This is a genomic window from Mesorhizobium sp. B3-1-8 (assembly GCF_006439495.1).
Taxonomy (GTDB): Bacteria; Pseudomonadota; Alphaproteobacteria; order Rhizobiales; family Rhizobiaceae; genus Mesorhizobium.
On record NZ_VFTK01000047.1, the window covers coordinates 1 to 43,070 of the forward strand.

30 protein-coding genes and 6 pseudogenes are annotated in these 43,070 nt (G+C 57.6%); 20 read left to right on the forward strand and 16 right to left on the reverse strand.

What is annotated here, in order from left to right:
- Nucleotides 1-89: 89 nt before the first annotated feature.
- Nucleotides 90-1,043, reverse strand: coding sequence for an IS630 family transposase (locus FJ424_RS29870; RefSeq protein ID WP_140659241.1), 954 nt, complete (start codon nucleotides 1,041-1,043; stop codon nucleotides 90-92).
- A gap of 496 nt (nucleotides 1,044-1,539) precedes the next feature.
- Here FJ424_RS29870 and FJ424_RS29875 point away from each other — a divergent pair.
- The 12 genes and pseudogenes from FJ424_RS29875 to FJ424_RS29930 form a co-directional block, all read left to right on the forward strand.
- A pseudogene (locus FJ424_RS29875) lies at nucleotides 1,540-1,749 on the forward strand (ISKra4 family transposase); the annotation flags it as partial.
- A 288-nt stretch (nucleotides 1,750-2,037) separates the two neighbouring features.
- Nucleotides 2,038-3,009 carry a helix-turn-helix domain-containing protein gene (locus tag FJ424_RS29880; protein WP_140659242.1) on the forward strand — a complete coding sequence of 324 codons (972 nt, stop codon included), beginning with the start codon at nucleotides 2,038-2,040 and terminating at the stop codon, nucleotides 3,007-3,009.
- A gap of 132 nt (nucleotides 3,010-3,141) precedes the next feature.
- A complete protein-coding gene (locus tag FJ424_RS29885; protein ID WP_140659243.1) occupies nucleotides 3,142-4,545 on the forward strand; it encodes an aldehyde dehydrogenase family protein in 1,404 nt (467 codons plus the stop codon).
- Between the two features lie 3 nt (nucleotides 4,546-4,548).
- Nucleotides 4,549-4,932, forward strand: coding sequence for a GMC family oxidoreductase N-terminal domain-containing protein (locus FJ424_RS29890; RefSeq protein WP_246677385.1), 384 nt, complete (start codon nucleotides 4,549-4,551; stop codon nucleotides 4,930-4,932).
- Nucleotides 4,933-4,955: 23 nt separating this feature from the next.
- The gene (locus FJ424_RS29895) at nucleotides 4,956-6,563 is read left to right on the forward strand and encodes an ABC transporter substrate-binding protein (protein WP_181182211.1); all 1,608 of its coding nucleotides are present in this window, start codon (nucleotides 4,956-4,958) and stop codon (nucleotides 6,561-6,563) included.
- Between the two features lie 450 nt (nucleotides 6,564-7,013).
- Entirely contained in the window at nucleotides 7,014-9,083 is a 2,070-nt protein-coding gene (locus tag FJ424_RS29900) for an NADH:flavin oxidoreductase (protein WP_140659266.1), read from the forward strand.
- Nucleotides 9,084-9,141: 58 nt separating this feature from the next.
- A complete protein-coding gene (locus FJ424_RS29905) occupies nucleotides 9,142-10,113 on the forward strand; it encodes an ABC transporter permease (protein ID WP_140659245.1) in 972 nt (323 codons plus the stop codon).
- Nucleotides 10,110-10,994 (forward strand): ABC transporter permease, encoded by an 885-nt coding sequence (locus FJ424_RS29910; RefSeq protein ID WP_140659246.1) that lies wholly within the window; start codon nucleotides 10,110-10,112, stop codon nucleotides 10,992-10,994. The genes FJ424_RS29905 and FJ424_RS29910 overlap by 4 nt, the downstream gene beginning before the upstream one ends.
- The gene (locus tag FJ424_RS29915; RefSeq protein WP_140659247.1) at nucleotides 10,984-12,630 is read left to right on the forward strand and encodes an ABC transporter ATP-binding protein; all 1,647 of its coding nucleotides are present in this window, start codon (nucleotides 10,984-10,986) and stop codon (nucleotides 12,628-12,630) included. The genes FJ424_RS29910 and FJ424_RS29915 overlap by 11 nt, the downstream gene beginning before the upstream one ends.
- A 621-nt stretch (nucleotides 12,631-13,251) precedes the next feature.
- The gene (locus FJ424_RS29920; RefSeq protein ID WP_140659267.1) at nucleotides 13,252-14,253 is read left to right on the forward strand and encodes an Ldh family oxidoreductase; all 1,002 of its coding nucleotides are present in this window, start codon (nucleotides 13,252-13,254) and stop codon (nucleotides 14,251-14,253) included.
- 107 nt (nucleotides 14,254-14,360) lie between these two features.
- A pseudogene (locus FJ424_RS34170) lies at nucleotides 14,361-14,498 on the forward strand (IS630 family transposase); the annotation flags it as partial.
- 256 nt (nucleotides 14,499-14,754) lie between these two features.
- The gene (locus FJ424_RS29930) at nucleotides 14,755-16,398 is read left to right on the forward strand and encodes an FAD-dependent oxidoreductase (RefSeq protein WP_140659248.1); all 1,644 of its coding nucleotides are present in this window, start codon (nucleotides 14,755-14,757) and stop codon (nucleotides 16,396-16,398) included.
- An 851-nt stretch (nucleotides 16,399-17,249) separates the two neighbouring features.
- Here the strand turns inward: FJ424_RS29930 and FJ424_RS29935 are convergent.
- The 5 genes and pseudogenes from FJ424_RS29935 to FJ424_RS29955 form a co-directional block, all read right to left on the reverse strand.
- Nucleotides 17,250-17,603, reverse strand: a pseudogene (locus FJ424_RS29935) (AraC family transcriptional regulator); the annotation flags it as partial.
- A 244-nt stretch (nucleotides 17,604-17,847) separates the two neighbouring features.
- Entirely contained in the window at nucleotides 17,848-20,307 is a 2,460-nt protein-coding gene (locus tag FJ424_RS29940) for an FAD-dependent oxidoreductase (protein WP_140659250.1), read from the reverse strand.
- 52 nt (nucleotides 20,308-20,359) lie between these two features.
- A pseudogene (locus FJ424_RS29945) lies at nucleotides 20,360-20,467 on the reverse strand (transposase); the annotation flags it as partial.
- Nucleotides 20,464-21,273, reverse strand: coding sequence for an ABC transporter permease (locus FJ424_RS29950; protein WP_246677386.1), 810 nt, complete (start codon nucleotides 21,271-21,273; stop codon nucleotides 20,464-20,466). The pseudogene FJ424_RS29945 and the gene FJ424_RS29950, both read right to left, overlap by 4 nt.
- 12 nt (nucleotides 21,274-21,285) lie before the next feature.
- The gene (locus FJ424_RS29955; RefSeq protein WP_140659251.1) at nucleotides 21,286-22,110 is read right to left on the reverse strand and encodes an ABC transporter permease; all 825 of its coding nucleotides are present in this window, start codon (nucleotides 22,108-22,110) and stop codon (nucleotides 21,286-21,288) included.
- A 121-nt stretch (nucleotides 22,111-22,231) separates the two neighbouring features.
- Here FJ424_RS29955 and FJ424_RS29960 point away from each other — a divergent pair, with 121 nt between their 5' ends.
- Complete coding sequence (locus FJ424_RS29960) at nucleotides 22,232-22,846, forward strand: cupin domain-containing protein (protein WP_140659252.1); 615 nt, start codon at nucleotides 22,232-22,234, stop codon at nucleotides 22,844-22,846.
- A gap of 7 nt (nucleotides 22,847-22,853) precedes the next feature.
- Here FJ424_RS29960 and FJ424_RS29965 read toward each other — a convergent pair whose 3' ends face one another.
- Genes FJ424_RS29965 through FJ424_RS29975 form a run of 3 tightly spaced genes read right to left on the reverse strand, consistent with a single transcriptional unit; the run spans nucleotide 22,854 to nucleotide 25,519 of the window.
- Nucleotides 22,854-23,900 carry an ABC transporter substrate-binding protein gene (locus tag FJ424_RS29965; RefSeq protein WP_140659253.1) on the reverse strand — a complete coding sequence of 349 codons (1,047 nt, stop codon included), beginning with the start codon at nucleotides 23,898-23,900 and terminating at the stop codon, nucleotides 22,854-22,856.
- Between the two features lie 53 nt (nucleotides 23,901-23,953).
- Nucleotides 23,954-24,304, reverse strand: a complete 351-nt coding sequence (locus FJ424_RS29970; RefSeq protein ID WP_140659254.1) for a cupin domain-containing protein — start codon at nucleotides 24,302-24,304, stop codon at nucleotides 23,954-23,956.
- A gap of 18 nt (nucleotides 24,305-24,322) precedes the next feature.
- Nucleotides 24,323-25,519, reverse strand: coding sequence for an FAD-dependent oxidoreductase (locus FJ424_RS29975; RefSeq protein WP_181182212.1), 1,197 nt, complete (start codon nucleotides 25,517-25,519; stop codon nucleotides 24,323-24,325).
- Nucleotides 25,520-27,088: 1,569 nt separating this feature from the next.
- Between FJ424_RS29975 and FJ424_RS29985 the strand changes: the two genes are divergently transcribed.
- Entirely contained in the window at nucleotides 27,089-28,165 is a 1,077-nt protein-coding gene (locus tag FJ424_RS29985) for an ABC transporter ATP-binding protein (RefSeq protein WP_246677387.1), read from the forward strand.
- Between the two features lie 285 nt (nucleotides 28,166-28,450).
- On the opposite strand, the gene FJ424_RS29990 is transcribed toward FJ424_RS29985, so the two are convergent.
- Nucleotides 28,451-29,005: a MarR family winged helix-turn-helix transcriptional regulator gene (locus FJ424_RS29990; RefSeq protein ID WP_140659258.1), complete on the reverse strand. Its 555-nt coding sequence runs from the start codon at nucleotides 29,003-29,005 to the stop codon at nucleotides 28,451-28,453.
- Between the two features lie 203 nt (nucleotides 29,006-29,208).
- Between FJ424_RS29990 and FJ424_RS29995 the strand changes: the two genes are divergently transcribed.
- From FJ424_RS29995 to FJ424_RS30020, 6 genes and pseudogenes are all read left to right on the forward strand, one after another.
- Nucleotides 29,209-30,474, forward strand: a complete 1,266-nt coding sequence (locus tag FJ424_RS29995) for a cytochrome P450 (protein WP_140659259.1) — start codon at nucleotides 29,209-29,211, stop codon at nucleotides 30,472-30,474.
- Nucleotides 30,475-30,544: 70 nt separating this feature from the next.
- A complete protein-coding gene (locus FJ424_RS30000) occupies nucleotides 30,545-30,868 on the forward strand; it encodes a 2Fe-2S iron-sulfur cluster-binding protein (protein ID WP_140659260.1) in 324 nt (107 codons plus the stop codon).
- Nucleotides 30,869-31,603: 735 nt separating this feature from the next.
- Nucleotides 31,604-32,827 carry an FAD-dependent oxidoreductase gene (locus FJ424_RS30005; RefSeq protein ID WP_140659261.1) on the forward strand — a complete coding sequence of 408 codons (1,224 nt, stop codon included), beginning with the start codon at nucleotides 31,604-31,606 and terminating at the stop codon, nucleotides 32,825-32,827.
- Nucleotides 32,828-33,090: 263 nt separating this feature from the next.
- Nucleotides 33,091-34,170 carry an enoyl-CoA hydratase-related protein gene (locus FJ424_RS30010; protein WP_246677388.1) on the forward strand — a complete coding sequence of 360 codons (1,080 nt, stop codon included), beginning with the start codon at nucleotides 33,091-33,093 and terminating at the stop codon, nucleotides 34,168-34,170.
- A gap of 132 nt (nucleotides 34,171-34,302) precedes the next feature.
- The gene (locus tag FJ424_RS30015; RefSeq protein ID WP_140659270.1) at nucleotides 34,303-35,727 is read left to right on the forward strand and encodes an NAD-dependent succinate-semialdehyde dehydrogenase; all 1,425 of its coding nucleotides are present in this window, start codon (nucleotides 34,303-34,305) and stop codon (nucleotides 35,725-35,727) included.
- Nucleotides 35,728-35,877: 150 nt separating this feature from the next.
- Nucleotides 35,878-36,207: pseudogene (locus FJ424_RS30020) on the forward strand (dihydroxy-acid dehydratase); the annotation flags it as partial.
- 89 nt (nucleotides 36,208-36,296) lie between these two features.
- Here FJ424_RS30020 and bioB read toward each other — a convergent pair.
- From bioB to FJ424_RS30050, 6 genes and pseudogenes are all read right to left on the reverse strand, one after another.
- Nucleotides 36,297-37,277: a biotin synthase BioB gene (bioB, locus tag FJ424_RS30025; RefSeq protein ID WP_246677389.1), complete on the reverse strand. Its 981-nt coding sequence runs from the start codon at nucleotides 37,275-37,277 to the stop codon at nucleotides 36,297-36,299.
- Nucleotides 37,278-37,385: 108 nt separating this feature from the next.
- A complete protein-coding gene (gene nadC / locus FJ424_RS30030; RefSeq protein WP_140659263.1) occupies nucleotides 37,386-38,255 on the reverse strand; it encodes a carboxylating nicotinate-nucleotide diphosphorylase in 870 nt (289 codons plus the stop codon).
- Nucleotides 38,252-39,793, reverse strand: a complete 1,542-nt coding sequence (locus FJ424_RS30035; protein ID WP_140659264.1) for an L-aspartate oxidase — start codon at nucleotides 39,791-39,793, stop codon at nucleotides 38,252-38,254. Before FJ424_RS30035 ends, nadC begins: the two co-directional genes overlap by 4 nt.
- Entirely contained in the window at nucleotides 39,790-40,770 is a 981-nt protein-coding gene (nadA, locus tag FJ424_RS30040; protein WP_140659265.1) for a quinolinate synthase NadA, read from the reverse strand. The genes FJ424_RS30035 and nadA overlap by 4 nt, the downstream gene beginning before the upstream one ends.
- Before the next feature lie 60 nt (nucleotides 40,771-40,830).
- On the reverse strand, nucleotides 40,831-41,796 hold the full coding sequence (locus FJ424_RS30045) for a hypothetical protein (RefSeq protein ID WP_246677390.1): 966 nt from the start codon (nucleotides 41,794-41,796) through the stop codon (nucleotides 40,831-40,833).
- Nucleotides 41,797-42,192: 396 nt separating this feature from the next.
- A pseudogene (locus FJ424_RS30050) lies at nucleotides 42,193-42,623 on the reverse strand (MucR family transcriptional regulator).
- Nucleotides 42,624-43,070: the final 447 nt, after the last annotated feature.

The following is a 43,070-nucleotide window of genomic DNA, read 5'->3' on the forward strand; positions in this document are numbered from 1 at the left end:
CGCCAACTTCATGGGCTTCGTCAAACTCGCCGCTATCGCCATCTGGCTCAAATAGTTAAATCGTCACCACCGCCTAGAGCGTCGGACTTTCATTTGAGTCCATAGCCTGCGGCAATGAAGAAGTTTCTGCATTCTGTTGGAGAGAAGAGATTGCAGATATCGCCGATGGCCTGCCAGAGGGCATCGATGGTTCTGATGGCCTTTGCGCGCAGATGCGCCTTGAGCTTGGCGAAGGCCATTTCGATGGGGTTGAGATCGGGGCTGTAGGGCGGCAGGAAGAGCAGCCATGCGCCTCTGGCCCTGATGGCTGCCTCGGCGGCCGGACTCTTGTGGGCAGCGAGATTGTCGAGGATGACGACATCGCCCTTTGCCAGCGTCGGAGCGAGCTGCGTTTCGACGTAGGTCTCGAAGATGCGCCGGTTCATCGGCGTGTCGACGACGAAAGGGGCGGTGAGCCCATGGCAGCGCAGCCCGGCGATGAAGGTCTGCGTCTTCCAATGTCCGAACGGTGCCTTTGAGCGCAACCTCCGGCCCTTCAGGCAGCAACCGCGCAGGCGCGTCATCTTCGTAGTGGTTCCGGTTTCGTCGATAAACACCAGCCGATCTGGCTCAAGCCGCATCCGGGGCTGACATTTGGTTCGCCACTCCTGGCGTGCCTTGCTGATGTCGGATCGATCTTGTTCGCTGGCCAGCAGAGTTTTTTTGAAGCGGTAGCCGTTCCTGATGAGCCAACGTGAGATCGAGGCGGGAGCGACCTGAACGCCTGCAGCTCTAACCAACTGGGCGGCAAGCTCCGGCATGGTGACGTCGTCCTTCTCGGCCACACAACCAAGCAGGAACGCACGATGCGGATCGAGCTTGGAATGGCGGCGGCCACCACTGGCCTTGGGCGCCAGGCTCTCGGTCTTTCGATAGTTTCTCATCAGGATCACGACGAACGAAACCGACACCCCAAAATGGGCCGCCGCCACACGTCGCGAATGGCCAGCCTCGACAAACCGCACAACGCGTCCACGCAAATCGAGCGAATAAGGCTTGGTCATGGCAAATCATCTCCGTAAGAAAGTGAATCATAAACCCAACGTCAGCGGAATCTGGAGGGTTCTGTGAGGTCCGCGGGCGCGACGCGGCTGCCGCACTCGGTGCCGGGCGGACCTCATTGAAGCCGGATTGAGCGAAGCCGCGGGCCGGAAAGGCGTTATGGGGATTGTAGCGGTGGCGAAGGCCACAAGCGGTTGGAAAATGGCCGCTGTTGGTGACGCGCGACGCCGCGGCGGGGCTTGGCCGCGCTCCCGACGGCGTCGTTGGGTAGATGATTTGGTGCAATCGGGCGGCCGACGGCGGCGTGGAACGGGCGAACCTGTTGGGCCAGCTGAGCGGGGTGACACAAGGCAGGCCGGTACCCAGGGAGGCCAGCAGCGGACGTTGCGATCGTGACCTGGCGAGCGCGATCATGAGCTGTCATTCCAGACCCGGCTGGCCGGGTATCTCCCCGCATCGCCAGATGGCAAGGACGGTCATCTCATCCAGAACACAGCGTCGATTGTCGACTATTGCCACCGATATTGGTCAGGTCAGCCGATAACAAGTTCTCCGGCCGAAAGTGTCGCCAACAGCCTCGTCAATGCCCGCATGAACAAGAAGCGTCAGATGCGCTGGTCGCCGGTCGGCGCTCACCGGGTCCTTCAGGTCCGAGCCGCAGTTGCCGACGGCCGACTCAAACAAGCCAAGCTTGTCCTCGCGGCTTGACCCCCACTTTTTCCTGCTCCCAGCGACTGAAATCCTTGGCGTCCGATTCTTGTAATTAAATGGAAAGCGACACAAGGCGCGGCAGAGACTCGGCGCGTGTTTCGGCGTGCAATTTTTTGACCCCACTCGCTCGTTGCTATCACCGCATAAGCGGAGCGCGCCGCATCAAGACGCTTCGGCGTTCTGCAAGCGCGAATTGACACGTGCACGAAAAGAGCCACAGTGCACATGTTAATCAGGGCGACTTGCCCACGCTAGCCAAATACCCCGCGCTGTTGGGAGGCAGAGTTGGAACTGTTGGGTAACCTCATACCCCACAATTGGGGCTCGGTTCCATACGAGCAATGGGCGGATGATCTCCACTCCATCTGCGGCAGCTTCAACCCACTGACGACCGAGCGCAGTAAGGCCGTGCTTGGCGCGGCGCGGGGCATTGACGTCTGCGGCATGCAGTTCGCCCATGTCTCCAACGATCTCGACCGCGTGTATCGCGATTGGGACGATATCCGCCGCGACAGCAAGGAACATCTCTTCCTCATCGTCCAGTTGGAGGGTTCTTGCGGGGTCGACCATGTCGGCCAGCAGAACACGCTGAATGTGGGCGATTGCATCCTGGTGGATTCCACCAGACCGGCGACCTTCCATATTGGTGGGGCCTTCAGCGATCATCTGTCCATGCACTTGCCGCGCCAGACCATGTATTCGGAAAGACGTGTCGAGTTCGAGATCGCCCGGAAGCTCGAAAGTTTCGATCCCATGGCGATCATGCTGCATGCTCTGATCACCAAAATCATGTCAACGCCGGAAACGGATGCGAATTCCGCGAACCTCAGGCAGTTGATGTTCAACGCCACGCGGCAGGCCTTCGTCGCCAGTGCGGCAGAGATGCGTCTGCATTCCATGCATGACACTGCAGGCAAGCGCCTGCAGATGGTGGACATCCTGATCGATCGCCATCTTACCGATGCCAATCTCACGGCCAAGTGGCTCGCGACCCGCATCGGTGTCTCAATCCGCACCCTGCAACAGGATTTCCAGGGAGTGGGGGTGACCTGCACGACCATCATCCGCGACAAACGGCTGAAGCTCGCCAGGGAAAAAATCGAGCAAATCAAGGAACACAAGGGCGGCAAAACCATTGCCGAAGTCGCCTACTCAGCAGGATTCAACGACATTTCCTACTTCAACCGCAGCTTCAAGGAACTGTTCGACTGTGCTCCAACCGACCTGCTGAAGCAGCCATTGGCGAAGGCGGGCTGAAGCGCATTGCTGCACCGCACCTGCGTTTTTCTCCAAGACGAGGTGCGCAATCCTCCAAGACGCGCCGAATGACCCACAACATACTCGCTCCATAGGTCGCGGCCGGTCTCAGGCGGCGCGGAGGAGCATTCAATGGAACATAGACTGCTCATTGGCGGCGAGCGTATTGCTACTGCCAAGCATGAACCCATCAAGAATCCATCCACCGGCGCAGTCGTCGGCCACATGCCGCTTGCCACGGCCGCTCAGCTTGACCTGGCGGTGGCCGCCGCCGAGGCGGCCTTCGGAAACTGGGGCCGCACAGCAGACGCAGAACGCCAACAAGCCTGTCGTGCCATCGCAGAGGCCATTTCCGACCATGCCGAGGAGCTTGCCCTGCTGCTGACGCAAGAACAGGGCAAGCCGATGAATGGCCTCGGCTCGCGGTTCGAGATCGGCGGCGCGATCGCATGGACCCGCTATACGGCGGAGTTGAAGCTGCCTGTCGAAGTCTTGCAGGACAACAACGAGGGCCGCGTGGAACTGCATCGCAAGCCGATCGGCGTAGTCGGGTCGATCACGCCATGGAACTGGCCGGTGATGATCGCCTGCTGGCACATCATCCCCGCCGTGCGTGCCGGCAACACGGTGGTTATCAAGCCGTCGCCGCTAACACCGCTTTCCACCATACGGCTCGTCGAGATCATCAATACTGTCTTGCCGGCCGGCGTGGTGAATGTCGTGACGGGCGAGAATTCTATTGGTGCGGCGCTTTCGGCCCATCCCAACGTAGCCAAGATGACTTTCACGGGATCCACGGAGACCGGCAAAAAAATTATGGCATCAGCCGTCGGCACCCTTAAGCGGCTGACGCTGGAACTCGGCGGCAACGATGCCGGCATCGTCCTCCCCGATGTCGATCCCAAGCGGATCGCCGAGGGACTTTTCTGGGGCGCTTTCATCAACAATGGCCAGACCTGCGCTGCGCTGAAGCGGCTCTATGTCCATGACAGCATATATGATGAAGTCTGCGCGGCGCTTGCCGATTATGCCGAAAGGATCGTGGTCGGCGACGGCATGGACGAGGAGAGCGTTCTCGGCCCTATCCAGAACGAGATACAGTTCAATAAGGTGCGGGAACTGGTCGACGACGCCCGCGCAAATGGCGGGCGCATCCTGACCGGCGGCGCGCCGATGGACCGGCCTGGCTATTTCTACCCGATCACGCTCGTAGCCGACGTTACCGATGGCATGCGCATCGTTGAGGAGGAGCAATTCGGCCCGACACTGCCGATTATTCGGTATTCTGACGTCGACGAGGTCATCGAGCGCGCCAATCGCAACCCAGCCGGACTCGGCGGCTCGGTCTGGTCGTCCGATCCTGAAAAAGCGAAGCACTATGCGCTGAAGCTCGAATGCGGCTCGGTCTGGATCAACAAGCATGGCGCGATCCAGCCCAATGCGCCTTTCGGCGGCGTGAAGAATTCCGGCATCGGCGTCGAGTTCGGCGCGGAAGGCCTCAAGGAATTCACCACCATCCAGACCGTGCTGAGCTGAGCCATGCCGACCTACGACTACATTGTCGTCGGCGGCGGGTCCTCAGGATGCGTTCTTGCCAACTGCCTGTCGGAAAATCCTGCGCACAAAGTGCTGCGCATTGAATCCGGTCGCGCCGACAAGGACCCGTGGATCCACATCCCGGCAACCTTCTTCAAGGTGCTGGCCAAGGGCATCGACATCCATCCCTACGTGTCGGAGCCGGAAAAGGGTCTCAACGGCCGGCCGCAGATCGTGCCTCAGGGCGATGTGCTCGGCGGCGGCAGCTCCCAGCACGTTGCTCAAATCTTTCTAGGGGCGCTTCTTTCTAGGGCGCTGAAATTCACTTTCGAGGTTAGTTCGCGCGATACGCTTATATTACAGGCGGGATGGAAAATCCCTGCGTGACCAATAAAGAGGGAAGCAGTACAATGGGAAACACGATCAAGAGCGGATCCGGATCTATTTCGGCTAACACGCTCATCTCTGGCGATATGTCACGCCGGCATTTCATGGAGCGAATGCTAGCTCTGGGGCTGACGATCCCGCTTGCGTCCATGAGTTGGACCTCGCAAGTACGCGCTTCCACGCCGAAGAAGGGGGGCACATTTAGGGTTGGGTTGAGCGACTCCAACACGGCAGACACGCTTGATCCAGGGACTGCCTACAGCAACTTCTCAATTCAGTCGAACCAAGTATTTCGAAGTTACCTGACCGAGATCAAGCCTGATGGCGTAGTTGGGCCCGATTCAGCCGAATCGTGGGAGCCGAGTAAAGACGCCAAAATATGGCGCTTCAGGCTGTACAAAGGGCAACAGTTCCACAATGGGCGGCCGCTGACAGCTGACGACGTCGTCGCGTCTCTCAATCATCATCGCGGCGCCTCCTCGACTTCCGGAGGGAAGGCTCTGCTGCAGGATGTCGAGGACATTGCGGCCGACGGTCAAGATACGGTCGTCATTAGGCTTGCCGTTGGTACAGCCGATTTTCCATACATTCTCTCTGATTACCACATGGCGATCATGCCGGCAGACGGCAAGGGAGGGGTTGATTGGGCCTCTGGAATTGGCGCCGGCCCCTACAAGCTCGCCAATTTTCAGCCGGGCGTTAAGGGCGAATATCAGCGATTCGAGAATTACCACCGTCAGACATACTTCGATGCAATCCAGTTGTTCGGCATCAATGACGTTAATGCCCGGATGAACAGTCTTGTCGCCAAAGAGATCGATGCCGTAAACGCCGTCGATCTCAAGACCGTTGATATGTTGAGTCAGATGGCGGGCATTAAGATTGTGGAAATCAGGAGTGGAACGTTGGTCTCGATGGATATGCGATGCGAAACGGCCCCCTTCAACAATAACGATGTACGCTTGGCACTAAAGTACGCGATGGATCGCAAGGAGATACTCGAAAAGATCGCGTTGGGTCATGCGTCGATCGGCAACGACCAGCCGATTGGCCCGACCCTCCCTTACTACGCTGACCTTGAGCAGCGTGCCTACGATCCGGATCGCGCCAAATTCCACCTGAAGAAAGCCAATATGGAGAGCCTTGCCGTCGCCTTGTCGACGAGCGAAGCGGCCTACAACGGCGCAACTGACTTGGCTGTCCTGTACCAGCAAAGCGCGGCGAAGGCGGGTATCAAGGTCGACGTGATCCGTGAGCCTGCGGACGGATACTGGTCAAACGTCTGGGGCAAGAAGCCGTTCTTCATGGACCACAACGGCCAACGAGCTACCCCTGATATGATGTTCTCCACCTTCAATCGGCGTGGCGGCGCTTGGAATCCAACCGGCTGGGATAACGATCGCTTTCAGACGCTGTTGGTCCAGGCAAAGGGCGAACTCGACCAGACGAAGCGTGCGGAAATGTATCGAGAGATGCAAACGATGTATCGAGAGGAAGGCGGACAGATCGTTGTGTTCTTCACCAACATTGTAGATGCCACGCAAGAGAATGTGATGCATCCCGATCAGATGTCTTCCAACTGGGAGTTGGATGGTGGTCGCGCTTACCAACGGTGGTGGTTCGATACCTAGAACGGATTGTTGCAAGACTTGCATCCGGGTCGATGCTGGCCTCCGAACTTGTCGGAGCCTTGGACCGGCGGAGCAATGGATGGCCTGTATTCGCGGCCTTGCGACGGGTGAGAGACGACGGAACCCTTCTGCGTCTGATCCGCAACATACACGGAGGTATGCGTCGCGAATGCAAGTAGCTCGTGTCCGGAAAGTCGTGCGAGACCTAGAGGAAAATTCCGGTGAGCGTTGCCGTATTGCCAGACCTGCTTGGAGGAGTGCGCGAGCCTTCTTCAAAAAGGCGCATCGTATGCTCATAGGCGACGTTATCCCAATGTCGGCACCAGGTGACTGGCACGGTTACACCACTCGCGAACCAATTGGTGTTTGCGCGCCGATCGAAATATATACCCAGGTAAAAGCAATCGCGATGAGACTGTGTACAACATGAATACCGCCGCTGGAAATGATATGCAGGTTGTCTCGGATACGAGATTTGTAAAATGGGATACGGACCCGTTGCTTCAATGCTTTTATATAAAGGGTCTTCGCCTCAAGAATAGGGTGGTAAGTACACCTCATGCTCCAAACTATGTCGAAGACGGTATGCCGAAACGGCGATATCAGCTTTACCACGAGGAGAAAGCCAAAGGTGGCATAGGAATGACGATGTTTGGCGGCTCGTCTATCGTGTCGGCAGACTCTCCGGCAGTGTTTGGCCAGCTGAACGTCAGCAACGATGAGATCATTTCCTATTTCCAGGAGTTTGCCGATCGAATTCACAAGCACGATTGCGGACTGATTTGCCAGATATCTCACCTTGGCAATCGTACGACGTGGAACGCCGGGGACTGGCTCCCTGTCTTGGCCCCCTCGAGAGTCAAGGAACCTGTGCACCGGGCGATCCCGGCTGAGATGGGAAGTCACGATATCAGGCGCATTGTTCGGGACTACGCCGCTGCCGCGAAGCGATGCAAGGAAGGTGGACTCGATGGGACTGAAATTCTCTCTCACGGGCATCTCCTCGGCCAGTTTCTGTCGCCTGCGACAAACCATAGGTCAGACGAGTATGGCGGCAGCTTAAAGAACCGAGTGCGCTTTTCAATCGAAGTGCTGCAGGAGGTTAGGGAGCGAGTTGGCGATGATTACATCGTTGGCATCCGGGTCGGCGCCAGCGAGGATTGGGAAAAAGGGTATGGACTGGCCGAAGGCATTGAAGCGGCGCAGATGATTGCAGAGACCAATCTCATAGACTACATGACTGTCAACTTCGGCCATATCGGAACCCACTACGCGATTGCGCAACATATCCCTGGAATGTGGGCACCGTTGGCACCGTGGCTGTCGGCCGTTGCCGAAGTGCGGAAATACATTAAGGTGCCTCTGATCCACGCCGCGCGAATTGCTGACGTGTCGACCGCTCGCCACGCGATAGCTGAGGGTATTCTTGATCTTGTAGGGCTGACTAGGGCTCACATCGCCGATCCTCATATCGTACGAAAAATCGAAGAGAAGCGAGAGCACCAAATCAGGCCCTGCGTCGGAGCAAGTTATTGCCTTGATCGCGTGTCCCAAGGGCTTGACGCCTTATGCCTGCACAACGTTGCCACCGGGCGCGAGGCAACGATGCCGCATGTCATTGAACCCTCGCAGGGACCGCTCAAGAACGTGGTTGTCGTGGGCGGAGGGCCCGCCGGGTTGGAGGCGGCGCGGGTTAGCGCCTCACGTGGACACAAGGTGATTCTATTTGAAGCCGCCAGTAAGCTTGGCGGCCAAGTTAGAATCGCCGCCCAGGCTGGGTGGCGCCGTGATATGATCGGCATAATCGACTGGTACGCTGATCGCCTTCAGGAACTCGGCGTGGAGATTCGTTGGGATACGATGGCGTCATTGACAGATGTCCTAGGGTTGCACCCTGACATCGTTATCATTGCAACGGGGGGCTTGCCGGATACCGGCAGTGTGCCAGGGTCCGAAATGGCCCATAGCGTCTGGGATGCGCTTACTGGGCCATCTCTGACCGGCGACATCCTCGTATACGATGACAATGGCCAACCGCCAGCTCCGTCCTGCGCTGACTATCTTGCTGGCCGACCGGGAACCAAGGTAGAATATGTCACCCCCGACAGGGCCGCAGCTTATGATATGGGTTCGACGAACTTCGCAATCTTTCTAAGAAACTTCTACAGAAAGGGCGTGGCGATCACGCCCGATTACAGACTCAAGCGTATCGAGCGTGACGGCAATCGGCTGAAGGTTACATTCGAGAACGACTACGGTGGCTCGGACATGGAGCGAGTGGTCGATCATATCGTTGTCGAGCAAGGCACTTTGCCGATGGATGAGCTCTACCAGGAGTGCCGGCCGTATTCAAAGAACGACGGTATGATAGACCAGGAGGCTCTAGTTAATGGCGTGCCTCAGAATGTCCAAATCAATCAGAATGCTGAATTCATGCTCTTTCGTGTCGGCGATGCCGTCGCAAGCCGGAATATCCATGCCGCGATTTTCGATTCGCTGAGGTTGTGTAAAGAGTTCTGATGGTTGTTGTCTTTAGAAGGTTCTCCTATTCGACGAGAAAGCTAGGAATCGAAGCCAAATGTCACCTATACTTCGTATGATGGCACAGCGGGTAGCTCTCGGTCTATTCACGCTGTTTTTGGTATCAGTGATCATATTCTCGTCGATGTCACTGTTGCCGGGCGGGTTTGCTGAGGCTGTGCTTGGCCAGAATGCTACCCCAGAAACAGTCGCCGCGTTCAACAGCAAGCTAGGCTTGGACCGCCCCGGCTATGTGCGGTATGTCGAATGGGTCGCCGATGCACTGCATGGAGATTTCGGCGATTCGTACGCCGGCCTCGATGGCAATATGCAACGCAGAGTGGCAGACGTAGTCGAACCGCGGCTCTACAATACCTTCTTCCTTGCAGTGATGACCGCCGTCATAGCTGTTCCGCTTTCTCTGTTCCTGGGCGTACTGGCTGCTCTCTATCGCAACAGTTGGCTCGACCGACTAACCAATGCGACGACCCTCACCACGGTCGCAATGCCTGAGTTCTTTATCGCTTACGTGCTGATGGTCGTATTGGCTATTAAACATAGGTGGTTCTTCGCTCTGGCAACGATAGATGGAAGCACGGGGTTTTGGGAACATGTTTATCGCGCGGCGCTTCCCGCAGCGACGCTCATACTCGTCACTGTCGCTTATATGATGCGGATGACGCGAGCCGCCTTGGTCAATTTATTGGAAAGCCCTTATATTGAGATGGCTCGCCTAAAGGGCATCGCCCGAACCAAAGTAATCCTTCGCCATGCCTTGCCGAATGCATGGGCTCCAATAGCGACCGTTATAGCTTTCAGTTTGGCATACTTGATAGTTGGCGTGGTGGTCGTCGAGGTAGTCTTTGTATATCCGGGTATTGGGCAGGTGATGGTAGACGCCGTTTCGACGAGAGATGTTCCTGTCGTGCAAGCCTGTACGCTAATCTTCGCCACAACATATATCGTGCTCAATCTGGTTGCCGATGTAATTGGCATTGTGACAAACCCGCGCTTGCTGCACCCAAGATGACGACTGGTGCTCTAATTCCGCCTCGTAACCATCGCAGTCTTGCGGCGAAAGTCACGCGCGCGCTTTTGAAGGCGCCATGGTCAGCCCGTATAGCGGTCTTCATAATACTGGTCTATCTGATTTCAGCGATATTTGCTCCTCTGATTGCTCCGTATGGTCAGGCCGAGATAGTCGGCAAGGCGTATCAACCGGGCGGGACCCATTCTCAGTTCTTATTGGGAACGGATCAGATCGGGCGGGATATTTTTTCACGCCTGATTTTTGGAGCCCGTAACACCATAAGTGTTGCCCTTGTCACGACATTCATATCCTTCCTTGTCGGTATCAGCTTGGGTGTGGCGGCGGCGTTGTACCGCGGTTGGACCGACCAGGTTCTTTCCCGAATTGTAGATGCGTTGCTGGCGATGCCCGCGCTGATCTTTGCGTTAATGCTCCTTGCAATTTTCGGCAGGGGTGTCGTCAACCTTATTGCTATCTTGGCAATGCTAGATTCCACCCGGGTCTTCCGGCTGAGCCGCGCAGCGGCGCTTAGTGTGACTGTGATGGATTTTGTCGAAGCGGCCAGATTGCGCGGCGAAGGGGCAACATGGATCGTTTTTAAGGAGATTATCCCGAACATAGCTGCCCCTTTGTTGACGGAGTTTGGACTGAGATTTTCCTTCGTCTTTCTAACGATATCGGCACTCTCATTCCTGGGTGTAGGTATACAGCCGCCGACCGCTGATTGGGGGTCGATGGTCGCCGAGAGCAAGTCGCTTATCATCTACGGGAACTTGGCGCCTTTTTATCCGGCCGGCGCGATAGTGCTCCTCACCGTGGCCGTGAATTTCGTAGTTGACTGGCTGTTGCAGAGCGCATGTGGATTTCACGATGAGCATTGATTTTACTGCAAGGACCCCTGCAGGACGCGTTAAAGGTAAGCCCATTCTAGAGATCAAAGGTCTTAAGATCGACGGGTTGTCTGATAATGTCTGGAGCCCAATCATCAAAGGGATCGACCTTAACCTGAATGCCGGAGAGGTCTTGGGTCTTATCGGCGAGTCGGGTGCGGGCAAGTCCACTTTGGGGCTAGCAGCGATGGGATACGCTAGGCCCGGATGTCGTGTCGCATCGGGCTGCGTTGTCTTTGACGGGATGGATTTGCTGAAGGTCGGCGAGGCGCGCCGACGTGCGGTAATGGGGTCTCGTATTGCTTATGTCGCGCAAAGCGCGGCTGCGTCGTTCAATCCAGCGCATAGACTCATCGAGCAGACGATCGAGACCGCGCTCGATCGTAAGATCATGCTCAAGCACGGTGCCGAGGCAGATGCTAGAAATCTCTTCAAGCTTCTGCGCCTCCCTAATCCCGATGAGATTGGTTTTCGTTTCCCGCACCAAGTTTCCGGAGGTCAGTTGCAGAGAGCCATGATCGCGATGGCTATGTCCTGTCGGCCGGACATCATCGTATTTGACGAGCCAACGACGGCGCTAGACGTTACCACACAAGTGGAAGTTTTGGCTTCGATGCGGGATATCGTCGACCGATTCCACACCGCCGCGATCTACATCACGCACGACCTTGCGGTTGTCGCCCAGATGGCCCATCGCATCATGGTGCTTCGCAATGGCCTGCTTGTCGAGGAGGCTACGACGAGACAGATACTGAGCGCGCCAAAGGCGGAGTATACCAAGAGCCTCTGGGCGGTGCGGAAGCTAGAGAAACCGGAGCGCACGGGGGAGCAAACCCTTCTAGAACTTAGAGGTATCGACGCGTACTACGGAACCGCAAAGGTCCTCGATGATGTATCGGTCAAGGTGCCGAAGGGGCGCACCGTCGCTGTTGTCGGAGAAAGCGGATCTGGCAAGTCAACGCTGGCGCGTGTCATTGCTGGGCTTCTTGCTCCATCAAAAGGTGACATTGAGTTCTCCGGAAAGCCACTGCCTGGAAGTTTACGCAACCGCGACAGGAACACGCTGCGACAGATCCAAATGATCTATCAATCAGCCGATACCTCACTCAATCCTCGACATAGCGTGGGTGACATAATTGGTCGGCCTTTGGAGTTCTACCAGGGCGTCAGGGGACAGGAGCGTGACCGTAGGGTCCTCCAGATCCTTGATATGATCGAACTCGGCGAACGCCTCTTCGATCGCCTACCTGCGGAACTTTCGGGAGGACAAAAGCAGCGGGTTTCGCTCGCTCGGGCTCTAGCCGCGGAGCCCCAGCTCATCATTTGTGATGAAGTGACATCTGCCCTTGACCAGATTGTTCAAGAAGAGATCTTGACATTGCTCATGCGTATTCAGCGAGAATGTGGCACCTCTTACCTGTTCATAACGCACGACATCGCCACGGTTCGCGCCGTTGCTGACCAGGTGGTTGTGATGTTGCAGGGTCGAGTGGTGGATCAGGGGCCGAAGTCACGCGTACTGTTGGCTCCGTATGCGCCGTACACTGAGCTGCTGCTCTCATCAGTACCTGAGATGGACTCGAACTGGCTTACGAACCTGCTTGCGTCCAGAAAGCAGGCGATGTGACGTTGTCGTGGTTAAGTCACTTGAGCTGATCGCCTACATCTGACGTTCAAACATGGGCCACTTGTGAATGGAAAACCCGCCCAATCCCGGGTCATGGTAAGCGCCACGCTGTCCGCCTGGTTCGGCGCATGAATTGACTGTGCGATCGTCTTGCGATGGAGAGGAAGGTCCGCGTGGCAGCACACGATAAAATGGACGTCCAATCGGACGCGTCTCAACCAGTGGCTACGCAGGCAGGCTGGAGGTCTGGAAACGTCCGACGGGACGTCGATCTCGCACGAAGGGTGAGAAAGCCGGATTGCCACCGAAAGCCTGATGCCCCGGGTGCAGGTTGCGGCGGGTCGCCCGCAAGCATGGCGCGACGTGCTGGCAGGTCTATGATTGGCGGCGACGCCTTCGACAAAGGCAATTGGCACTGCCGGAGAGTATGGTGCCGCTGTTCGCGCCACTGATGGTGGAGGAGGTATCGCCGTCGGACTCAGCGGCCGGGCAAGGAGCTGAGAGTGGCGCTGGCGAAGGTGGAATTGTGATCGCAGACGATTACGGCCCCTACCGCATGCAAAAGCCGGTAGGGTACACGGTTTGGGGTGAATGGCAAAATCAAAAGGACGATTTCATTACATGGCAAAAGAACTTTTGGTATCAGCAGAGGATGCTGAGGTTATGGCAACCCAAGCCTGCCTTAGCACGGGCGCAGACATTCGAACCACTCGATCACTTGTTGCGGCTACATTATCGGCTGCCTTCTTTGGTCAAGCACCCCTCGGTTTTCCCCATTTAATCGACTATCTCGAAAGCTTTCAGGACGGGCGCATTAATAAGCAACCAGATCCAAAGATTACACAGCGATTTCCTGCCTTCCTTTCGTCAGACGCCGACCAGGGCATAGCTCAGGTTGGATTTGATCTCGCCCTTCAAAGACTCGTCGAGGCGACCGAGACGTATGGTGTCGCCGTATTTACCCAAGCAAACAGCTATCCAGCTGGCGAATTGGGCTACTACATTCGGCGCCTCAGCGACTTTGGCTTAAATGGGTTGGCTGCAACGAATGCCAACGCCATGGTTGCCCCAAAACCCGGCGGAGCGAAAGTATACAGCACGAACCCCATGGCATTTGGATTTCCAACGGGACGTGGTGAGCCGCCAATAATAATTGATCAATCCTCGAGTGCCGCGGCGTTCGGTAAGATTAGGGCTGCAAGCTATGAAGGGAAACCGATCCCGATTGGTTGGGCCGTTGACGAAAATGGACTTGATACTACGGATCCAACGCGCGCGATGAGTGGTTCACTACTCCCATTTGGAGGTCGAAAGGGAGCCAACGTCGCATTAATGGTTGAAATGCTTTCGGCGGGATTGTCGGGAGGTTCTTGGTCAATCGATGCGGCGCATTTCGGTGTCGGGTCCGAATGCCCCTCCATCGGCCTTACAGTTTTGGCCATAGTATCGAACTCTCGTGAGAGTGACCGCATCCGAGATCAAGTCAAGCGCCTCCAAGATCATGGGGTCTACGTCCCAGGTGTCAGTAGTGCAACGAAGAGAGCGGGGAGGCCAACTCACGTCTTGATGCCCGAGACCGTGCTTACAAGATTGACTGAGATCATCGAAGGTAGACTGCGCTGAATTATACCAACGGTCTTGGCTGCTGACTCTTTCGTGATTTTGGCCGATTTGGGCGCTGTGATTCCCTATTACCGAAGGAGATTCGGCGATGGGATCAGCGGTGAAGTTTGCGGACGGACTTTTCGGCGGGGGAGCTTCGCCGTCTTGCCCGGAACTCAAAGGATGTGCGCCAGAGCAGCCGGCTATTGTCGATCGCGGCGGTTCTGGACGGCATGAGTCGGGCCAATGCGGCCCGGGTCGGCGGACAGGTCTTCGGCGGCAGCGATGGCAACCATGTCGCCTTCTCTTGGCAAGGCAATGACGAGATGGACGAGGTTCAGCGATGGCTGGGCTGAAATCCAACCAGACGGCTCTATCAGCGGACAAATCTGCTTCCATGGCGGCGATGAGGCAGACTTCATCGCTCGCAGATGGACTTCTTCAACAGCCTGTTAAGGAACTCTTCAGTGAATGAGAGGGTAGCAAGGCGCCGACCACTTAGCTGCCGGGATTGGAGTGGAGATGTACGTGACGCTTCCAAATGGATATGAAAAAGAGTTCGACGTGATTGTTGCAGGGTCGGGATCGGCCGGTTGTGCAGCTGCGCTAACAGCTGCTGTTCAGGGTTTGAGCGTAGGAATTTTTGAGAAAGGAAATCATATTGGAGGAACGAGCGGAATGTCAGGGGCCGGCTGTTGGATGCCGGCAAATCGCCTTGCCGCAGCAGCAGGCGTGTCCGACTCCCCTGAGGAAGCTCTTGAATATCTCAGAGCGACGGCGCCTGCAGGCTGGGCAGATACATTCGATCCACTCTGGCGTCAAATTGCATTTAGGGCAAATGAGGTTCTGGAACTGGTGGAAGCAAACACGCCCGTGCGCTTCTCGCTCTGCAAGGAACCCGACCCCTATGCCGACGCCCCCGGAGGCAAACAGTTCGGGCGAATGATGTCGCCGCGACCTCTAAAGCGAAGGTTGCTCGGAAAATTAGGTCGAAAACTGCACAGGTCGTACGTGCCGCCTATCCTGACTTATCAGGAATTCCTTGAGGGCAATTTTTATCATCATCCGTTCGCGTTTGCGTTCATGCATGCTCGCCGTGTTTTTGGGCGAGTTTTACGCGGTGAAGTAGCGATGGGCGCCGCGTTGATCATCGGTCTTCTACGCGGATGCCTCGATCATGGCGTAAAGCTGCATCTCAATTCGCCTGTTGTGGAACTACTCAAGGACGGCACCGGCAAAGTTACGGGCGTCACGGCCAACATTGATGGGAAACTCACGCGCATTTCCGCCCGCAAGGGTGTCGTGTTGGCGACTGGCGGATTCGAGTGGGATAAGCTGCTTTTTTCCGAGCATTTCCCGGGGCCAACAGGACATATCGCAAGCCCGATTACGAACACGGGGGACGGCCATAGATTGGCGGAGGCCGCAGGTGCCTCGCTAGCGAATATGAATCAAGTCAATCTCTCGGCTTGCTTGCCTGCAATTCATGAGGGCCGGCTCAAAGGCATACCGTTGATGTTCCATGTGCATCCACACGCGATCGTTGTGAATCGGAAGGGCAGGCGCTTTACAAGCGAGTATGGATACGGAATCGGAGATGCTTTGGACGGCAGAGACGCCGATGGTTATCCACTCCATACACCGGCTTGGGTGATAGCTGATGCTCGTTTCTTGCGAAATTCGGCTGTGTTCCGTTGGTTTGCTCGGAAGAGGCCCGGCTGGATCTTAACAGCAAGGACTTTACCTGACCTGGCGCTTAAGACCAACCTACCATCCGGTACCCTCCTCGAGACGGTGGCACGCTACAATTCATTCTGTGACAACGGGTGCGATCCCGATTTCCATCGAGGCGAACCCACCTGGGAGCGGTACAAAGCAGGAAGTGGCGTGAGTGGTCAGAACAACGCGCTCGGTCGAATAGAGCGTGCTCCTTATATCGCTCTGGCCTTTAATCGATCAGTGCTGGGAACTAAAGGTGGCGTCATGACGAATGAGGAGGGACAGGCTCTTAGAGGTGATGGTACTGTAATACCTGGTCTTTATTGTGCGGGACTTACGATGGCTAATTCAATCGGGACCCGGGCTGTTAGCTCCGGAACGACGATCGGACCTAATCTTGTTTATGGATACGTGTGTGGTCGTTCTTTAGCTCGCAGGGATCTTTGATCAACTCGCCCGATCGATTACAGCGGGATGCATCCCGCCTGACTGCAGCTTCAACCAGCTAAGGCAGCCGCGGACGCCGGTCCGGCGCGTAACAGTCAATCCCCTCGATCAACATCGGCAGATGCACCGGGTTGGGGCCGGAACAAGAGCTGTGCAGAATCTTGCCAGTTTCTTCCAACAGCCGCATTGGAGGCGAAAAGATGGAACCGCTCTGGGCATTTTATCTGGCTGAGACAGACCGAGATGACGCTGGCGGGTTGGCGCGACAGGCACCGCCTATGTCGCTTGGTGCCAAGTCCCGAATCCCGAAAATGAAGGTCGGACTAAGGGCGCTGCTGGAGCCGCATCGTTGTTGCCGCTTGTGGGCGACTCTGCCGCGATCCGCTAGTAGGATGCGGAATTCTCGCTTGCGTTGCGAGCACTGAACCTCAGTCGCCGTCCAGGCATGCATCGGCGAGCCTTCCACAGCAGTGCCTATATGTCGCTCTTTGTGGCGGATGGCCGTGAACGCGCGCGGCAAAGACAGCAGAGCAAGAACCTAGGCCGATGCTCTGTTTCTCCGGACGATAGACAATGAAAAACGGACGCCCGTTGATCGATCGGTCGGCACGCGGATGCTATCTGCGGCGGTCCTTTTGGCCCATTTTGGAAACTCGACATTCAACGCAGAGAGCTCTTCGTGACCGCTGGTAAGATGGTTGCCACGACAGCCATCGGTTTGGTGGGTGCTTCCACGGCCAGAGCGGCTGGTGGCGCCGTTATCGGCCACGGCTTCCATGCCACCATAAACGCCAAACCCGGCAAGGGTGTCTGGTCGAACTGCTGTTGCGGGCACCCGCGCTGACCAATGACGACTGCCTGGTCTTTTCTACGAGAATCCAATCGCCCACATTCAGCGTGTTCTGCTGGCCGACATGGTCGACCCCGCAAGAACCCTCCAACTGGACGATGAGAAAGAGATGTTCCTTGCTGTCGCGGCGGATATCATCCCAATCGCGATGCACGCGGTTGAGATCGTTGGAGACATGGGCGAACTGCATGCCGCAGACGTCAATGCCCCGCGCCGCGCCAAGCACGGCCTTACTGCGCTCGGTCGTCAGTGGGTTGAAGCTGCCGCAGATGGAGTGGAGATCATCCGCCCATTGCTCGTATGGAACCGAGACCCAATTGTGGTTTATGAGGTTCCGGCTGCCCAAGAGTTCCAACTCTGCCTCCCAACAGCGTATGCCTACTATCCAGATCCGTCGATCGCTGAGCAGTTCTCAATTCTTGTTGTATAACGCTAGGCGAAAGTGGCTCATCGCGAACCTGCTCCGAATTTGCGACAGAACTACCCTATCTCATCAGCAAGTTCGTTTCGCAGCTTAGGCCTGATCGCGGGCTTGAGCCGGAACAAGAAAAAAGCTGCCGGAAGGGGTGTCGCGGCTTTTGCGTTGGCATTGAGGCCGCTCACACCTTGATGCGCTTGCCGTCTGGATCGTACCAAGGTCGCAGCTGCGCGACCGCCGGGAATTTCTCGCAGGCGACCTCGATCTCGAACTTCGCCTGCTTTAGGAATTCAGGCGTCACCCCGTCCTCGTTGTGGACGTAGCCCATTCCCAGCGAGCGGCCGACCCGGTGGCCATAGGCACCTGATGTAATCGAGCCGACGATCCTACCGCCGAGGTGGATCGGTTCCTCATGGTGCAGGAAGGGCTGGTCAATGCCCTCCGGCAGCATGAACTGAACTAGGCGCTTCGTCGGCACACCGCCGTCTCGTTGCCGCAGCAACGCTTCGCGTCCGATAAAGCCGCCGCGCTTGTCGAACGCCACGGCGAACTTCAGCCCGCCCTCGATCGGCGTATCTTCCATGCCGATGTCGTGGCCCCAATGGCGGTAGCCCTTTTCCATGCGCATGGAATTCATGGCAAAGAAGCCCGCATTTCCGAGGCCGAATTCGCCTCCGGCTTCGGTCAGCCTGTCGAAGACGTAGGCTGTCATCTCGGTCGGGACGTAGAGTTCATAGCCCAACTCGCCGACATAGGTGATGCGCGATGCGCGAACGGTCGCGTAGCCGACCTCTAGTTCGCGGCTTAATCCGAAAGGATACGCCTCGTTCGACATATCCTGTCCCGAAACCTTCGCGAGCAGCGCCCGTGATTTGGGACCCATGAGGCTCAACATCGCCGTACCGGAGGTCACGTCATAGGTGAAGACATGGGCGTCCTTGTCGAGGTTTTGGCGCAGCCAAGCCAAGTCGCGTGTCTGCGAGGCCGCCCCCGTCACTACCATAAACGCGGTCTCGCGCAGGCGCGTGACCGTTATGTCGGCCTCGATGCCGCCATGCTCGTTCAGCCACTGTGAATAGACGATCGCACCTGGGGCGACGTCGATATTGTTGGCGCAGATGCGGTTGAGTTCGGCACATGCGTCGCGGCCTTCGACCATGAATTTAGAGAAGCAGCTCTGGTCAAAAAGGGAGACGCTTTCCGAAATGTTCCGGACTTCCCTGCCACAAGCCTGGTGCCAGCTTTGGGCCCCGAAGGAATATTCGATCTCGCGGGGCTCGTCCCCCTGCACGAAGAAACCCGGACGCTCGTAGCTCGAGGCCTCGGTCATCACCGCCCCGGCGGCAAGCAGCCTGTCATGAAGGGCGCTGCGGCGGAGGTCGCGCGCTGTAGTGAACTGGCGATTTGGCCAGTGCATGTCAACCAGAAGCCCGAGGGCTTCGGTAGTGCGATCGCAGAGAAACTGCTTGTTCTTCTGGAACCAGTGCATGCGCCGAACATCGACATCGGTGAGTTCGACAGGTGGGCGTCCTTCCTTGATCCAGGACGCCAGCGCCTTGCCCACACCGCCGGACGAAAGAATGCCGACGGAGTTGAATCCGCAGGCACAAAATAGCTTCTCGACCTCTGCCGTTTCACCAAGGAGATAGCGGTTGTCTGGCGTAAAGCTCTCCGGTCCGTTGAAGAAGAGCTGGATGCCCGCGTCCGCCAGCAGCGGCACGCGCTTAACCGCCATTTCGAGGACAGGCTCGAAGTGATCGAAATCCTCGGGCAGAGTGTCGAAGCAGAAATCCGGCGAAATGCCGTCATGTCCCCACGGCTTGGACTTCTTTTCGAATGCGCCGAGCAGAATCTTCCCGGCATCTTCCTTGAAGTAGGACTGCTCGTCGGCAACGAAAAGAACCGGCAAATCCTTCGACAGGTTGGGAATTACCTCAGTCACGATATAGAAGTGTTCCGCCGCGTGCAGCGGCAACGAAACGCCGACATTGGCACCCATGTCGCGGGACCACATGCCGCCACAGATCACCACATTCTTCGCTCTGACGTCGCCGGAAGGCGTCCGTACGCCAACGGCCTTGCCGCCCTCGATCAGAATCGTCGTGACTGGTGTGTTCTCGAAAATGCGTGCGCCGCCCATGCGCGCGCCCTTTGCGAGCGCCATGGTCACGTCGGCCGGATTTACCTGACCGTCTCGCGGCGACCATACACCGCCAACGATGCCTTCGAGATTGATCGGGGCGTATTTTTCCTTAATCTCGTCAGGTGTGATGGCGCAGGCAGGCAGCCCGAAATTCTGGGCCATCGACACCCCGCGCTTCAGTTCGTAGAGCCGCGCCTCTGTCGTCGCCAGGCGGAGCGAGCCATTCTGCTTGAAGCCTGTAGCCTGCCCGGTTTCAGCCTCGATCGAGCTGAAAAGCTCGCCAGTGTATTTGGCAAGCTCCGTCATGTTGCGGGTCGCGCGAAGCTGCGTGACAAGTCCGGCCGCGTGCCACGTAGTGCCCGATGTCAGCTGCTTACGTTCAAAAAGAGCAACGTCCGACAAACCTATTTTCGTCAAATGGTACGCGATCGAGCAGCCGGCAACACCGCCGCCTATGATAGCGACGTCGACGGACCTTGAGATAGTGGCTGGCGACATAAATCAGACCTCTTATGCAAATGTCGATGCTTACTGCATCATGTTGTTCACCATTCTCATGAAGGTCCAGTCCGCGAGCGGCCTCCGCCACGGCAACGCCCCGATCCTTCACCAGTCTCACTGCCTCAAGTCGAACTCGCGGCTGAAACTTCCTTCTCAGAAAAGACCACCATTGCTCGACCTGTCGCTCGCGGCGATCCGCTGTTTGCGCGTAACCGCCAATACTACAGCAGCCGAAACCATTATGAGCATTGAAGCTACTGCCGCAGTAGAGGGATTCAGTTCGGTCCGCACTTGACTCCATATCAGAACAGGGAGTGTTCGTGTTTCTGCATTACTAACGAAGTAAGCAAGGACTACCTCGTCCCACGACGCAATAAACGCAAAAATTGCTCCACTGAGCACACCTGGCCAGATCAACGGCAGAGTGACAGCGAAGAATGTTCTCGTGGGGCCTGTACCTAGTCCCCACGCAGCAAGTATAAGGTTCTCGTTGAGAGTTCGCAGACTAGCTGTGACAGCTACTATCACGAACGGTATCCCTAACGTTGTATGCGCGATCACGAGCGCAAGGCTTGACCCGACTATTCCCCACCTTGCAAACATGAGATACATGCCGACGGCGAGCACGATCAACGGTGATACAAGCGGCGCTAACAGAAAGCCCTTTAGAAAACTTGGTAGTTTGCCACGCCAGTTGTGGAGACCAAGCGACGCCAGGGTGCCAAGTGTTACCGACAGTAACATAGTTATTGCACCAACATAGAGGCTCGTTAGCGTGGCCGCACTCCATCGAGAATCCTCCCATACATTTAGGTACCAGTGAAGGGTGAAACCTTCGGGAGGAAACCGTACGATCGCGCTTTCAGAGAAGGATATTGGAAGCGCAACCAAAGTCGGAAGGAAGAGAAACATGGCGGTGCCATACACGAGAGCCGCCAACATCCACTTTGCAACTTTTTCCATGAAGGTAATATCCTATAAAGTGACGCTCCAGCGGCGAGACCACCACATTGCTAGGCCCACAACCAGAAAGCATAACGCAGTTGCACCTAGAAGCACTACTGAAAGGGCGCTAGCCACAGGTACATTGAACTGATCATTCACCTGTGACGCGATCAGCTGCGCGACCATCGTATTTGCCGGTCCCCCAAGCATCGCGGGCGTGATGTAAAAGCCGAGCGAAAGCGTAAAACAAAGTACAGATCCCGCAACAATCCCCGGCAGTGTCAAGGGCACAAGGATGGTAGTGAATCGGCGCAGTCCCGTGGCGCCGCAGATATTTGCCGCATCGAGGAGTGAAAAGTCGATACGCGACATCACTGCCAAGATAGGCAGGACCATGTTCGGAAGCAGAATGTGCGTCATCCCAACTATCACCCCTGTCGAATTTCGGATCAGTGGGACTGGACGGCCTATAAGCCCTGAAAGTTGGAGAAGCTCGTTCAGAACCCCGGTGTTTTGAAGGAGGATCACCCACGAGAACGTGCGCAGCAGCAGACTCACCCAAAAGGGTAGTAACAGCGCGATGCTTAGCAAAATCACTGTGGCTCGGTTCCCCCGCGTCATCAGTAGAGCGTACGGATAACCAAGAAACAAACAAACTCCCGTTACGATAACTGCAGAACGGAATGTCTCCTTGAAAACACTCAAGTATAGAGGTTGTGAGAATATATGTAAATATATATCAAACGAACCGTTTGGGAAGCTTTGTATTCCGAGCGTCGCAAGTGGCAGCAGTAGGAATACCACTAAAAAGGCGACAGATGGTAGTACAAGTAACTGCTTGCGGATCACTCCCATCGGGTTATCTCCCTCACGTTTTCAGTGGATCGTTGTAAAAGTCGTTTCCTATGACCAATGTTAGCTGTTACCAGTTGTTGCTATACGATATGGTCGCAGAGGATTCGCAGAGAGAGAACCCATGAAGAATCGGCTCCCGAATGGCACGCATGCCGCGGCCCAACCAAATCAGGAATCTGAGGCTCCACCCGTACTAGGGCAGCAGATCCGGCAGATAAGAAAAATGCGAGGAGTAACACTTCAGCAGCTTTCTGAGGCCGTTGGCTTGTCTATGGGTTACCTAAGTCAGATTGAACGTGGACGCTCCAAACTAACAGTCGAGGCTTTGTCTGCCATTTGCAACGTCCTCGAGACGCCGGCAAACTGGTTCTTTCATGCAGGCGAGCCTCAACGTCCGGAAGATAGATACATTCTGCGCAAGTCTTCTCGGAAGTCGATTAGTTATCATGGCGCAGGTGTAAAAGACGAACTCCTGTCGCCTCACCTTGCTGGTCCGCTGGAACTGCTTCTTGTCACGATCGCACCAGGTGGAGATACAGGAGAGTATCGCCACGCTGCAGGCTTCGAGAGCGGCGTCGTAATCGCGGGGAACGCCTCTCTTTACATTGGAGACCAATGGTACGAACTCGACACTGGAGACAGTTTCTCTTTTGAAAGCACAAAAACCCACAGGATCAAAAATATCGGTGATACCGAGGCCAAGATTGTTTGGGTGATAACCCCGGCTTCACTGTGAAACTGCCTCAGCGAATTAGCCAGGCCTGGAAGCGCTGATCCATCGCCGCCAAGTTCGCGTTCCACCACTCCATATCCTGTTTGACGGCGGTGGAAAGATGATCAGTGGGCAGTCTTCCCTTGTTCTTGCCAACCACCAATGTATCAGCGGCGGGATTTACCGGCCCGTAGGGGATGAGCGAGGAAAACCGCGCTTGCGGCTCCGGAGAAATGAAGTAATTTATCGCTTTCATGGCCGCCTCTCTGTTTGTTGCACCTTTAGGCACCACCCAAAATGCATCGGCAGTTAGCCATTGATCCCAAACTGTCTTGACTGGGGCTCTTTCGGCAGCCTGTGCCGCACGACCGATCCAGAGTTGCCCCATGGGAGTCTCTCCGCTGGTCATCAGCTGTTCCGACTGCGCCCCAGTTTCCCACCAGACTAGCTGTTCCCTGATCGTATCTAGTTTGGTGAGGGCACGGTCTATATCGATGGGGTACAGGTCCGAGGGTGCAACACCATCGGCGATAAGTGCCATTTCCAAGATGCCGCCCGCCACGTGCCGAAAAGCAGCTCGTGGGCCGGGGAAGCTTTCGCTGTCAAAGAAATCTCTGAAGGAGTTCGGCGTTTTATCGTAAGCCTTAATATTGTAACTCAATACCGTAGCTTCGGCGTCCGCGCCGACACGATACTTTCCGGCATATCCCTCTCTCAGCGCGCTTTTGTCTACGACAGAATAGTCGATCGGTTCGAGCCATTTGGCATCCGCCTCTAGCCCCATGTGACCACCCACTATAACCAGATCCCACGATACATTGCCACTTTCCACCATTGCTCTTAGCTTTGCATCCGACTGTGGGCTGTCGAGGACTATTTTGAGTCCAGGATTCAGCGTCCGATATGGGTTGAAGAGCGCCTCTTGTTGTGCCTCCTCGTACGAACCACCATAGCTAGAGATAACTAGGGTGCCGGAGTCTTGAGCGAGCACCCGAGTACTAAACAATGAAAGGTAGGCGGCGGACCCCGTGACTGCGGTGCTCATCAGGAATTTGCGCCGAGTAAGGTTATTCACCATGTTTCATCTCCTATTGTTGAGGTCACTTCGCTCGTCAAAGATCGGATATCAACTTACATATTCGGCTTGCTCGTCCGCCAATCGACTGGATAGACCGCGTAAAATAGAATCGCGTCTTCTCCATCATAGGTGAGAGATGTGCTTCTGGGCAGCCACATCGAGTCACCGGGCAGAAGCTCAACCGTATCATCATCTATAGTGATTTTGGCCTTCCCCTCCAGAACGACGACTACTTCATCATATGAAAGCGTCCAGTTGATCGGATTACCGTTCAATCGAATGTAACCAGCGCCAAGAGTTTGACTGAAAGTCTCATCAACAACAGCGAACGGTTTAGCGCCAATTGCGCTACCATCCGAAAAGGACAGATCCACGTCAGATCGTCGAAAAGACTTTGGGTTCACTGTAGAATCTCCAAGCGTTTATGTTGTCGCCGCGACCTTGTTAGTGGAGCCGCCAACTATGAACAACGGCTCGACAATTGCCTTACCCCGCCTGAACCGATCGGGATCAAAGGGCAAGATGAGCGGATCGACACCTTTTCCAACCATGGCCTTGGCGATAAGTCGTCCAGCGCCCGGGCCTCCTGTGTGGCCGTAGATCCAACCTGCAGAGATCCACAATTCGTCAATGTGCGGACAACGACCAATCAGTGGCGCGTAGTCCTCGCTCACATGGACAAGGCCGCTCCATTGCCTGAGGATCCTCAGATGCGCCATTTGCGGAAACATTGTCACATAGGACGCCATCGATTGAGCCATCGGCAGAAAGTCAGAACGAAGTGTGATATCATCAGTGGACGGACCGCATCCTCCGACGATTTCGCCACGAGCTGTCTGGTGAAGCACCGTTTGTAAATCCAGCAGAGTCACGGCACAGTGAACAAAAGGCTGCGTCGGCTCGAGCGCCGTTGCTTGCAATCGTACAACAGAACCACCAAGGTCGTATGCCACAGACTTAGAGATCTCTGGCGACCCAGCACCAGCAGCGACAAGAACGAGGTCACTCCGTATTAGTGCACCAGCGACCCATACGCCCGTAACTCTGCCATTCGCCGTGTCGATGGCGTCTACAGGTGTGGACCATATCATCTCCACTCCGACATCCTGACACGCACTTAGATAGGCGTGCATGGCCGCGTGGTGAGGCGCAACACCAGCTTCTTCCAGGAAATAGGCGCATCGGACTTTAGACTGGTCGAGGCCAGGAAGTAGTCGCTCAACCTTTTCCCGGCTAGCGTATTGACCGCGCAATCCTGTCTGACGGTGAAGCCGTGCCGCCGAATCGACAGAATCCGCAGTTTGCTCCGAAGAAGCAACGATCATGTAGCCTCGCTCCGAGTACATCACGTTGTGTCGAAGGCGGCGCGAAAGATCGCGCCATTCCCGGCACGAGTAGGTGAAGAACTCCGACCATTCACGAGATCCGAACCCTGATCGCACCAGTGTTTCATTCCGCCCGGATGCGCCGCCCTGCCAGTATCCTGCGTCAACAACAACGACCCTGCGCAACCCCTGTTCGGAGGCCAGGTTGTACGCGCAAGAGAGACCTTGAATGCCTCCACCTATAATCACCGCATCGGCGAACTGAGGCGGCGTCTGGCGATTATTCAACTGCACTTGCAACCTCGAGGAGCCCTGCAGCTTGTGCGACGGTTATGGCCCCCCGCGGAGGACGATAACTGGGCATCGCAACGGGTTTTCCGCTTACACCAAACCGCGCCACCAGTTCTGCCATTGAATGCCAGCACGGGTTCCCCTGACATGGACCCATGCCACAGGATGTCAGTCTCTTCAAAACCTCAACGTCCTCTACTCCGTTTCTTACGAGGGACAGTAACTCACCCCCAGTCACGTCCATGCAGGCGCAAACTTCTGCTTCTTCCAGATGCTCTTCATTGATGTGAATACGCTCTGAACCTTGGCAATACGCTCCCACGGCATGCACCGGCGTCGCATCAGGATCAGTGCGCAGTTGGATTGTACCTGTTGCCACAGCTTGGAATTCAAGCGAGGGATCAGCTCGCCATGGGCCACCATGAACGAGAGTTTCGCATCTGATCAGTCGCCCAGATGAGAATATCCCTCTAACACGATTGCCGCCTGTGACGCGTTCGACTGTCGCAGTCGGAACATGCTCGACCACCGAGGCACCTAGGCTTTGGAGCCGATCCGCAATCTCGGCCTCGGATCCAGTTCCGCAAACGACCACCCTGCCCAGATTTATGCTTCGGCACGCCAGCTGTAGAGCCACGGGGGCAGCGAGAACCCCCGGCAGTGCCCCGCCGGGTACAACAGGCGGAATTGAAAAGCGTCCTGTCGCAATGATGATGGAAGACGGCTTGAAGAAGGTCACACCGTCGTCGCCCGCGCACGGAGCGCCGGCGACGATCCTGCCAGCTCTGTAGATACCAAATACATCCATCGAAAGATGCGATGTCACGTTCTCGTGTAGCGGGGCAACTTCGCGAGCCATCAGACTTGCAGAGCGAGCGTGGCGGTCGCCTCGTGTGACAAGAGTTACCACTCTGCCAGCAAGCGCCAATCTATTCGCCTCAGCAATTCCAGCTGGCCCACCACCTATCACAAGTATGTCGGCGGGGACCACCCGCGCGGGGCTCTGCTCAGGCGCCAGAACCCGATCAGGTAAGCGGGCACCGCCTGCAGAGATGTGCGACAGAAAGCGCTCCCAATAACGGAACCGAGCAGTCCCACTCGGAAAAAGCATAGTCTGTTCGAAGCCACCCCTCAGGAGCCTTTTTGGCACGTGGCGCGCCAGCCGAAGTAGATTGAAAGAGCGGGTCGGCCATGCATCTTGAGATTCTATCTGCATATCCGGCTGAACGAGTAGGCGATCAATCCTCACGCTTGGTCGACCGTCAACTCTAGCGATAACTCCAAAGCTCGTACTGCCGGACATCCCAAGCGGCTGCTGACGCTTCCGAGATCGACCTAGGGCCAGGATGCCGTTCCTGTACAAAGCTTCGCCGATTGTGTCCCCCGCCACACCCCGCAAGGCCTTCCCGTTCCAAAAAAATCTGACGATCTGAGCCATGAGGTGAGGTTCTATGGTTAAACAAATTCCGGACCTATCTACATCATCACGTACGTGAAGGCAACTTCACGGTTGAAAAAATTTGTGAAACCATGGAAGAAAGCGCCAAGGTAGTAACCAGAGGAGTACGCCCGTTGACCACCCTCAATGTCGATCCGAGAGTAGCCCTGACAAACATTCAGAAGTGGTTCGGTAAGTTCCACGCCCTACGCGATGTTTCGTTTAGCCTGCAGCCGGGAGAGTTCTTGACCTTGCTGGGACCCTCGGGCTCGGGGAAAACCACGACCCTCCGCGCAATCGCCGGCTTCCTCGACCCAGACTCCGGCGATGTACGGATAGACGGCAAAAGCGTTGTTGGCGTACCACCACATCGCCGCAACATCGGGATGGTGTTTCAAGACTACGCGTTGTTTCCTCATATGTCTGCGAGGAGAAACGTCGGATATCCGCTGCGAGCGCGAGGGGAGCCCGCGTCGTCGCGGGAGAGAATGGTCGACGAAATCCTAGACGTGGTAGGTCTCCTGAACCTAGCAGATCGGTTACCGTCCCAGCTATCTGGAGGGCAACGGCAACGAGTAGCCCTGGCACGAGCTTTAGTCTTCCGGCCGTCTCTGGTTCTTTTAGACGAGCCGCTTTCAGCTCTCGACCGAAAATTGCGAGGGCAAATGCAAACCGAGATAACTCGGATCGTGCATGACTTTGGTGCAACTGTTGTGTCAGTGACACACGATCAGGAGGAGGCGCTCGCGATGAGTGATCGAATCGCCCTATTCAACAAAGGGGCTATCGAACAGATCGGGTCACCTAAGGACCTTTATCTGCGTCCCGGTTCTCCATTCGTGGCCGATTTCGTTGGCGAGGCAAACCTGCTGCGTGGCAGATGCGAGAACGGGAAGATCATCGGAGACGGTTGGGCAGTCTCGGATGGTTCATCCCGCCGCGAAGGCCGCGATGTCTTCATCGTGGTCCGGCCGGAAAATGTGGTGGTTCGGCCGATGAAGAATCCCCTTGTCAGCGAGAATGAATTTCGCGGGGAGATCTTGGATTGCACATATCTCGGCGCAGAGCAGAAAATGACTGTGCGGTTAGGCCGCTCGACTTGCATGCGTAGCCGCATGCCGAACTCCGGATCAGAGGAAGCAACATTGTCGCCTAGCATGTCAGTTGTGGTCAGCTGGCAAGCGAAAGATGTCCTCGTGCTACCCGCATGACAGGCGAAAGAACGTCAGCTTATGTGACGCATCCGAGAATATTATGATGGGCTGTCCTATCCGGATGTACTGTTGCTCTGGGAATCAGCCGAAGATCACCGGCGACCTAGACGCGCCGAGGATGAAGCGGCGGGGGTGCGGTCGAACGCCTAGCTGTTCTTATTACGCACAGTGGGAGGGGTAGCCGTCCGGTGATGACCGCAGTCAGGGCTCACGCGGTGATTGGTGCCCATTGCTGAGCCTCGTTCGGAATTCTGAACACGAGTTGGCCGAAAACGCTGCGGACTATGATGTTGTTTTCGGGCCATCATCCTCGGATGTGGGGGAGGGTGACGCTTGAAGATCGGCCAGGTTATCTAGGAACCTAGTCAACATGTAGCAGAAGGATTGTACCTCCTCAGGCGAAAAGCCAGAGAAGAGGTGCCGTTGGCGCCGAAGCGCTTCTTTAAGGATCGTTTTGTGAAGCGCGTGGCCGGTATCCGTCAAGCGCCAGCCACGGCTGCGCCCGTTAGAGTGCAGCAACCCCTTAGATACAAAGCCCATTCCGAGCAGGCGTTGCAAACAACGGCTAACGGCTGCCTTGTCAATCCCAATCGTGTCGGCGGATCTGGTCACCGTCGCTCCGGGTTCGCGAGTCAGCATGACCAGCATACGCCAATCCATGGCTCCAATTCCGTATCGCTCCTGATAGACGCGCGCTGCCGCGCGCGTGAACCGGTTCGCGGCGAAGGTCAGGAGTACGGTGGGCGATCGTGAGAAACTGAGTGTACTGCGCGGCGAAGAATCGTCGTCCTCTAAGGTGACGAGAAACATCTCATCTGGCAAATCAGGCAATGCCATTTGGCGGCCATCAGGCTCATCTTGATCAGGCATAATGAACCTATATGCAGATGTGTTCAGGAGGTTGCAAGGTCGATCAAGGGTGACCAGGCATCCCCGTGTTGATCTGACAATATCGATGTTGACATGACAACATCGATAGGTTACCGATTTTGCTCGGAGGTTGCGGAGAGGAGCCGTCTGACCTCGAGGAGGATTACTTTATGACCGAGTTGACTGCGCCTGCGGTCCCAAACGCGTCATGTCCGCATCACGTGGCAGCAGCGAAATATGCGCCGTTCCAACACGAAGGCATGTACGAATTCTTTGCCAGCATACGCAGTGATGTACCCGTGTTCTATTCGCCCGAGATCGAATATTGGGTCGTAACCCGCCGAGAAGACGTTCTAGCGACACTGCGCGATCACGAACGGTTTTCGGCCGAGATTGCAACCCAACCTCTCACGAACTGGCCGCAGAAGATGCGGGGTTATCTTCAAGAGATGGGCTTTACCAACGAGGCTGTTCAAGTGGCCTGCGATCCGCCGCGCCATACACGAATTCGCAACGTCGCTTCGCGGTTTCTCAACATTCGCCAGTTCTCGTTGTATGAAGGCGCGTTACGAAACCTTGTTCGAGCCTATATCGACAGGTTCGATAGGCAGGATGAGGTCGATCTGGTCGACGCGTTATTTTATGAGTTTCCGGCACAGGTGGTATTCCTGTTGCTTGGCGAGGCAACGTTCGATCCGCGCAAGATCAAGAAATGGGGCGACCTTCGGCTAAATATGATCTGGGGCAAGCCCAGTGAGGCCGAACTTGAAGAAGCGGTTCATGACTTGGTGGGATTCTGGGAATATGCCGCTGGCCTGGTTGAAGCGCGCAAGACCGAACCTGGCGACGACTACCCGAGTTTTCTACTGGAAAAGCGCAATGGCGACGACGCTGTCCTGACAGTGAACGAGATCACGAGCCTGGTCTTCGGTCTATTGCTTGCAGGCCACGAGACAACCACAAATGCGGCAGGTAACCTGTTCCTTGAGTTGATGAAACATCCTGAACAATGGGCAAAGATTGTCCGGAATCCGGGATTGATTCCGAACGCGGTTGAAGAAGGATTGCGCCATGCCTCGTCTGTCGTAGCTTGGCGCCGCACTGCGAAAGTTGATGTGACCATCGCAGGGCAGGATATCCCGAAGGGATCCAAAATCCTGATTGCCTTGGGGTCGGCCAACCACGATGATACTCGGTTTGAGAATGCCGAGTGTTTCGATGTGGAGCGCAAGAATCCGCGCGAACATCTCGCCTTCGGGACCGGCATCCATAGCTGCCTTGGGGCGCCCCTCGCGCGGCTGGAATTGAAAATCCTGCTTGAAGAACTTTCGGCCCAGTTCCCCAAGATGACGCTTGTGCCGGATCAGCAGATCGACTGGACAAAGACAATCTCGTTCCGCGGCCCAAGCCAGTTGCGCGTCCGCCTGCACGCCTGACCAGACCTTCAATGACCAAGCTCTTGGTGCGCTTACGCAGGACGGCATTTTGCTGGGAAAGACCGTGCCCATGACCACCCTAAAGTTTGTCCTGCCAGACGGGTCCAGCCGTCAAGTGGAAGCCGAGGACGGTCATTCCATCATGGAAACGGCGATCAACAACGATGTCCCCGGAATAGTGGCGGAATGTGCAGGCTCGATGGCCTGTGCGACATGCCATATCTTTGTCGACGCGGCGCTTTCCGAGGGGATCGGCGCCCCGGTGGGCACGGAAAGCGACATGCTGGATTTCGCAGCAGTGGAGCGGCAGCCAAATAGTCGGCTCAGTTGTCAGGTGATAGTTGCCGGATGGATGGACGGCACGACCATTACCGTGCCTGAAACACAGGTGTGACAACTAGCTTCGTACCCGTCAGTAGTCTTCAGGGAGGGGATAGTATGAACTTCACCAAAATGTCCCTCGGAGCAGATTCGCATACGGCAATCTGCGTGACATCTGCGTTGACGAAACAGACCCTCAAAATAGCGTCTTTGGTCCCTGCCCGTGCATGTGCTCAACGGCGAAGACTGGCCGGAATTCATTCGCCGCTTCGAGGAGGTTTCTGGGGGGAAACTGACCGCCACCGTGACCCCTTCGCCGCCGCGCGGGTCCGGCCCACCTCATGCCCGATTGAGTCGCGAACGTCATCTACATCTTCCAAAATTACATTGCGGGCCGTTCATGACCAGTGAATTGGTCGAGTTTGCCGAGGACATCGTGGTTACCGTGACAGAGATCGAATCATCACTCCGCCCGTGGGTTACGGCTTAGATGCCGCCGGTAATGTGAGAGTGATGAGCGAGTTGCCGGAATATTCGCACTGCTGTCGGGGTGTTGGTCATCAACCGCCTGGCACCGGGGAATGAGACTACCATTCGTCCGTCCCAGCTTGTTCATCGGCCGCGTCTGGAAAAGCATCGCCTTCAACCGGCCAAGGGGCGTCTCGGCGTGCGCAAGTTCGTGGACTGGTATTCGGACGCCAAGATCGAAATCGAACCGACGATCACCCCAAGCTGAAGCGTGAGGAGATCCGATACAGTGCATGAAGGCAATCTATCCGTGCTGGCGTGGAACTTTTAGGGGCAGACCATGCGTGAGCAAATAGAAACGAACCGCGTGGTTATCATTGGGGCTGGACAGGCCGGCGTGTCGACGGTCGAGGCGCTGCGCAAGCTTGGTTTTGAGGGAGAGATCCTGCTGGTGGGCGGTGAACCGTATCTGCCTTATCAGCGCCCGCCCTTGTCAAAAGCCTACTTGCGTGGCGATTTGGAGGCTGGCCGCCTCAGACTCAAGCCTGCGTCCTGGTATGAGGCAAATCAGATCACGTTGCGGCTCGGCGTGCCCGTCGAGTGCATCGATCGCAGTGATCGAGCCGTGGTCTTCACCAATGGCGCCCGTATCCGCTACGGGCAGCTAGTTCTTGCCACCGGAGCGTCACCGCGCACACTGACGCCACGGATGGGTGGCGATCTCGCTGGTGTCCACGTCATCCGGGACATAGAGGACGTCGACAGGTTGCGGCCGGACCTTTCATCCGGCGGAGCGCTTTTGATCGTCGGCGGCGGCTATATTGGCCTCGAGATGGCGACCGTTGGCCGCAAATTCGGGATGCAGGTCACCGTCGTCGAAGCCGGGACGCGTCTGCTTGGTCGTGTAGCGTGCCCAGAAACGGCAGAATATATCGAGCGTCTTCATTTGAGTAATGGCGTTATGTTCCGGTTAGGGGGGCAATTGGACCGGCTGGAGGGAAAGGGTCGTGTGTCCTCGGCCTTGCTGGCCAGTGGCGAACGGATCGCTGCGGATTGCGTCGTCGTTGGTATCGGTGCCGTGCCGAACGTCGGGATCGCTGAAGCGGCAGGTCTAGCTGTCGACGATGGCATCCTGGTCGACGCACAGGGGCGGACGAGCGATGCAGATATCTGGGCTGCAGGCGATTGTGCGCGCTTTGCGCTTGTGGATGGTAGTGTCCGTCTCGAGAGCGTTGGAAATGCCTGCGACAGTGGCACTACTGTAGCGGGCAACATTCTCGACCTGGGTAAAGTTTACACACCACAGCCGTGGTTCTGGTCTGATCAATACGACCTCAAACTTCAAATCGCCGGTCAGTCGTCGCCGGGAGACGATGTCGTCGTCCGCCGTTCGGATCGCGAGGGCCTATCACACTGGTATTACCGTGAGGGTCGGCTCGTCGCCGTGGATGCCCTGAGTGCACCGCAGGCGTACATGGTTGGCAAGCGCCTTCTTGCCCAGGGACACAGCCCGGACCAGAACCGGGTCGCCGATCCGTCGTGGCCCCTGAAGGCGCTGATCTGATCACGGATGCGATGGCTACAGGCTTGCAAACTTGCGCGGGCTCTTTCGCCAGACCATGACCAATCTCATCCACTCATGGGTCGAGAACGCCATTTTCTCACGCCCAAGAGCGAAACCGACAAGATGTTCCCCAACGCGATTCTGCATCTGGCCCAATGGGCTATCGGTTCCCTGTATCTATCAAGGCTTGCAGCTGAATGGCCCGAATGATCCGTGAAGCGATATCCGAGCGGTGGGCCTGCCTCTGAGATGGGCGCATAGCAATGATTCTGATATCCGGTCTGGCAACCGGCGCGGCCTCGTGCCCCTTTATCTTTCGTGAGACATCGCCATCACTCTGTGGCACCCAGGCAGCATCTTTCGCGAATAACGTGTCCATCTTCGGGCTGCCGCCGCGCTCCGGCGCCGTGCATTGTTACGCTCCGCCTCAACCCATGGATTTGGTCGATATCGCCTCAGTGGGCGCAACCGAGGCGTCGAAAAACTCGTTTGATCGGAATGGGCGGGCGTCGTTCTATCACGGCGGATTGCTCTGCGCTCGCAGGCACACACTACAATCAAGAGGATTTAACTTGTCTGTCGACTATTCCGTGAATGGCCACGTCGCTACGATTGTACTCAACCGGCCCGAAGCTATGAACGCGCTTGATCGGGAAACCAGCGCCGGCATTGACGAGTGCTTTTCCAACCTACGCCAGGACGACAACGTCCGAGTCGTAATCGTGACAGGAGCAGGAGATCGCGCATTCTGCGCAGGCGCCGACCTGAAGAAAACGATGCCCCCTCAGGAAAGCTTCGCACAGCTGACCTTCGGTAGGGACTCCGGGAACGGGGGGCATCTGACAACCGAAAAGCCGATCATCGCGGCGATCAACGGTATCGCCTATGGCGGCGGCCTTGAACTGGCGATGCATTGCGATTTGAGAATCGCGGCCGATACGGCCCGCCTCGCCCTGACGGAGGTACGGGTGGGTAGTATCCCCGGCGGCGGCGGCACCCAGCGACTACCGCGTCTCGTTGGGATGACCAACGCGCTGATGATGCTGATGACGGGTGAACCGATCGATGCCGCGGAAGCCTACCGGATTGGGCTAGTGAACCGCGTGGTGCCTAAGGAACGGCTATTGGAGGAATCTCTCGCGGTTGCTGAGAAGATCGCCGCCAATGCACCCCTGTCCGTCAGAGCAGTGAAGCGTCTCGCCTACCAGGGGGTCAATATGACTCTGGAAGCTGGGCTCGAGTCGGAACAGTTCACTATGGGCGTGTTGCGCGATAGCAAAGACCGCATCGAAGGGCGCCTCGCATTCCAGCAGAAGCGGAAGCCCGTCTTCAAAGGCGAATAAGCCAGCACCCAGAAGGACTCGTTGCAACGAGATCCACCGCCGCGAGGCGGCGATCGCTCTGATAAGTGCGTGAACAACGCCAGGCCACGGTGCAGCCGCGACGAGGAAATCAGAAACATGGACGATATCACAATGGACGATGTTATGCTGCTGATCGACGGCGAATGGCGGAAAGGCCGGGGTGATCTAATTCCCGTAGTCAATCCGGCCACAGGTCGAACCGCCTTCCATATCACGGGTGCGAGTGACGCGGATCTGGACGACGCTTTGGCGGCTGTGCGCCGAGGCTTCTTACAGTGGAAGGGAACGTCGGCTTTCGAACGCAGCAAGGTCCTGCGTCGTGCCGCCGAGCTCCTGCGCGAGCGCGCTGACGAAATCGCGCGAATTCTGGTTACCGAGCAGGGAAAACCACTCGCCGAGGCCAAAGGCGAGATCGCGTTCAGCGCGGACACCATCGAATGGTTCGCCGAGGAAGGCCGTCGCACCTACGGACGCGTGATCCCGTCCCGGGCCGCCAACAGCGAACTAATCGCCTACCGTGAGCCTGTCGGCCCAGTCGCGGCATTCGTTCCGTGGAACTTTCCGATCCTTCAGGCTGTTCAAAAGCTGAGCCCGGCTTTCGCCGCCGGATGCTCGGTTGTTCTGAAAGCGCCCGAGGATACCCCGGCATGCTGCGCGGCGTTGGCGCAGGTCTTTCTTGATGCCGGTGCGCCTGGCGGACTGCTGCAACTTGTCTACGGGGTGCCTTCGCGGATTTCGGAATATCTAATCCCGCATCCGGTTATCCGGAAGGTATCTTTCACTGGATCGACCCAAGTCGGCAAAAATATCGCGGCGATGGCCGGTCGCTACCTGAAGCGCGTCACGCTCGAACTGGGAGGGCACTCACCGACCATTGTCTTCGACGATGCTGACATCGACAATACGATCAAGTCGATCGCTGGGGTGAAGTTTCGCAATGCCGGTCAGGTGTGCGTCTCTCCGACCCGCATCCTTGTACAGGACAGGAGCTACGAACGCTTCATCGACGGGTTCGTCTCGGCCACCCGGGCGATCAAGGTCGGAGACGGCCTCGACCCCTCGACCACCATGGGACCACTTGTGAGCCAGCGTCGCTTGGACGCGATCGAGAGGCTCGTCCAAGATGCCGTGCGGCACGGTGCGACAGTTGAGACCGGCGGGAAACGGATCGGCAACGAAGGCTTCTTCTACGAGCCGACCGTAATGACGAATGTGCCAGCGGGGGCTCAGGCAATGAACGAAGAACCGTTCGGACCGATCGCACTTATCGCCCCCTTCAAAGATCTTGACGAGGTCTTGGCCGAGGCCAACAGGCTGGATTACGGCCTGGCGGCCTATGCCTACACGAACTCGTCTCAGACTATTCAGTTGCTCTTGCGGTCGGTCGAGAGCGGGATGATCGCGATAAACAGCCAGCAGGTAAGCTTCCCGGAGGCTCCCTTCGGCGGGATGAAGGATTCCGGGTACGGCTCAGAGAGCGGAACCGAAGCGATGGAAAGCTATCTGAACACTAAGCTCGTTCACGTCACGCGATAGCCCGATGCAATTCTAACATTCGGCAGAAGTAAGAGGCCAGTGCTGCCGCGTAAACCCTGTCCCGAGGCAACGTGAATCGGATCGCATGTGCCTCTTGCCTGTATTCGCGCGTTGTCAGTATCGATTTGTCTTACAAATACGGAGGCCATGATGGCCGGCGCCCCCACCAAGAAGAAAATGTTTCGCTCGCAGGAGTGGTTCGACAATCCCGACAACCCGGGAATGACGGCGCTCTATCTCGAGCGCTACCTGAATTACGGGCTGACGCGGGCCGAATTGATGTCCGGCAAGCCGCTGATCGGCATCGCCCAGACCGGCTCGGATCTATCGCCCTGCAACCGCCATCACATCGAACTGGCCAAGCGCGTGCGCGAAGGCATCGTTTCGATGGGCGGCATTCCGTTCGAGTTCCCGTGCCATCCGATCCAGGAAACCGGCAAGCGGCCGACCGCCGCGCTCGACCGCAACCTTGCCTATCTCGAGGCCGGCGCGCGGCGAAAGCGTCCGCAGCCGGTCCTTGCGCGCCAGTCCCTGCAAGGTCGCGTCATAGCGGGCAAGCGGTGCCCCGTTCATTGCGCCTCGAGTTCCATCGGCTCGATGCCGAGGCGGCGGAACAGGAGGCTGTCCTTGTCCTCGCCCGGATTGTCGGCCGTCAGCAGCGTGTCGCCGACGAAGATCGAGTTGGCGCCGGCAAAAAAGCACAGCGCCTGCATCTCGTCGGTCATGGCGGTGCGGCCGGCCGAAAGACGGACATGGGATTTCGGCATCATGATGCGCGCCAGCGCGATCACGCGCACGAATTCGATCGGCTCAATCGGCCTGGCTTCGGCAAGCGGCGTGCCGGCGATCGGGATCAGCATGTTGATCGGAACGCTTTCCGGATGTTCCGGGAGATTGGCCAGCGTCACCAGCATGTCGATCCGGTCCACAGGCTCTTCGCCCATGCCGACAATGCCGCCGCAGCAGACCTTAATGCCACTGTCGCGGACATTGGCCAACGTATCCAGCCGATCTGCAAATGTGCGTGTCGAGATAACCTCGTTGTAATAGCGTTCCGACGTGTCGATGTTGTGGTTGTAGTAGTCGAGGCCGGCTTTTTTCAGTTGCCGCGCTTGGCCTAGATCGAGCATGCCGAGCGTCATGCAGGTCTCCATGCCGAGCGCCTTGACGCCTTCGACCATCGCGACGACTGCATCCATGTCGCGCGCCTTGGGGTTTCGCCAGGCCGCGCCCATGCAGTAGCGGGTGGCGCCGGCGTCGCGTGCCTTGGTCGCCTCAGCGATGACGCGCTTGACCTCCATCAGCTTTGACGCCTTCAGGCCGGTTTCGTGATGCGCCGACTGGCTGCAATAGCCGCAATCCTCCGGGCAGCCGCCTGTCTTGATGCTGAGAAGCCGGCTGAGCTGGACCTTATTGGGATCGAAATTCTGGCGGTGCACGGTTTGCGCCTGAAACAGCAGGTCATTGAAAGGCGCGTCATGAAGTGCCCGGGCCTCCTTCAGCGTCCACATCCGGCGGTCGCCGAAGGATTGAGCTTCACGCTTGGTCATTTCCGAAGTCGCTGCGTGCATTTCCAGTCTGCTCCTTGCGTTGTGGCGACGTCGGCGCCCTTGAAGGTGGCGAACTTTTGTCGCGAGTGGCCAGCCCAGTGCCGTTGGTCAGACCGGACGATCAGGTTCACGATAGTCGAGGCCGATATCGAGGATCGGCGCACTGTGAGTCAACCAACCGATGGAAATCAGATCGACACCGGTCGCAGCAATGGCAGGCGCCGTCGCTGATGTAATCCTGCCTGACGCCTCGGTGATCGCCCGGCCGGCAACCACGGCCACCGCCTCGCGCAATTGCTCGACCGACATATTGTCGAGCAGGACAGCGTCCGGGTTCAGCGCCAAAGCCTCATCCAGCTGGGCCATAGTGTCGACTTCCACTTCGATCTTGACGAGATGGCCGGCGCCGGCTCGCGCCCGCTCGATGGCCGGGCGGACTCCGCCGGCGATGGCAATGTGGTTATCCTTGATCAGGATGGCATCATCGAGACCGAAACGGTGATTGCAGCCGCCACCGGCGCGCACGGCGTATTTCTCTACCGCCCGCAACCCGGGTGTCGTCTTGCGGGTGCAAACGATTTTCGCGTTGTGGTCGTGGATCGCCGCGACCACCGCTGCCGTGGCCGTGGCGATGCCGCTCAGGTGACAGAGAAAATTGAGCGCCGTGCGTTCCGCCGTAAGGATGGCTCGCGCCGGACCGTGGACCGAGGCGATGGCCTCGCCTTGAGCCACTTCGCTGCCATCCGCGCGGTGTACCGTCATCTCGACATCCTGGTCGATGAGCCGGAATGCGAGCATCGCCAGATCGAGCCCGGCGACAATTCCGGCCTGGCGCGCTGAAAGCACGGTCGTCGCATGACGGTCCTTCGGCACGATGGCATCCGTCGTCAGGTCACCGGCCCTGCCGAGGTCTTCGAGAAGAGCCGCTCGTACCAAAGGTTCGATCATGATTGCGGGCAGTGGAGAGAGGTTCGTCATGTGACGTTTTCCAGCGCTGGCGAATTTGCGATTTCGAGCGCCATAGACAAGGCGGCATCGAGGGTGATTTCGGAGCGTCGGACGACGGACTCATGGTGAGGAAAGTCAGTCCGGAAATGAGCCCCGCGGCTCTCCCGGCGCCGCAAGGCGGCAATCGTGATCATCAGCCCGACAAGGGCGGGATCGGACGCCGCGCCATGCCGCTGCGCCAGCGGCAGCAGTGCGCGCGCAGCCGCTTCCAACCCCTCGTCATCTCGGGTGACGCCGAGTGCGCGTGACAGCAGAGGGCGCACGGGCCCTGGATCGGATGCCGGCTGGTCGGATGGCACGGCTCGCTTCCCGCTGGACTCAAGCGAACCGGCCATGCTCTCGGCAACCCAGCGCGCGCAGACGACCGCCTCGGTCAGCGAGTTGCTGGCCAACCGGTTGGAGCCGTGCAGCCCTGTCGAGGCGACCTCGCCACAAGCCCAGAGTCCCGCAACGGAAGTCCGCCCCGCCAGATCCACGGCGACACCGCCCATGTGGTAGTGCTGGGCGGGCCGGATCGGAATGAGGTCGCGCGTCGGATCGATCCCGGCGCTGCGGCAGGCCGCTGCGATCGTCTGGAAATGCTGCGCGAATGCCGTGCCTGGTTTCTCGCGCACGTCGAGGAAGACGCGATGGCCCGCCGCAAGATGCCTCCAGACGGCACGCGCGACGATGTCACGCGGTGCGAGCTCCGCGCTAGGCATCCTGTCGAGGAAACGCCGACCCGTCTCGTCGACGATTTTTGCGCCTTCGCCGCGAACCGCCTCGCTGATCAACGGCATCGGACGGCCCGGGCCGTCTAGCGCGGTCGGGTGGAACTGGATGAACTCGAGATCGGCGTGGGCTGCACCGGCGCGCGCCGCAAGCGCCAGGCCCTGTCCGCAACTGCCCGATGGATTTGTCGTGTCATGGAACAGCCCGCCGATCCCGCCGGTGGCGAGAACGACCCGTCCCGTGGCGAAGTATACCGGACCTGTCGAGGAACGCGCCAGCACGCCGGTGACCCTGCCATCGTCCACTGCGAGTCGACGGGCTTCGACGCCTTCGATGACTTCGATTGTCGGCGTGGACCGCACGGCGGCGACGAGGGCGCGCATGACCTCCCGTCCACTGCCATCACCTCCCGCATGAACGATGCGCCGGCGGCTGTGTGCGGCTTCCAGTCCGAGACGAAGAGTGCCTTCGGCTGTTCGATCGAAGCGAGCCCCAAGCCGCGCCAGATCCTCGATCGCGGCGGGCGCCGCGTAGAGTATGCGCCTTGCGGCTTCCGCATCGCAAAGGCCGTCGCCGGCGGCGAGCGTGTCGGAAAGGTGGAGCGCCGGGTCGTCATCGTCACCCAGGCTTGCGGCAAGTCCGCCCTGCGCCCACGCGCTGGACGCCTCGGCGCCAAGCGGCGATCGCGAAAGAAGAAGCACCGGCTCGGGCGCCAGATGAAGCGCCGTCATCAATCCGGCTATGCCACCGCCTATGATGACCGGCCGGCCGGCGAGATGGTGGATGTCGATGCTCATACGGCCAGCATCCGCTCGACGGCGAGCCGCGCGGGTCCGGCGACCCCAGGGTCGATGGTCACGACATGCTGGTTCTGCTCGAGTGCCGCGCGAATATTGGCGAGCGTTATCCGCTTCATGTGCGGGCACAGATTGCAGGGTCGGATGAATTCGACTTCGGGGTGTTCGACCGCGACGTTGTCGCTCATCGAGCACTCGGTCATCAGCACGACGCGCGGCGGCTTTTGTCTCCCGACATAGTCGGACATGGCTGCGGTCGAGCCGGAAAAATCGGCTTCCGCCACCACTTCGGGCGGGCATTCGGGATGCGCCAGCACCGTCACGCCGGGATGATCCTCGCGCAGTTGGCGGATGTCAGCGGGTGTAAAGCGCTCATGCACCTCACAATGGCCTTTCCACGCGACGATCTGGACATCGGTCTGGGCGGCGATGTTCTGCGCCAGATATTCGTCCGGCAGCATGATCACGCGGGGGACCCCGAGAGACTCGACGACGGCTTTCGCGTTGCCCGAGGTGCAGCAGATGTCGGAGACGGCCTTCACCTCGGCCGACGTGTTTACATAGGTAACGACCGGCACGCCGGGATAGCGTTGCCGCAGCAGACGAATGTCGGCGGCGGTGATCGAGTCCGCCAGCGAACAGCCAGCTCGCAAGTCCGGGATGAGCACGGTCTTTTGCGGATTGAGCAGCTTGGCCGTCTCGGCCATGAAATGCACGCCGGCGAGCACAATGACGTCCGCTTCGGTCGACATCGCCTTGCGGGCAAGCGCCAGGCTGTCGCCGACGATGTCGGCGACACAGTGGAAGATTTCCGGCGTCTGGTAATTGTGCGCCAGGATGACGGCGTTTCGCTGCTTCTTCAGATCGAGGATGGCGTCGACGTCGTCGGCGAATACAGGCCATTCGATGGCCGGAATGACGCGCCGTACGCGGTCGTAGAGTGCGGAGCTTCGAGACTGCTCATGCGGTGTCGCCATTGTATATATGCTCCAAATGAGTATATAGCAGGCATATACTTATATGGAGTATAAAGAGAGTCAAGCTCGCGAAAGTGGCAATTTCGTCCCGGCAACAGCGCGCTCTGCCAGGACGTCATGACGGAAGCGAAAGAGTTTGGCAGGGCGTCCGCGCATGTCTGTGGTCATCGCTCCCGTCTCTTCGACCAGTTCTTGTTGCTCGACCAATCGACGGAAATTTGGCTTGTGCACGAGCCGGCCGGCCAGCGCCTCGACGCTGCGCTGGAGCTGCAGCAGCGTGAATGTCGGTGGCATCAATTCGAAGACGACGGGACGATATTTGATCTTGGCGCGCAGCCTGGCGATGCCGGTGGCCAGGATACGCCGGTGATCGGCCGCCATGGCCGGGCCGAAGACCGACGCCGTGAGATCCTTGGCCCTGCCGCGATGCGCTTCCTCGACAAGCACCGCCTCATAAAGCAGTTCATAGCGTTGCAGCACCAACTCTTCGTTCCAACTGTGGCCATCGAGACCGAAGGCCACTGCTGTTCGCTGCTGGCGCTCACTGCGCATCGAGGTGTTGTCGGCGGCTTTCGCCCAGGCATTCAGCTGGGGGACGATTATGCCCCGCAACGCAGATGGAACGCCGTCGCGATGATCTTCCCAGGGAAAATAGTCGTACCAGTTGTGCCATCTCGCCATGTCGGCAGGTTTTGCCTGTTCCTCTCTGGTGAGGGCGAGATAGCTGATCGAAATCACCCGGTGGGCCCCCTCGGCGGCCCGGTCGCGGTCGGCGAAGGTGTAGAGCTGTTCGATGTAGCCCAAGGGCTGCCGTGTCTGCTGTTCCACCCAGTCCCGGAGACCGGATTGCAGCGAACGGTGTCCCAGCTCGAATGGACCAGAGGGCAGGGCCTTGCCGTTCTCGACGGTCATGACGCGGGGCTGGCCGGTCGTTACCGCGACCAGCACCGCAATCAGCTCGGCCGCAATGGAATGTCGCCGGTCGGCTTTTGCGGGCTGTTTCAACATGCTTTCCGTCACATTCATGCGGTCCTCGAATTTGATGCCGTACTACGCGGGCCTGCTTTTGGTTTCGAGCGTGAACCGTGGCGTTGCACCAGTCAACTTTCTAGCCAAGAGGGGTGTCGCCTGGACGCCACGGCGAAGCTGGAGAAATTCAGCAATCAACATCAGGCAAATACGGAAAATAGACCGCGCAATTGGTTCAAAGGTGTTCAAAATTGGCAGGGCGGCTTGATCGCTGCAACATCTCGCGCAACAGCTCAACAGGAAAACGGCTAGCGCCGATTGGTGGAGGTTTGCCTGAACTGTAGTCGCCGGCCAAGTGGGAGTATACACTACAGTCATACTTGAGGCTTGACGCTGCGTCACCTGTACCATTTCACCACATGGTGCGGGCATTCGTCCTACAAATCTCTGCTGTCACACCTCGGCCTTAGCCTTCCGCCGGACTGAAGCTTTCTTGGCAGGCGTTGGCTGCGCCTTGCGTCCGAGGCCGGCTGCCTTCGCGAGCGTCGATCGTTGAGCCGCGTTTCAAACTCCACTTCTCGCGGCATTCGTTCGGCGAAAGCCCATAATGAACAGCGAGATGCCGCTTCAGAGATTTGAACCTCTTCCCATCTTCGAGGCAGATGATGTAGTCCGGCGTCACCGACCGTCTGGGATTGACCGCGGGGCCCCTGCTTCGGCTGCTCCACCGGCTGACCGACGCCCGACAGGGATGAATGAACCGAAGCGATGAGTTCGGTTGGGCCCGCGACGGGGACCGCGTTCTTGCTGACGTATGCTGAGACAATATCCGCCGTCAGCCCTACAAGATCGGCGGTCGCGGCTTCGTTTTCTTCGTTCAACATCGGAAGGAATGGTGATCGAACTGCGGGCGGCGGACAGGCTGAACTGCGGAGTTACGCCGACGATATCCGATCGCCGAAGATATCGGGGCGCCGCCTTACCGGAAGCGGCGAGTGATGATGGCGGCCGAGCGCAAACTTATCTGCTGCGTATCTCCTCTCGCACGGTTAAGTGCCCAAACTTTGTAGTTCCATGGAAGTGCACTGTTCGAGGTAGTGTCGTTCGCCTCCACGGTCGCGCCTCAGCCTTAAAAAGCGGACATTCATCGACGGCCGGAAAGCAAGCTGGGCAAGTAGAACGATAACGCATTGGTTTATATCGGTTTATAACAATATTCTCTAGTTCCATAAGATAAATTCCGCGAATAGCTCTTGTAGCCGCCATTTAGTAATGCGACAGTTGCCCCAGTTAGAGATGCGACACTTCCCGCTTCCGAGGCTGGTCAACAT

Bases quoted from the DNA above. Each gene is read 5' to 3' on its own strand.
- FJ424_RS29870 (WP_140659241.1), bottom strand. From the start codon at position 1,043: ATGACCAAGCCTTATTCGCTCGATTTGCGTGGACGCGTTGTGCGGTTT.
- FJ424_RS29885 (WP_140659243.1), top strand. From the start codon at position 3,142: ATGGAACATAGACTGCTCATTGGCGGCGAGCGTATTGCTACTGCCAAG.
- FJ424_RS29890 (WP_246677385.1), top strand. From the start codon at position 4,549: ATGCCGACCTACGACTACATTGTCGTCGGCGGCGGGTCCTCAGGATGC.
- FJ424_RS29895 (WP_181182211.1), top strand. From the start codon at position 4,956: ATGGGAAACACGATCAAGAGCGGATCCGGATCTATTTCGGCTAACACG.
- FJ424_RS29900 (WP_140659266.1), top strand. From the start codon at position 7,014: ATGCAGGTTGTCTCGGATACGAGATTTGTAAAATGGGATACGGACCCG.
- FJ424_RS29905 (WP_140659245.1), top strand. From the start codon at position 9,142: ATGTCACCTATACTTCGTATGATGGCACAGCGGGTAGCTCTCGGTCTA.
- FJ424_RS29910 (WP_140659246.1), top strand. From the start codon at position 10,110: ATGACGACTGGTGCTCTAATTCCGCCTCGTAACCATCGCAGTCTTGCG.
- FJ424_RS29915 (WP_140659247.1), top strand. From the start codon at position 10,984: ATGAGCATTGATTTTACTGCAAGGACCCCTGCAGGACGCGTTAAAGGT.
- FJ424_RS29920 (WP_140659267.1), top strand. From the start codon at position 13,252: ATGGCAAAAGAACTTTTGGTATCAGCAGAGGATGCTGAGGTTATGGCA.
- FJ424_RS29930 (WP_140659248.1), top strand. From the start codon at position 14,755: ATGTACGTGACGCTTCCAAATGGATATGAAAAAGAGTTCGACGTGATT.
- FJ424_RS29940 (WP_140659250.1), bottom strand. From the start codon at position 20,307: ATGTCGCCAGCCACTATCTCAAGGTCCGTCGACGTCGCTATCATAGGC.
- FJ424_RS29950 (WP_246677386.1), bottom strand. From the start codon at position 21,273: ATGGAAAAAGTTGCAAAGTGGATGTTGGCGGCTCTCGTGTATGGCACC.
- FJ424_RS29955 (WP_140659251.1), bottom strand. From the start codon at position 22,110: ATGGGAGTGATCCGCAAGCAGTTACTTGTACTACCATCTGTCGCCTTT.
- FJ424_RS29960 (WP_140659252.1), top strand. From the start codon at position 22,232: ATGAAGAATCGGCTCCCGAATGGCACGCATGCCGCGGCCCAACCAAAT.
- FJ424_RS29965 (WP_140659253.1), bottom strand. From the start codon at position 23,900: ATGGTGAATAACCTTACTCGGCGCAAATTCCTGATGAGCACCGCAGTC.
- FJ424_RS29990 (WP_140659258.1), bottom strand. From the start codon at position 29,005: ATGGCATTGCCTGATTTGCCAGATGAGATGTTTCTCGTCACCTTAGAG.
- FJ424_RS29995 (WP_140659259.1), top strand. From the start codon at position 29,209: ATGACCGAGTTGACTGCGCCTGCGGTCCCAAACGCGTCATGTCCGCAT.
- FJ424_RS30000 (WP_140659260.1), top strand. From the start codon at position 30,545: ATGACCACCCTAAAGTTTGTCCTGCCAGACGGGTCCAGCCGTCAAGTG.
- FJ424_RS30005 (WP_140659261.1), top strand. From the start codon at position 31,604: ATGCGTGAGCAAATAGAAACGAACCGCGTGGTTATCATTGGGGCTGGA.
- FJ424_RS30010 (WP_246677388.1), top strand. From the start codon at position 33,091: ATGATTCTGATATCCGGTCTGGCAACCGGCGCGGCCTCGTGCCCCTTT.
- FJ424_RS30015 (WP_140659270.1), top strand. From the start codon at position 34,303: ATGGACGATGTTATGCTGCTGATCGACGGCGAATGGCGGAAAGGCCGG.
- bioB (WP_246677389.1), bottom strand. From the start codon at position 37,277: ATGACCAAGCGTGAAGCTCAATCCTTCGGCGACCGCCGGATGTGGACG.
- nadC (WP_140659263.1), bottom strand. From the start codon at position 38,255: ATGACGAACCTCTCTCCACTGCCCGCAATCATGATCGAACCTTTGGTA.
- FJ424_RS30035 (WP_140659264.1), bottom strand. From the start codon at position 39,793: ATGAGCATCGACATCCACCATCTCGCCGGCCGGCCGGTCATCATAGGC.
- nadA (WP_140659265.1), bottom strand. From the start codon at position 40,770: ATGGCGACACCGCATGAGCAGTCTCGAAGCTCCGCACTCTACGACCGC.
- FJ424_RS30045 (WP_246677390.1), bottom strand. From the start codon at position 41,796: ATGAATGTGACGGAAAGCATGTTGAAACAGCCCGCAAAAGCCGACCGG.